Genomic DNA, 57,040 nt, shown 5'->3' on the forward strand with positions numbered 1-57,040 from the left:
ACCGCGATCCGGCCGGGCACCGCGAACCGGGACGGGGGGACGAAGGTGCCCGCCGGGGGAGTGGAGATCTCAGTCACCGGAGTACCTCTGCTCCTCCCAGGGGTTGCCCCGGGCGTGATAGCCGTTCTGCTCCCAGAAGCCCGGCTCGTCGTGGTCGAGGAGCCGCAGGCCCGCGACCCACTTGGCGCTCTTCCAGAAGTACAGGTGCGGCACGAGCAGCCGCGCCGGGCCACCGTGCTCGGCGGCGAGCGGCTTGCCGTCGTACTCCCAGGCGATCCACGCCCGTCCGCCGGTCAGGTCGGCCAGCGGCAGGTTCGTGGTGTACCCGGTGTGCGAGTACGCGACGGCGTGGGTCGCCGCCGGGTCGGGCCGGACGGCTTCCAGGAACGCGTCCAGGGACACGCCCCCGAAACGCACCCCGAACTTCGACCAGCTGGTCACGCAGTGGATGTCGCCCTCGTAGGCCGACTCCGGCAGCGCGTGCGCCTCGTCCCAGTCCCAGGTGCGGGGCGCCGCCACCAGGCCGTCGACGCGGAAGGACCAGTCGGCGGGGGCCAGGTCGGGCGTGACCTCGGCGGACAGCACGGGCCAGTCGTCGCCCGCGTCGTACTGACCGGGGGGCAGCCCCGGATTGTGGACGCGGGGGCGGCCGGTGAAGCCTCGGGTGACGTTCATACGGATCCAGCGTGAGGGCGGCGGTTGCTTACGCAGTCAACCGTACGTGCATGTCAGCCGTGCTCCGCACCCGGCCGCCGCCGCCCATCGTTAAGGCCGTATGAACAGTCCCGGGGGCGGGGAATAGCCGCCGGGCCCCGGCTCTTGCACGTGTCGTTCCGGATCCAGCGGTCCAGCGGTTCCGGTGCCAGCGAAGGAGAGTGGGAGCAATGCCGAAGGCGTACGTCTTCACCCGGTACGGCGGCCCGGAGACCGAGGCGCTCGTCGACCTGGACCAGCCCCGGCCCGGACCCGGCGAGGTCCTCGTCGCGGTACGCGCGGCGGGTGTCAACCCGGTCGACTGGAAGCAGCGCACGGGCTACCGCCGCCCCGGCGAGAGCGGGGAGCGCGTGTTCCCCGCGGTCCTCGGCAACGAGGTGGCGGGCGTCGTCGAGGCGACCGGTGAGGGGGTCACCGGGTTCGCGCCCGGCGACGAGGTGTTCGGCACCGCGGTCGCCGGCGGCTACGCCGAGTACGCGCTGCTCGCCGCGGGCATCACCGCCCACAAGCCCGCCGGGCTGTCCTTCACGGACGCCGCGACCCTCCCGGTGGCCGCCGCGACCGCCTACGACGGCGTGCTCCAGCTCGCGCTGCCGGCCGGGGCGACCCTCCTGGTCACCGGCGCGGGCGGCGGGGTCGGTGTCGCCGTCGTCCAGATCGCCCGCGCCCGGGGGCTGCGGGTCCTGGGCGTCGCGAGCGCGGGCAAGAAGGACCTTCTGGAGTCGCTGGGCGCCGTGCACGTGCCGTCCGGCCCCGGCTGGACGGACGGCGTCCGCTCGGCTGCCCCGGACGGGGTGGACGGCGTGTACGACCTCGTCGGCGGCGCGGTGCTGCGCGAAGCGGCCGGCCTGGTACGGGACCGCGCCCGGCTGATCACCGCCGGAGCCCCGGCCGAGGAGGCCGAGGAACTGGGCGGCGCCCGGGTGCTGCGCGCCCGCGACGCGGCCGTGCTGCGGGCGGTGGCGGACCTGGCCGTCCGGGGCGACCTGGACCCGCACGTCACCCTCAGGTTCCCGCTGGAGCGGGCCGGCGAGGCCCTGCGCGAGGTCGAGAGCGGCCACGCGCGCGGCAAGGTCGTCCTGGAGATCGGAGCGGACGCGTGAGCGACGTCGACGTCCCGCACATCCTGGACAACCCCGCCCTGGCCTCCCTCACGGGGCCGCACGCCCGCTTCGCCGAGCGCCGGGGCCGCGTGCTGCGCTACCCGGTCGACGTGTCGCCCTGGCTGGCGCTGCCGGACGATCCCGGCCCGGACGACTGGGCGGACCTCGCGGCGCTCGCCGGTCCCGGCGCGGAGGTCCCTCTGCCGGGCTTCCGCGGTGAGCTCCCGCCCGGCTGGGAGATCACCTTCCGGATGGAGGGCGTGCAGTTCGTCGACGACGGGCTGGCCGCCGCACCCGAGCCCGAAGCCGTCCGGCTCGGGCCCGCGGACGTGCCCGACATCCTCGATCTGGTCGCCCGCACCAGGCCGGGCCCCTTCGAGGCCCGCACCATCGAGCTCGGCACCTACCTGGGCATCAGGCGCGACGGCGCGCTGATCGCGGTGGCCGGCGAGCGGCTGCACCCGCCGGGCTGGACCGAGATCAGCGCCGTCTGCACCGATCCGGCCTTCCGGGGCGAGGGGCTGGCGACCCGCCTGATCCTCGCCGTCGCGCACGGCATCCGTGAACGCGGCGAGACGCCCTTCCTGCACACCTCCGCCGGCAACACGAACGCCATCCGGCTGTACGAGTCCCTCGGCTTCCGGCTGCGCCGCAGGACGGCGTTCCTGGCGGCCCGGGTGCCGGAGCGGCTGGGCGAGGGAAGCGAGCCGGTCCCGGTCGCCTAGGACCACGGGCCCCGCGCGCCGCCCCGCGGACCCGCAGCCCTGCGGACCCGGCCGGGGCCGAGGAGGGTCGGCGGGTCGCGTGGGGTCTGTCGTGGGCCGAAGCGAGGGGGCGGTCAGGGGGTCGGTGGCGTGGGGTGGGCGCTCATCGGGGTGGGGCCTTGCCATTCGTTGTAGCGCACGAGGTAGCGCGCGAAGCGTTCCAGGTCCGCCTCCGGCCACTGTGCGAGCCGTTCCCTGAAGGCTTCGCGGCGGCTCTCGGTGACCTGGGCGAGGATGCGGCGGCCCGCCCCGGTGAGGTGGAGGAGCTGGACGCGGTGGTCCTCGGGGTCCTGGCGCCGTTCGATCAGGCCGGTCCGCTCCAGGGCGGCGACCTGGCGGCTGACCGTGGACTTGTCCAGGGCGTGGTGCGCGGCGAGGTCCGTGGCCCGGCAGCCGCCGCTCTCCTCCAGGTGCCCGAGGAGCGTGTACGACACCAGCGACAGCTCGGGGTGCAGCCGGCCCGCGGAGGCCCGGGCCCGCCGGGCGAAGACCGTCATCTCCCGCTGGATCGTCTCCACGGACTCGCTCTGCGCGGACTCGGCTGCTTCCACCGGGACTCCCTCGACCGCCGCCTCTTCACCTGGTTGCATAGTACAACTCGGGCGGATCGGGACGAGCCGCGGGCGCGGGCCGCGGGAGCCGGGAAAAGACGGCGGCCGCTGGGATAGGGTGGCCGTCCGGCTGCGGGGGTCCGCGGCCGTGCGAGACCGAGGAGGTGAGACCCATTACCGCTGTGTCAGGTCGGGTGCTCTCACCTCGTGACGGCGCGGCTCGCCGCTAGGCGACCGCGAGAGCGCCCTTCGGCTCCCCGGAAGGCTTCCCGTTCCATGCCCCCTCGCTCTCCCTCCTCCTCCACTCCTCCCGCCTCTTCTTCCGCTTCGCCTTCCCCCGCGGCTCCCTCTCCGGCGCCCTCACCCGTCTCCGCTCCCGGGCCGGTCCGGCCGGCCGCCGCGGAACGCGAGGCGCTGACCGTGCTGCTGCGGGCCGCCGGGTGCGTCTTCGCCGAGGACGAGGCGGAGTTGATCCTCGCCACGGCACGTACCCCGCAGGAGGCCGCGGACATGGCGCGGCGGCGGGCGGCGGGCCTGCCCCTCGAACACGTCGTCGGCTGGGCCGGGTTCCACGGCCTGCGCGTGATCGTCGAGCCGGGCGTCTTCGTGCCCCGCCGCCGCACCGAGTTCCTCGTCGACCAGGCCCTCGCCGCCGTCCCGCACGCCTCGGTCGTCGTCGACCTGTGCTGCGGCTCGGGCGCCGTCGGCGCGGCCCTCGCCGCCGCGCTCGCACCGGTCGAACTGCATGCCGCGGACATCGACGAGGCCGCCGTGCGCTGCGCCCGGCGCAACGTCGCCGGGTACGGCGGACACGCCCACACGGGCGACCTGTTCGCCGCCCTCCCGGACCGGCTGCGCGGCCGGGTGGACCTGCTGGCCGCCAACGTGCCGTACGTGCCCAGCGAGGAGGTGCCCCTGCTGCCGTCGGAGGCCCGGGACCACGAGCCGCTCACCGCCCTCGACGGCGGCGGCGACGGTCTGGACGTGCTGCGGCGCGTCGCCGCCGAGGCGCCCCGCTGGCTCGCCCCCGGCGGCTGTCTTCTCGTCGAGACGAGCGAGCGCCAGGCCCCGGCGGCCGTCGAGGCCTTCACCCGCAGCGGCCTGGAGGTGCGTCTGGCGTACGACGAGGAGCTCTACGCCCACGTCGTCGTCGGCACCCGGGCCGGCCCGGTCAGGTAGCCGCCCCACCGCCCGTGGGGCCGGGGGAGGGCGAGCGGTCGCCCCCGTGGTTCCACGGGCCGTGCCCCGGGGAGCCGCCGTGCCACCGCTCGCCCGGTCCGCGGTCGCCGAAGTCGCCCGACAGGACGCGGTCGGCGGTGTTCGTGCCGCCGGAGAGGGTTCCGACGACGAACACGGTGGCGCCGGTCTTCAGCGCGCCGGGGCCGGTCTCCGGGCCGGCACCGTCACCGCGGACGGGTGTGTCCGCGGCCACGGTCCACGTCCAGGAGGCGCCGTCCTTGCTCTTGACGGTGACCCGGTCGCCGTCCGTCTTCGTCACCGTGCCCCGTTGCCAGACGCGGACGACCCAGTCGCCCGACCGGGGGTCCTTGACGGTCGCCTCGCCGTGCGCCGCGTCGCCGCGGGGGCCGGACCACGGGCCGCCGTGACCGTGCCGGCCGCCGGGCCCCTCGGAGGAGGACGAGGACGGCGGCGCGGAGGGAGCACCGCTTCCGGAGTTCCCCGAGGCCGCCGCGTAGGCGACGGTGCCGCCGAGCGCCAGGACGGCGACGGTGGTCGCCGCGATCACCGCCCGTCCGCGGGGCGGGCGGCGCCGCCACAACGTGCCGAGGCCCGCGCGCTCGCGGTCCGCGTCGACCGGTCCCGAGAGCAGTTCGGGCTCGTGCGGCCCCTGCGGCCTGTCCGGCTCCTGCATCACGGCTCACCCTCCTCGGGCACGACGGCGGCACCAGTGTCACGCCTCACTGTGATTGTCCGAGGTGCCCGGTAAGGAAGCGATAACAAAAGCCTGTGAATCGGGCGGACGGCGGCGACCGGCCGCCCCGCTCAGTCCCGGGCCCGCGCCACCAGCAGGGCCACGTCGTCGTGGTTGTCGGGATGGTGCAGAGCGTCCAGCAGCAGGTCGCACACCTCTTGAAGCGGCCGCGCGGGATCGTCGAGCAGCGCCAGCAGGGCGTCCAGACGTTCGTCGAGCGAGTGCGTGCGGGTCTCGACCAGTCCGTCCGTGTACAGCACCAGCTGGTCGCCGGGTGCGAAGTCGACCTCGGTGGTGGAGAACGGCACCCCGCCCACGCCCAGTGGCGCGCCGGTGGGCAGTTCGAGCAGTTCGGGCGGGCCGTCCGGGCGGACGCGCACCGGCGGCAGGTGTCCGGCGTTCGCGATCCGGCACCTCCCCACCCGGGGGTCGTGGACGGCGTACACGCAGGTCGCGATGGAGTGGTCCAGGCCCTGGGTGATCCGGTCGAGGTGCTCCAGGAGAACCGCCGGGTCGAGGTCGAGGGAGGCCAGGGTGGTCGTCGCGGTGCGCAGCCGGCCCATCGTGGCGTCGATGCCGCTGCCCATCACGTCACCGACGACCAGCGCCGTCTTGCCGTCCGGGAGCGGGATGACGTCGAACCAGTCGCCGCCGACCTCGGTGGTGGCGCCCGCCGGCTGGTAGCGGGAGGCGACCTCGAGGCCGCCGATGACGGGCGGATGGCTCGGCAGCAGGCTGCGCTGGAGGGTGAGCGCGGTGGTACGGGCGCTCTGGTACCAGCGGGCGTTGTCGATCTGGACGGCCGCCCGCGCCGCCAGCTCCCGGGCGAGGAGCACGTCGTCGTGGCCGAACGGCGCGGGGTTGCGGGTCCGCTTGAGGTCGAGGGCGCCGAGGACCTCGCCCCGGGCGATGAGCGGGACGGCCAGATAGGAGTGCACGCCGGCCCGGGCCAGCAGGGCGGCCGACTCCGGGGAGCGGGCGATGCGGCCGAGGTCCTCGTCCTTGACCTGCGCCACCATGACCGGCCGGCCGGTGCGTACGCACTCGGTGACCAGCCGGTCGGGCGCGTAGCGGGCCACCTCGCCGGGCCGGTCGGCGGCCCGCAGCGCGTCGGGTTCGTCGGCGGCCCGTACCGCCAGGGCGCGGATGACGGCCGGTTCGGCGGGTCCGAAGCTGCTGCGCCGGCCCGCGACCACCGCGTCGAGCAGATCGACGGCGGCCACGTCGGCCAGCTCCGGCACCGCCACCTCGGCCAGTTCGCGGGCGGTGCGCTCCAGGTCCAGGGTGGTGCCGATCCTCGCGGAGGCGTCCGCGACCAGCGCCAGCCGGCGGCGCGCGGCCTCGGCCTCGACGGCCGCCCGGTGCCGGTCGGTGACGTCGACGACCGAGACGGCCACGCCCAGCACGGTGCCCCGGGCATCCTCCAGGCGGTACAGGGAGAGCGACCAGGCGTGGTCCTGCTCGGGATCCGCCGGGGTCCGGCCGAACGCGGCCCGGTCGACGAGCGGTGCCCCGGTCCGCAGCACCTCGCGCGCGGCGGACTCCAGGGCGTCTGCGTCCAGCCGGGGGAGCACCTCGCGGACGGTGCGGCCCAGGTGGTCCTCGGCCGGGACGCCGTCCATCCGCGCCAGCGCCGGGTTGACCGAGACGTACCGCAGGTCGGTGTCCAGGACCGCGAGACCGTTGGGGGACTGCGCGACCATCCGTGTCGACAGGGCGAGGTCGCGCTCCAGCCGGCGCACCGTCGTGCGGTCGGCGGCGAGCCCCAGGGCGTAGACCTCGCCCCGGTCGTCCATGAGCCGGATGTTGCGGAACTCCACCAGACGGGTGGCGCCGTCCTTGCGCCGGATCGGGAACGCCCCCGCCCAGCTGCGCCCCGTGGCCATGACGTCCGCGAAAAGGCGCACGACCAGGTCGACGTGCCGTTCGTCGACCATCACATGCGCCGCGTACCGTCCGAGGGCCTCGTGGGCCGTGTACCCGAACAGCTCCTCGGCCTGGGGGCTCCACAGGGCGATGCGCCCCTGGGTGTCGAGCACCACGGAGGCGACGTTGAGCACGTCCAGCAGGCCGCTGGGCCCCGTCGGGCCGCCGGCCTCGGCCGATCCGGCTCCGCTCATGCCACGCACCGCCTCCGCCGCTCGCCGCGGCACGCCGTCCTCCGTGCCGACTCCCCCTGTTCCACCGTGCTCAATCGTTTTCTCCCACGGCTCGCGCGCCCTTCTCCATGCTCCTCCAGTACGGCGTCGCGCGCCGTTCCCCTCAAGGCCCGCAGCCGTCCATGAGATTGGTCTGTACATGACCACCAGGCGAGGCCAGACTGTCCGCCGAGTGCGCCCACCCCCCCTCGACGAGGAGTCCCATGCCCCTGCGTCCCGCCCGCCGCCGTCGCACCACGGCCGGCGCCGTCCGCGCCACCGGCGCCGTCCTCTTCGCGCTGGCCGCCGCGACGGTCACCACGCTCTCCGCGGCGCCGCCCGCCGCGGCCGCCGACACCTGGACGGAGGTCGGCTCCGACCGCGCCGACCCGCTGACCGAGAGCCAGGGCCTGGCCTCGGTCGAGGTCCCCGCGGGCAGCGGCAACCGCTACACCGGCATCGGCACCATCCCGCTGTCCCTGTCGGTGCGCGGCTGGAACCACGTCGGCGACCCGGACGCGTCCTACGACGGCTATTACGTGGAGCCGTACCAGAGCGACTCCAACAACGCGAAGCTGTACCGCGTGCAGGCGCCCGGCGGCGCCTGGTCCGAGTACGTGCACGCGCTCGCCCCGGGGGAGGCGCTGAACAACTCCTGGGACGCGATCACCCCGGACAGCCAGTGGATGCTGTCGGGCGAGTGGGGCACCATGACCCGGTTCCTGGTCTTCCCGACCCCCGGCGCCAACCCCGCCACCTCGCCCTCGGCCAACCTGCCGCAGGTCTCCACCGTCCGCCTCGACCACGCCGTACGGGACGTCCAGGGCTGCGACTTCACCGGCCCGACGACCCTGCTGTGCTCCTCGGACGACCCGGCCGGTACCCTCTTCGGCATCACCAAGCCGCTGTTGCGGATCGACCTGTCCGCCGCGCCGAACGGCACCTCCGACGTCACCGGCCATGTCACCGCCCTGCGCCAGCTGCCGCTGCGCAGCTCCTGCTCGGGCACGTTCGAGGCGGAGGGCATCGACTACGACCGCCGCTCGGGCACCCTGCGGGTGATCGTCGTGTCGCCCGGCTTCTGCGTGCTGACCGACAGCAAGACCTACCGCTTCACCCGGAGCTGAGCGGCCGGCGGGACCTCGGGGCCGGCCCCGGGAGGCGAAACGGCTCCCCTGGCCGGTCCCGTCCGCCGTTGGTCCCGCTCGGGAAGTGGTGCTTTTCTGGGGATGTGGCGCGGTTCGCGGGGAACCCGCACCTCCGCGCCGCAGCCACGAGAGGAGCGAGCACGATGGATCGCGAGCGACCGCACGAGGAGTCCGTCTCCGTCGAGATCAGCGGATGCAGCAAGGAGGACGCCCGGATCGTGTTCGACATGCTCAACGAGTGCTTCGAGTCCGACCGCGGCAGCGACGAGGTGCCGCAGCAGCTCCACGAGAGCCGCCCGATGGTGTGGATGGGCACCTTCGAGGTCACCGAGGCGCACGAGTGCGCCCGGCCGGCCCGGCTGTCGTCCTCGGTCGAGGCCGACGCCCAGGGCGGCTACTGGGCCATCGAGCGGCTGCGCGCGACGCTGGACTCGGTCTTCGAGGTGCGCGACCTCTCCTCGGCCTCCGGGGACCAGGAGCGCGAGCTGCACGTCCTGCTGGAGAGCCGGTGAGCCCGTCCCGCCGGTGACCTGCGGCACATGAGCCCGGCCCCATTGTGCAACTAGTTGCATAACCCGTGCGCGGTCCTCTAGAACTGGAGGGAAGACACCGCGCACGGAGGGCTGTCATGAGCCGATACCCGCACCTGCTGAGCCCGCTCGACCTGGGCTTCACCACCCTGCCCAACCGCGTCCTGATGGGCTCGATGCACGTCGGCCTGGAGGAGGCCGAGCGCGGCTTCGAGCGCATGGCCGCGTTCTACGCCGCCCGCGCACGCGGGGGAGTGGGCCTCATCGTCACCGGCGGCATCGCCCCCAACGACGAGGGGCGGCCCGGCGAGGGCGGCGCCAAGCTCACCACGGACGCGGAGGCCGAGCAGCACCGCGCGATCACCGAGGCCGTGCACCGCGAGGGCGGCCGCATCGCGATGCAGATCCTGCACTTCGGCCGGTACGCCTACCACCCGGACCTGGTCGCCCCCAGTGCCCTCCAGGCGCCGATCAGCCCCTTCGTGCCGCGCGAGCTCACCGACGCCGACATCGAGCGGACCATCGACGACTACGCCAGGGCCGCCCGCCTCGCCCGGCAGGCCGGCTACGACGGCGTCGAGATCATGGGCTCCGAGGGCTATCTCATCAACGAGTTCATCGCGGCCCACACCAATCATCGCGAGGACCGCTGGGGCGGCTCGTACGAGAACCGCACGCGCTTCCCCCTGGAGATCGTGCGCCGGGTGCGCGAGGCGGTCGGCGAGGACTTCATCGTCATCTACCGGCTGTCCATGCTGGACCTGGTGCCCGGCGGCTCGACCCTCGACGAGGTCGTCGCCCTCGCCCGGGCCGTCGAGGAGGCCGGCGCCACCATCATCAACACCGGCATCGGCTGGCACGAGGCCCGCATCCCCACCATCGCGACCTCCGTGCCCCGGGGCGCGTACACCTGGGTGACCAGGAAACTCATGGGCGCGGTGTCCGTGCCGCTGGTCACCACCAACCGCATCAACACCCCCGAGGTCGCCGAGCAGCTCCTCGCCGACGGCTGCGCGGACATGGTGTCGATGGCCCGCCCGATGCTCGCCGACCCCGATTTCGTGGCCAAGGCCGCGGCGGGCCGTCCCGAGGCCATCAACACCTGCATCGGCTGCAACCAGGCCTGCCTCGACCACACCTTCAGCGGCCGGATCACCTCCTGCCTCGTCAACCCGCGTGCCTGCCACGAGACCGAGCTGGTCCTCTCGCCGACCCGGCGGCGCAAGCGCGTCGCGGTCGTGGGCGCCGGCCCCGCGGGCCTCGCCTGCGCCGTCAGCGCGGCCGAACGCGGCCACGACGTCACCCTCTTCGACGCGGCGGGCGAGATCGGCGGCCAGCTCAACGTCGCCCGCAAGGTGCCCGGCAAGCAGGAGTTCGACGAGACGCTGCGCTACTTCCGCCACCAGCTCGACGCGCACGGCGTGGACGTACGGCTGAACACGCCCGTGGCCGCCGCGGACGTGGCCGGCTACGACGAGGTCGTGGTCGCCACCGGCGTCAGCCCCCGCACCCCCGACATCCCCGGCGTCGACCACCCGAGCGTCGTCGGCTACCTCGACGTCCTGCGCGACGGCGCGCCCGTCGGTGACCGGGTCGCGATCCTCGGCGCCGGGGGCATCGGCTTCGACGTCGCCGAGTTCCTCACCGACAGCGGCGACGGCGCGAGCGAGGACCCGGCGGCCTACTTCCGCCAGTGGGGCGTCGACATGGACTACCGGGGACCCGGCGGGCTCGCCGCCCCCGAGCGCTCCGCCCCGCCGCGCACCGTCCACCTCCTCCAGCGCAAGACCGGCAAGGTCGGCGCGGGCCTCGGCAAGACCACCGGCTGGATCCACCGCACCGAACTCAAGCACCGGGGCGTGACGATGGTCCCGGGCGTGCGCTACGACCGCATCGACGACGCCGGGCTGCACCTCACCGTCGGTGAGCACAGCACGGTCCTGGAGGTCGACACCATCGTGCTCTGCACGGGTCAGGACCCCCGCCGGGACCTCTACGAGGAGCTGCTCGCCGACGGCGTCAAGGCGCACCTCATCGGGGGTGCCGACGTGGCCGCCGAACTGGACGCCAAGCGCGCCGTCCAGCAGGGCACCGAACTGGCGGCGGCACTGTAGGGCCGTACCGGCCCGTCCCTAGGATGACTCCATGTCACTCCCGCACGCGATCCTCACCGCCCTGCTCGAGAGGCCCTCGTCGGGGCTGGATCTGACCCGCCGGTTCGACAGGTCGATCGGCTACTTCTGGTCGGCGACGCACCAGCAGATCTACCGCGAGCTGGGGCGGCTGGAGTCCGGGGGCCACATCCGGGCGCTGCCGACGGACGCCCCGGCCCGCGGGCAGAAGAAGGCCTACGAGGTGCTGCCCGCGGGACGGGCCGAACTCGCCCGGTGGACGGCGGCCGCCCAGGACCCCAAGCCGCACCGCGACGCCATGCTGCTGCGGCTGCGCGCCGCGGCCGTCGTCGGCACGGCGGGTCTGGAGGCCGACCTGCGGCGCCATCTCGACCTGCACCGGCGGCAGCTGGCCGAGTACGAGGAGATCGAGAAGCGCGACTTCCCGCCCGGCGAGGACAGCGCGCAGGCCAGGCTCCAGCACCTGGTGCTGCGTGCGGGCATCGAGCTGGAGACCTTCTGGACGCAGTGGCTCGCCGAGGCGCTCCGGGACCTGCCCGTGGTGCCGGAGGACACGGAGGGCACGGACGGCCCGGGGGACACGGAGCAGGCCGGCTGAGGCCGGCCGGCCCCGGCGGTGCGGGACCGGCCGCTGTGACCGCCGGGTCCGCCGGGTCCGCCGGATCGCCGGGTCCGCTGGGTTCGCAGGGTCCGCCGGATCGCCGGGATCGCCGGGTCCGCTGGGCCCGCCGGGATCACCGGGGCGGCGCGGCGACCGTCACCGGCCCCGGTCGTCGTGTCCCGAGCGTGCCGCGGGCCGCGTCTGTCCCCGTCGAGTGCCGCCGCCGGTCAGAGCCGGTACGGCTTGGAGCGGCGGCGCAGGAACCAGGCCGCCGCGATGACGCCCGCCCCGACCAGCGCCCCGCCCACGCCCATGGCGACGGGCCCGTAGTCGCGGGCCGCGCCGCCGAGGCCGCCCATGACACCCCGCGAGGGCGAGGCCGTCGGGGTCGGCGTGGGCGTCGGGGCGACCGGGGTGGAGACGATCACCGACTGCGTGCCCGCCGTGCTGCCGTTGGAGCACATGACGACGACGGTGTACGTGCCCGGGGAGACCCCGGACCAGGCGGCCGACTGGCTCGCGGCCGTGCCCGAGAGGGCGACCTGGCGCCCCTGGGCGAAGCTCGCCTGACCGCTGTTGAGCAGTGCCGCCGTGCCCCAGCTGCCGTTGATCTGGGTGCATGCGCTGGTCACGACCGAGACGGTGGAGCCGGTCGTGCTCACGGAGATGCCCGAGGTCCGGGCCACCGCGGGCTGGACGGCGAGGGCGAGCGGCAGGGCGGCGGCCGTCACGGTCAGTCCTGAGCGGACGAGGGAACGGGAAGTGCGCATCGCATGTCCTCCGGCGGCGGCACGGTTGGCGGTACATCCCTTGCGCCGCCGAAGGTCGGGTACGCCCGTGCTGCCTCAGGGGCAGCCAACGCGTCCCGGCCCCGCGCCGCACGCGGACCGCCCCCGACCAGGTGACACGTTCCTCCGGACGGCCCCCGGCGGGTCCGGCGGGCGGCCCGGTCCTGGAGACGGGACCAGGACCTGGATCTCACCCCCCGGTGCCGGTGCCCGCGGCGGTGCCCGCGCCGGGTCCCGTCGTCACCGTTCGTTCGGCCGACAACGCGCCCCAGGTGCCGTCCGGGAGCCGGGCGCGCAGCCGCACGCGGTGGACGGCGCCCTTCTCCCGCCCCACGTAGAAGCTGTACACCGCCTTCCCGCTGGGCGGGGTGGCGCCCCAGACCAGGGAGGTGGCCGGTGCTCCGTCGAGCTGGATCTGGTACTCGGTGACGACGCCGTCCACCTGGGGCGCACCCCACGACAGGTCGATGTAGTACGCCCCGTCGGCGAGGCGGGTGACCGCCCGGAAGCCGGTGGGCGCGGTGCCCGCCCCCTCGTCGCCGCCCCGGGCGGTGGTCAGGCGGACGGGCGGACCGGCGGGCGAGACGTTGTCGGCCGCGTCCCGGGCCCGCACGGTGAACGCGTAGCGGACGCCCGGGCGCAGCCCGGTCACGACCGTCGCCGTCTGGTTCCCGCCGACGCTGTGGATGCGCACGCCGCTCTGCCAGACGTCGTACGACACCACCGCGCGGTCGTCCGTGGACGCCGACCAGGACAGTTGTACGGCGCGGCTCCCGACCGCCCGGCCGGTGACGGAGCCCGGCGGGGTCGGGGGCGAGCGGTCCGCGGCGGCGGCCGCCGGTGTCGTGGCCCGCGCCTCGCGGCTGGGCGGTCCGAGCCGTCCGTCGCCGTCCCGGGCCCGCACGGTGAAGACGTAGGCCGTCGACGGCGCGAGACGGACCACGTCCAGCATGTGCGCGGTGCCGGGCACCTCCCCGGCCTTCTCGGTCCCCCGGTAGACCTCGTACGCGCCGACCGCCGGGTCCGCGGCGACCGCGTTCCACATGACGTGCACGCTCGTCGCGCTCCCGGCCCGGGCGGTGACCCCGGCAGGCGCGCCGGGCGCCCGCCCCTCGTCCCGGCTCCCGCCGCTCGGACACCCGGTGCACAGCGCGGCCACCAGCCCGCACAGCACCCACCGCAGCACAACGCGTCGCACGGCTTCGCCTCCCGGCCCGGCACGGCGGCAATGGTCCGGACCAATATGCCGCGGTGTCACGCACACATCAAGAGGGCGGCCGGGGCCCGGGCGTCCGTGCCGGACGGTTACGTATGCTGAAGGTCCTCGCGGCCGAACTCGCCTCACGTGAGCGCGAGTTCGAGCCGGTGGCGCGGACCGCTGTCGTCGCTGATCCCGCGCCGACGAGCGGCCGGGGGTCCCGGGCCGGACCGGTCCTCGGGGCCCCCGGCCCCGCCCCGCCGACGACCCCCGTCCGGCCCCGCCCCGCCGACGACCTCGTCCGGCCCCACGGAGCCGCTCGCAGCCGGCCGTCGTCCCGCCGCGGTGGCCGCACCGGCGGGCAGGCCGCGGAGCCGTCCCGAACGCGTGCCCCGTACGCGGGACCCGGTGCTCCGTACGGCCCCTTCCGAAGTGGCCCGGGAGTGCGTCCGACACCAGATTGTCCAGAGTGTCTGCCCATGTCCCCCACGAGAGGTCCGTATCGTGCGCGCCCAGTCGCTGACGCTGGCCGCGGCCGGCCTTGCCCTGCTGGCCCCGACCGCCCCACTCGCAGCCCCGCACCCGTCCGTGGGAGCCGCCGGGGCCGCGGCACCCCGGCGGGAGGGTTCGGTCCGCGCCGCCGACCTGCTGGCCCGGGTCCGTGACTGCACCGAGGTGTCCCGCGGCCGCTACCGGGCCGACGACGGCACGCCCGCCACCATCCCGGTCTGCGGCACCGACGGGGCGGTGTTCTGGAAGGCCGACATGGACATCGACTGCGACGGCCGCCCGGGCGTGGAGTGCAACAGCCGCACCGACCCGCTGTTCTCCGGCGCGACGGCGTACCAGCAGTCCGACGGCCGCTATCTGAGCGCCGAGACCCTGCCGTACATCGTGGTGCCCGGGGTCAGCGACATCTGGGACCACCGTGACCACGGGGTGCACGGCGGATCGGTCGCGGCCGTGGTCTACCGGGACCGGGTGCAGTACGCGGTCGTCGGCGACACGGGACCGACCGGGATCATCGGCGAGGCGTCGTACGCCACCGCCAAGGCGCTGGGCATCCGGCCCGACCCGCGCGGCGGCGGAACCCCGTCCGGCGTCACGTACATCGTCTTCAAGAACTCCCGCGCGACCCCCATCGAGAGCCACGCCTCGGCGGTGGAGGTCGGCGAACGCCTCGCCAAGCAGTTCGTGCGCGCCACGAAGCAGGAGACCCGGCCCCCGCAGGCGCCGGCGGACGAATGGGCGCCGAACGGGCTCACCGAGCCGCCGCGGGCCGAGGGCGGGACCGGTACCGGGGACAGCGGCGCCGCCGTCCCCGAGGACGCCCGGACCCCCGTCGAAGCGCCGGACCCGGGGACGGACCAGGCGGCCACCGGCGACGACGGCACCCGCGACGACCAGGACGCCCCGGCGGCCCCGGAGACCGAGGACGAACCGGACGACGCCACGGACACGGGCGACTAGGCCCTTTGGGACGTCCCTCGGACGGACGCCGTCCCCTGGACGGACGCCGTCCCCTGGGCGCACGGCGTGGCCCGGAAGGACGGTGTCTCCCGCGAGGACGGCGTCGCCCGGACCGGCCCGCGGCCCGGGCGACGCCGTCCTCGCCGCCTCACACCTTTCGGTAGTCGTAAGCCTCCGCGGCCGCCGCCTGGACCGCGTCGAGGTCGGCGCCGGTGGCCGCCGTCACCACCGCGGCCACCGCGCCCTCGACGAACGGGGCGTCCACCAGACGGGCGCCGTCGGGCAGCTCGTCGCCCTCCGCGAGCAGCGCCTTCACCGTGAGGACGGCGCTGCCCAGATCGGCGAGGAGCACGACCCCGGCACCCCGGTCCACGGAGGCCGCCGCGGCGGTGATCAGCTCGGCGCTCGTGCCCAGCCCACCGCCCTGCGTACCGCCCGCCGGGGCGACCGGCACGACCGGGCCGCCGCCCACGAGCCCCCGCGCCAGGTCCGCCACGGCCTCGGCGACCGCCGCGCTGTGCGACACCAGCACGATTCCCACCAGCTTCTCGTCGCTCATGAGTGCCTCACTCCCCGGCGGTGTCGGCGCCGGCGTCGATGAGCGCGGCGATCAGCAGCGCCGCCGAGGTGGCACCCGGATCCTGGTGCCCGATACTGCGTTCGCCGAGGTAACTGGCCCGGCCCTTGCGCGCCTGCAACGGTGTCGTCGCCTCCGCGCCCTGCTCGGCGGCGGAGCGGGCGGCTTCGAAACCGGCGGAGAGGGCGTCGACGGCCGGCACCAGCGCGTCGATCATGGTCTTGTCGCCGGGTGCCGCGCCGCCGAGCTGCATCACCGCGTCGACGCCCACGCGCAGCGCCTCGGCGAACCGCGTCTCGTCGACCTCGGCCGCGTCCCCGAGATCCTTCCCCGTGCGGCGCAGCAGCGTGCCGTACAGCGGACCCGAGGCACCGCCGACCGTCGATATGAGCTGGCGTCCCGCGAGCACCAGCACGGCGCCGGGCGTCCCGGGGTCCTCCTTCTCCAGAGCCGCCCGCACCGCGGTGAAGCCCCGCCGCAGGTTGCTGCCGTGATCCGCGTCCCCGATGGGTGAGTCGAGGGCCGTGAGCCGGTCCGCCTCGCGGTCGACGGACGCGGCCGTCGCGGTCATCCAACGACGGAAGAATTCGGCGTCGAGCACTGGATCTCCTTGCCTGGTCGGTACGTTCGGAGCGCCTGTCCCAGTCCGTGTCACGGTTGCGGCGTCGCCCGGGGCGCCGCCGGTCCCTCACACGCCCCAGCGCAGTCCCGCGGTCCGCACCGGCGCGTCCCACAGGCGCAGCAGTTCCTCGTCCACCTGGCACAGGGTCACCGAGGCGCCGGCCATGTCGAGGGACGTCACGTAGTTGCCGACGAGGGTGCGCGCGACGGCGACCCCGCGCTGCGACAGCACACGCTGCACCTCGGCGTTGAAGCCGTAGAGCTCCAGCAGCGGTGTCGCGCCCATGCCGTTGACCAGGACCAGGACGGGATTGCGCGGTGTCATGTCGTCCAGGATCGCGTGGACCGCGAAGTCGGCGATCTCCCCGGAGGTCATCATCGCCCGCCGCTCACGTCCCGGTTCGCCGTGGATGCCGACGCCCAGCTCCAGCTCGCCGGAGGGCAGGTCGAAGGTCGGGCTGCCCTTGGCGGGGGTCGTGCACGCGCTGAGCGCCACGCCGAAGCTCCGGGAGCTCTCGTTGACCTGCCGGGCCAGCGCCTCCACCCGTTCCAGCGGCTGTCCTTCCTCGGCCGCCGCTCCCGCGATCTTCTCCACGAACAGCGTGGCGCCCGTACCGCGCCGGCCGGCCGTGTAGAGGCTGTCCGTCACGGCGACGTCGTCGTCGACCAGGACCTTGGCGACCTGGATGCCCTCGTCCTCGGCCAGCTCGGCCGCCATGTCGAAGTTGAGCACGTCGCCCGTGTAGTTCTTGACGATGAACAGCACGCCCGCCCCGCTGTCCACGGCCGCCGCGGCCCGCAGCATCTGATCCGGTACGGGTGAGGTGAACACCTCGCCGGGGCAGGCGGCCGAGAGCATGCCGGGTCCGACGAACCCGCCGTGCAGCGGCTCGTGCCCCGAACCGCCACCGGACACCAGGGCCACCTTTCCGGCCACTGGAGCGTCCCGCCGCAAGATCACCCGGTTCTCGACGTCGACGGTCAGCTCGGGATGGGCGGCGGCCATTCCGCGCAGCGCGTCCGCGACCACGGACTCGGGGACGTTGATCAGCATCTTCATCGGTACCTCCAGGTGGGGCCGGCGGATGTGCCCTCCCCCCGATTTTCGCAACCCGGGGCGGGGCGGGCCAGTCAGCGACGGCGTCCGTACGGACCGTGCGGTAAAGCTGCTCCCGGCAGTATCCGCGCCGGGACGGCCGTGGTCACGGGTACGGACGTGGCGCCCGCTCACGAAGACGACCCCGACGGGCCCCGCGGGCGCGCCCGCTCGGGCGGTCGTGTCCGTCCGCGGGCACGGGGCCGTCCGGGGGTTCGCGGGGAGACGGGGCGGGCGACGGGCCTGCGGGGAACCGCCGGAACCACAGCCCGCGGCCCCCCGTCCGGCGACACGGCCGCAGCGCCGCGAGCGACGTGGCCACGGCCACAGGCCCCCGGCATGTCGGTGCGGGCACCGGCCCTGTGATACTGGCCCGGTGCCGACACCGCAGCCGCAGGCCATGGTTCCGGATCCCATCACGCCCGACGCGCCGGACCTCATCGCGCGTCCCCTGCTGACCCAGTCCTGGCTCGACCTCGCCTTCGTGCACTGGGCGGCGGACCCCGCCGAGGTGGCCGGTCTGCTGCCGCCGGGAACCGTCCCGGACACCCTCGACGGGGTGACGTACGTCGGTCTGGTCGCGTTCCGGATGCACCGCGTCGGATGGTTCCGTCTCCCGGGCGTTCCCTACCTGGGCTCGTTCCCCGAGACGAACGTGCGCCTCTACTCGGTGGACGCGCAAGGGCGCCGCGGGGTGGTCTTCCGTTCGCTCGACGCCTCCCGGCTGCTGCCGGTGACGGTGGCCAGGATCGGCTTCCGGCTGCCCTACGTGTGGTCCCGGATGGCGATCGAAGCCGACGGCGACACCGTCACGTACACCAGCCGCCGCCGGTGGCCCGGACCGCGGGGGGCCCGCAGCCGGCTGACCGTGCGGGTGGGCGGACGGATCGGTGAACCCAACGCGCTGGAGCACTTCCTGACCGCGCGCTGGGGCATGCACAGCGCCTTCTTCGGCCGGCCGATGTACCTGCCCAACGCCCACCCGCGCTGGCCGCTGCACCGGGCGGAACTCGTGACGTGCGAGGAGGACCTCGTGGTGGCGGCGGGACTGCCGAAGCCGGCTGCGGAACCGGTGAGCGTCCTGTACTCGCCCGGCGTCCCGGTCCGTTTCGACCGTCCCGCGCCCCCGCACCGCCCGGCCGGCATCCCGACCCCCTGACCGCCCGGTGCTCCCGGCCCGTTTCCTCAGTAGGCTCGCCGGCATGCGGATCTCCGTCTCCTCGGACATGGACGAACCAGTGGCCCGCGCGCTCGTCGCGGAGCTGCGCGGACGCGGTCACGACGTGGTGCCGCACGGCGCGCTGCGGCCCGGCGACGATCCCCGGTGGGCGGTGTGCTCGGAGGTGGCGGCCCGGGACGTGGCCGACGGGACCTCGGAGCAGGCGGTGGTGTGCTGCTGGACCGGCACCGGCGCGTCGATCGCCGCCAACAAGGTGCCCGGTGTCCGGGCCGCGCTGTGCGCCGACGCCTACACCGCCGACGGCGCCCGCCGCTGGAACGACGCCAACGTCCTCGCCCTCAGCCTGCGCCTGACCTCCGAGCCCCTGCTGAAGGAGATCCTCGACGCCTGGTTCGCCGCCGACGCGGGCGGCGACGCCGAGGACCGGAGCAACGTGGCCCACGTCGACGGCCTCGACGCCGCCCGCCCGCGCCCGACTGCATAGGCCACAGGCGGGTACCGGGCCGGCGCCCCCCTTACGGACGGCTTCGCTCGTCCGTATGGGTCGCTCGGCCCCGCCGGGTACCCGGCCGCCGGGAGAGGGTGGGCAGGTACGGACCGGCCCGTACCCCCGAGCGGCCCGATCCGGAAGGGAACCCGAGATGTCCGTCGACCCGCAAGTGACGTCCGTCCCGCTCAGCGACGACGAGGTCAGGACGCTGCACGCCCACTGGCGCGCCGCGAACTACCTCGCCGTCGGGCAGATCTACCTCATGGCCAACCCGCTGCTCACCGAGCCGCTGCGGCCCGAGCACGTCAAACCGAGGCTGCTGGGCCACTGGGGGACCTCACCCGGGCTGAACCTGGTCCACACGCACCTCAACCGCGTCATCCGCCACCGCGACCTGAACGCGCTGTGCGTCTGGGGCCCCGGCCACGGCGGTCCCGCGGTCGTAGCGAACTCCTGGCTGGAGGGCTCCTACACCGAGACGTATCCGGACGTGACCCGCGACGCGGCCGGCATGGCCCGTCTGTTCCGGCAGTTCTCCTTCCCCGGCGGCATCCCCAGCCATGTCGCACCCGAGACGCCCGGTTCGATCCACGAGGGCGGCGAACTCGGCTACGCGCTCTCGCACGCCTACGGCGCCGCCTTCGACAACCCGGACCTCCTCGTCGCCTGCGTGATCGGCGACGGCGAGGCCGAGACGGGGCCGCTGGCCGCTTCCTGGCACTCCGACAAGTTCCTCGACCCCGTCCACGACGGGGCGGTCCTGCCGATCCTGCACCTGAACGGCTACAAGATCGCCAACCCCTCGGTGCTGGCCCGGATCCCCGAACCCGAACTCGACGAGCTGCTGCGCGGCTACGGGCACGACCCGATCCACGTCACCGGCGACGAACCGGCCGCCGTCCACCGCGCGATGGCACAGGCCATGGACACCGCCCTGGACCGGATCGCCGCCTTCCAGCGCGCCGCCCGCGAGGAGGGCTCCGGCGAGCGCCCCCGCTGGCCGCTGATCGTGCTGCGCACCCCGAAGGGCTGGACGGGCCCCGCCCATGTCGACCGGCTGCCCGTCGAGGGGACCTGGCGCGCCCACCAGGTGCCGCTGTCCGCCGTCCGTGACAACCCCGACCACCTGCGCCAGCTGGAGGCCTGGCTGCGCTCCTACCGGCCCGAGGAGCTCTTCGACGCCCACGGCGCTCCCCGCCCGGAGGTGCTCGCCTGCGTCCCCGAGGGGATCCGCCGCCTCGGCGCCACCCCGCACGCCAACGGCGGGCTCCTGCTGCGCGAACTGCCGCTTCCCGACCTGGACGCGCACGCCGTCCCGGTCGACAAGCCGGGCACCTCCCGGCACGAACCCACCGCCGTGCTGGGCGGGTTGCTGGAAGACGTCATGCGCGCCACCTCCGAGCGGCGGGACTTCCGTCTCGTCGGACCCGACGAGACCGCCTCCAACCGGCTCCAGGCCGTCTACGGCGCCACCGGCAAGGCCTGGCAGGCGCAGACCCTCCAGGTGGACGAGAACCTGGACCGGCACGGCCGGGTGATGGAGATCCTCTCCGAACACACCTGCCAGGGCTGGCTGGAGGGCTATCTCCTGACGGGTCGTCATGGTCTGTTCTCCTGCTACGAGGCGTTCGCGCACATCGTCGACTCGATGGTCAACCAGCACATCAAGTGGCTCCGCGTCACACGCGCGCTGCCTTGGCGCGCCCCCGTGGCCTCCCTCAACTACCTGCTCACGTCGCATGTCTGGCGGCAGGACCACAACGGCTTCTCCCACCAGGACCCCGGCTTCGTCGACCACATCCTGAACAAGAGCCCCGAAGCCGTCCGGGTCTATCTCCCGCCGGACGCCAACACCCTGCTGTCGGTGGCCGACCACGCCCTGCGCAGTCGCGACTACGTCAACGTGATCGTGGCCGGGAAGCAGCCCTGCTTCGACTGGCTGAGCATGGACCAGGCGCGCGTGCACTGCGCGCGGGGCGCCGGAGTGTGGGAGTGGGCCGGCACCGAGGACGGCACCCGCGAACCGGACGTGGTGCTGGCCTGCGCGGGGGACGTGCCCACCCAGGAGGTGCTGGCCGCCGCCCAGTTGCTCCGCCGCCACCTGCCCGACGTCGCCGTACGGGTCGTCAACGTCGTCGACATCGCCCGGCTGCTGCCGAGCGGCGAACACCCGCACGGTATGGGCGACTTCGAGTACGACGGACTCTTCACCACCGACCGGCCGGTCGTGTTCGCCTACCACGGCTACCCCTGGCTCATCCACCGCCTTGCCTACCGCCGGACCGGCCACAGGAACCTGCACGTGCGCGGCTACAAGGAGATCGGCACCACGACCACGCCGTTCGACATGGTCGTCCGCAACGACCTCGACCGCTACCGCCTCGTCATGGACGTCATCGACCGCGTCCCCGGTCTCGCCGTGCGCGCCGCCGCGGTGCGCCAGCGGATGGAGGACACGCGACTGCGCCACCACGACTGGATCCGGGTCCACGGCACCGACCTCCCCGAGGTCACGGAGTGGGTCTGGAACGGCTGAGGCGGCGGCCCGCCCGGGACGGGACAGGGCGCACGGACGGGGGCGGACGGCGCAGAGGAAGGGGCAGCGGGCGGACCGTCGTGCGCCCTGGTGAGGCGTCCCGCCCGGTGCTTACAGTGGTCGGCCGGCCCTGCACGCGGATCAGGCGGGGCGAGTCCCACCCCCGTGGTCACCAGGCGTCCCACGCGTCCCCGTCCTTCCTCCGGTACCCCCGCGGACCCGGCACGGCTCCGCGCACCGGAGCGGTTCCCGGGGCGACGGGCGCGAGACCACCCGCGCGACAGGCACCATCCGTGACACCGCTCGGGCCGTGTGAGGGCCGTCCGCGGTACGAGCGCGCGTCGTGAGCCACTGGAGGCCGCTGTGTACCGACCGTGCATCGCCCTGATCGCCGATCCCACCTCGCCCGAGGGCTGCCGTGAATACCTCGCCGACGCCGTGGAACTGCTCACCGGCGCCCCGCCCGTCCGGGTCGACTCCCGGCACTTCGCGACCGGCGGCACCGGCCGCGGGGTCCTCGACGGCGGCCGGTTACGGCTCCAGGTGCCCGAGGAGCGGCTGGACTTCGTGCCCGACGTCGTCCTGCTCTACGAGATCCCGCCGCACCACAGGAGCGCCCTCGCCGGCTTCCAACTGCTCCTGGAGCGCCACGACGTGGTGACGCTGGCCGCCGGTCCCGACGCCTGGCGGACCGCGACCGAGAAGAACCTCACCGTCGAACGCTTCCTGCGGGACGGCGTGCCGCAGATGGAGACGGCCGTGCTGTCCCGGCCCACCGCCCGGGAGGCCGGCGAGGTGTTCGACCGGCTCGGCCGCGACACCTGGGCCCGCCCCGTCGTCGGCACCGGCGGCAACGACACCTTCCACGTCACCACCCCCGCCCAGCTGGCGGACGCCGCCGTCTACTACGCCGAGCGGGGCACCGACTGGCTCCTGTCCCGTGACGCCGGGAACATCACGGCCGAAGGGCTGCGCCACCAGTTCCGGGTCTTCGTCCTGGGCGACCGTGTCGTGCACGCCCGCGAACACCTCCAGCCCGCGACCGACACCCCCTGCAACACCTGCCAGGGCGCCACCGCCGTCCATCTGACACCGGCGCAACTGCCCCCGCGGCTCGCCGAACTGGCCGTCGCGGCCACCGCGTCGGTCGGCCTGCCGTTCGCCGGGGTCGACCTGGCCGCCGAGAACGGCGGGGTCGTGTTCGAGGTCAACGTCCAGCCCGCCTTCGTCGACGGCGAGCTGGAGATGCGGGCGGTGGCGGTGCCGTACGTCCAGGCACACCTGGACGCCTTCGCGCCGGCCGCCGTCCGCCCGCACCGGGGGCTCACAGCTTCAGCGTGAACCAGGTCGTCTTGCCCTCGTCCGTCGGCCGGACCCCCCAGTCGGCGGCGAGGTGACGGACCAGGAGCAGGCCGCGGCCCGACTCCGCGTCCTCCACCGCCTCCCGCGGCTGGGGAAGCTGCGGGCTGCGGTCGCTGACCTCCACGGTGAGATCGGTGGCCGTGCGGTGCAGGTGCAGGCCCACCGGTCCCTCCGAGTGCTGGACGGCGTTCGTCAGGGTCTCCGACAGCAGCAGGAGCGCGTCGTCCGCGGTGTCCGTGCAGTTCCACGAGGTCAGGGCCTTGTGCAGAAAGGCGCGTCCCTCCGGCACGGAGGCCGGGGTGGCCGGGAACTGGGTCGTGACGGCGGCCAGCGGCGCGGCCGGCAGCTGCGCGAGCAGCAGGGTGACGTCGTCGTTGTGGCCCTCGGCGTCAGGCAGCAGCTTCGCGAGGACCTGGTCGGCCGCCGCCTCCAGGCACGGCGTTCCGTCGAACAACTCGTTGAGCAGCAGGGTGAGTTCGCCGATCCGCACCTCGATGTCGCTGCCCGGGGTCTCGATCAGGCCGTCCGTGTAGAGGACCAGGGTGGCGCCCGGCGCTATCTCCGAGCTGCACTCCTCGAAGAGGATGTCGCCGACCCCGAGCGGCGCGTTCACCGGACAGGGCAGCGGGCGGATGCCTACGTCCGCCCCGGCGACCAGCACCGGCAGATGGCCCGCCGAGCACACCGTCACCGTGCCGGTGTCCGGTGCGATCACGAGGTAGCAGCAGGTGACGAGCTGGTCGGGGACGTCGAGGTCGGCGACGCAGGTGTCCAGTGCCCGCATCAGCTGCCGCGGCTGCATCCCGGTCTTGGCCAGCGCGTGCGCGGCCGACCGCAGCTGCCCCATCACGGCCGCCGCCTCCAGGCCGCGGCCCATGACGTCGCCTATCAGCACACCGACCCGGTCGGCGCCCAGCGGGATCAGGTCGAACCAGTCGCCGCCCACGCCCGCGCCCTGGGTGGCCGGCCGGTACCGGCTCGCGGTGGCCAGACCCGGCAGGGCCGGCGGGGTGCCCATCAGACTGCGCTGAAGGGTCAGGGCGATGTGCCGCTGCTGTTCGTACAGGACCGTGAGCTCGGCCTCCGCGCGCTTGCGGTCGCTGATGTCCCGCACGATCGCGCAGGCCCCGACCACCCGGCCGTTGGTGTCCCGGGTCGGCCACAGCGTGACGTCGACGTCCAGCAGTTCCCCGGAGCTGGTCAACCGCAGCGTCTCGTAGTGCTCGACCTTCTCGGCGTGCCGCAACCGCTTGAGCAGCACCCGGACCTCGCCGCGCAGTTCGGGCGGGGCCAGCATCGACACGTGCCGGCCGATGGCCTCCTCGGCCGTGTAGCCGTACAGGCGCTGCGCGGCCGCGTTCCAGTAGGTGATGTACCCGTCCAGCGTCTTGGCGAGGATCGCGTCCTGCGACGACTCCACGAGGGCGGCGAGCTCGTTGATCCGCGCCTCGGCCGCCTTGCGGTCGCTGACGTCGCGCACGGCCGCCGACACCAGCAGACCGTCGGCGGTCTCCAGCGGGCTCAGGCTGATCTCGACGGGGAACTCGGTGCCGTCCTTGCGCAGCCCGTGCAGTTCGAGTCCGGCGCCCATCGGGCGTACCTGGCGGTTGGTCGTGTATCCGCTGCGGTGCGCCGTGTGCTGCGCGTGGAACCGGTGAGGGATCAGCAACTCGACCGGGCGGCCGAGCAGTTCCTCGCGGCCGTGCCCGAACAGGGCCTCCGTCTGGGCGTTGACGAGTCTGATGATGCCGGTGTCGTCGACGATGACCATGGCGTCCGGCGCCGCCTCCAGCAGGCCCCGGAACCTCTCCTCGGCCCCGCCGACGGAGTCCCGCAGCTGGGGCGCTCCGCAGCCGCACCGTTTCTGCTGAGCCTTCTCCTGGCCTATGTCCTGGCCCTTTTCCTGGGCCTTCTGCTGCCCGCCCCGCTTCGTGGTGCCCGCCCCCGCCCCCGCCCCCGCGCGGCGCACCGGTTCCGCCCGCATCACGTCGGCCATCTTCCACCTCATCCCGCACGACGAATCAGACCATCTCAGCGCCTCCGGGGACCGCGCGCCTCGCGTTGTCGTTTACTGTCCGCGGCCTGTCCGAAGCTGAACGCGACCGTGCCCATCAGAATTCGAGAAGCGCCGTCCTGGGGGTCCCGGCTAGCGTGGCGTCGATCAGAACGAGCCAGCCGACGGCAAAACCGCGCGAACGGTCCCGGAGACAGCCCGAAAGGCAGATGGAGAGACGATGAGCATGGCCCGCAGGACGGACACGCCGTCCTCGCAGCACGTCGCCGACAGCCACGACCTGATCAGGGTGCACGGGGCGCGCGAGAACAACCTCAAGGACGTCAGCATCGAGATCCCGAAGCGCCGTCTGACGGTGTTCACCGGCGTCTCCGGCTCGGGCAAGAGCTCACTGGTCTTCGACACGATCGCCGCCGAGTCGCAGCGGCTGATCAACGAGACGTACAGCGCCTTCGTCCAGGGCTTCATGCCGACGCTGGCCCGGCCCGAGGTCGACGTGCTCGACGGACTGACGACCGCGATCATCGTCGACCAGCAGCGGATGGGCGCCGACCCGCGCTCCACCGTCGGCACCGCCACCGACGCCAACGCGATGCTGCGCATCCTGTTCAGCAGACTCGGTGAGCCGCACATCGGCCCGCCCACCGCCTACTCCTTCAACACGGCCTCGGTACGGGCGAGCGGCGGCATCACCGTCGAGCGCGGCGCCAAGAAGACGGTGAAGGCGACCTACTCCCGCACCGGCGGCATGTGCGTGCGCTGCGAGGGCCGCGGCACGGTCTCCGACATCGACCTCACCCAGCTCTACGACGCCTCCAAGTCCCTCAACGAGGGCGCGCTCACCGTCCCCGGCTACAGCATGGACGGCTGGTACGGCCGTATCTTCGGCGGCTGCGGCTTCTTCGACCCGGACAAGCCGATCTCCGGGTTCACCGAGCGGGAACTGCACGACCTGCTGTACAAGGAGCCGACGAAGATCAAGGTCGACGGCATCAACCTGACCTACGAAGGGCTGATCCCGAAGATCCAGAAGTCGATGCTGGCCAAGGACATCGACGCGCTCCAGCCGCACATCCGGGCGTTCGTCGAGCGGGCCATGACGTTCACCACCTGCCCCGAGTGCGAGGGCACCCGGCTCAGCGAGGGCGCCCGCTCGTCGAAGATCAAGAAGGTCAGCATCGCCGACGCCTGCGCGATGCAGATCAGCGACCTGGCCGAGTGGGTCCGCGACCTCGACGAGCCGTCGGTGGCCCCCCTGCTCACCGCGCTGCGGCACACCCTCGAGTCCTTCGTGGAGATCGGCCTCGGCTACCTCTCGCTCGACCGCCCGGCGGGCACCCTGTCCGGCGGCGAGGCGCAGCGCGTCAAGATGATCCGGCACCTCGGCTCCTCGCTCACCGATGTCACCTACGTCTTCGACGAGCCCACCACGGGCCTGCACCCGCACGACATCAGCCGGATGAACGACCTGCTGCTGCGGCTGCGGGACAAGGGCAACACGGTCCTCGTCGTCGAGCACAAGCCGCAGACGATCGCGATCGCCGATCACGTCGTCGACCTCGGCCCCGGCGCGGGTTCGGCGGGGGGCTCCGTCTGCTTCGAGGGCACCGTCGAGGGCCTGCGGGCCGGTGACACCGTCACCGGGCGGCACCTCGACGACCGCGCGGCGGTCAAGGAGAGCGTGCGCAAGCCGACCGGAGCACTGGAGATCCGCGGTGCTTCGGCGCACAACCTGCGCGATGTCGACGTGGACATCCCGCTCGGGGTGCTGACCGTCGTCACCGGTGTCGCGGGCTCGGGCAAGAGCTCGCTCGTGCACGGCTCGATCCCGGCCGGTGAGGGCGTCGTCGCGGTCGACCAGGGTGCGATCCGCGGATCGCGCCGCAGCAACCCGGCGACCTACACCGGACTGCTCGACCCGATCCGCAAGGCCTTCGCCAAGGCCAACGGCGTCAAGCCGGCGCTGTTCAGCGCCAACTCCGAGGGCGCCTGCCCGACCTGCAACGGCGCGGGCGTCGTCTACACCGATCTGGCGATGATGGCCGGTGTGGCCACCACCTGCGAGGAGTGCGAGGGGAAGCGGTTCCAGGCGGCGGTCCTCGAATACCGCTTCGGCGGCCGCGACATCAGCGAGGTGCTCGCGATGCCGGTGGCCGAGGCCCTGGAGTTCTTCGGCGCGGGCGAGGCGGCTACGCCCGCCGCGCATCGCGTGCTGACCCGGCTCGCCGACGTCGGGCTCGGCTACCTCAGCCTGGGCCAGCCGCTCACCACCTTGTCCGGCGGCGAGCGGCAGCGGCTGAAGCTGGCCACCCACATGGCGGAGAAGGGCGGTGTCTACGTCCTCGACGAGCCGACCACCGGCCTGCACCTCGCCGACGTCGAGCAGTTGCTCGGCCTGCTCGACCGGCTGGTCGACGCGGGCAAGTCGGTCGTGGTGGTGGAGCACCACCCGGCGGTGATGGCCCACGCCGACTGGATCATCGACCTCGGCCCCGGCGCGGGGCACGACGGCGGCCGGATCGTCTTCGAGGGGACGCCCGCCGATCTCGTCGTTGCCCGCTCCACCCTCACCGGCGAACACCTCGCGGACTACGTCGGCGCCTGAAGGGGGCGCCCCGGCGGACAGTGCTCCGGGCTCCCGCGGGCGAGGGGACCGCGGCCGTGCGCGGGTCGGGGCCGAAGCCGGAGCGGGCGGGGCGTCGCAGTGGTGACGCCCCGCCCGCCCGGCTCCTCCCTTCGTCCCGCCGCGTGGCGGCTCAGTGGGAGCCGAGGCCGCCCCCGCCGAAGGATCCGCTGCTGCCGGGGCTCCAGCGCCGCCGCTTCTTGTCCGCGCTGGTACGCGTCTGCATGTTGGTCAGTTCGTACGGAGTGAGCGGGCGGCCGCCCTCCGGTGTCTGGGGTACCTCGTCGGGTTCCCGGTTCTCGCGTATCTCGTGCACCGCGCCCCCGGGCGGCAGATGCGGCTGCTCGTCGGGGCGGGGCCGGGCCGGCTCGCGCGACTTCACCCGCGTCCCCAGCCAGAAGCTGCCGCCCAGCACGGCCAGGAGCGCAATACCGACCACGAACATCCCGAGGCTCAGCAGACCGCTCGCGGCGGCCATCTGCATGCTTGAGGTACTCATATCACCTCATTACCCCACAAATCCGGCGCGAACCGGACACCTGATGCCTGTGACTCTCCGTCGGCGGCCTCTCGCGCGGGGCGACCGGATCCGCCCGTGGCCGGGCCTCACGGGTTTCGTGCCGGTCCGCCCGGCTACCCGTTCGGTATGACTTCGGCGACATCCCGGACGTATCAGACGCATCAGGCATACGAGTCGTACCAGACCTCGCAGCGCGAGCTCTTCCAGTTCCTGGAGGACCGCTTCGCGTGCGCCCAGGCGTGCACGGAGTGCGCGCGGGAGTGCGCGCTGCGGGCGAGCCTGGTCGAGCCCGGCGGGGCCGAACAGCAGGAGCTGCTGCGCCGCAAGGGCATCATGTGCGCGGAGGTGTGCGACGCGACCTGCCGCGTGCTCTCCGAGGACAACCGCCTGGACGAGGCCGGCATACGCGCCCAGCTCGAGTGGTGCCGCACCGTCTGCCTGGAGTGCGCCCACGTCTTCGACAGGCACCCCGGAGCCGAGAGGAGCGCGGCGGCCTGCCGGGCGTGCGCCGAGGCCTGCACGGAATTCATGGCCACACTGGCCTGAACGGCACCCGCCCCAACCGGCACCCGCCCGAGCCGGTACACGCCGGAGCCGACACCCGCCGGGGCCGGCACGCATGGCCCCGGCGGCCGGGTTCCGGTCGGTCCGCGTTCGGCATTCCCAATTTCTGCAACGCGTTCTACCGTGTGCGCCGTCAGGACCGGCCTTGGGGAGCCAGGAGGCGCCGTGCACCTCGACCACACGCCCGAACAGCTGCGGCTGCGCACCGAACTGCGCGCCTACTTCGCCGAGTTGGTGCCGCACAACGCGTACGCCCGGCACATCGACCCGGTCGCCGCCAAGCGTTTCTACCGCAAGACGATCCGCCGGCTCGGCGCGGACGGCTGGCTCGGCGTCGGCTGGCCCGAGGAGTACGGCGGCCGCGGTCTCACCCCGACCGAACAGTTCGTCTTCTTCGACGAGGCCGCCCAGGCCGGTGTGCCGCTGCCGCTGATGGCGCTGAACACCGTCGGACCGACGATCATGCGGTACGGCACCGACGAACAGAAGGCGTACTTCCTGCCGAAGATCCTCGCCGGGGAGATCGACTTCGCCATCGGCTACAGCGAACCCGACGCCGGGACCGACCTGGCCGCCCTCAAGACACGCGCGGTGCGCGACGGCGACACCTACGTCGTCCGCGGGCAGAAGATCTGGACGACCAACGGCGACACCGCCGACTGGGTCTGGCTCGCCGTGCGCACGGACCCCGACGCCCCGCCGCACAAGGGCATCACCATGCTGCTCGTGCCGACCGACGACCCGGGATACTCCTGCACGGTCATCCGCACCCTCGCCTCGCACGACACCACCGCCAGCTACTACGAGAACGTACGCGTCCCGGTCTCCCGGCGCGTCGGCGCCGAGAACCAGGGCTGGCGGCTGATCACCAACCAGCTCAACCACGAGCGCGTGACCCTCGCCGCCCACGGCACGATGGCGATCCGCGCCCTGCACGACGTGCAGCGCTGGGCCACGGAGACCAAGCTCGCCGACGGCCGCCGGGTGGTCGACCTGCCCTGGGTGCGCCGCCGGCTCGCCCAGGCCCATGTGAAACTCGACGCCCTCAAGCTGCTCAACTGGCAGATGGTCGCCGCCCTCCAGAACGGCACCCTGACCCCGCAGGACGCCTCCGCGGTCAAGGTCTACGGTTCGGAGGCCCGCCGGGACGCTTACGCCTGGCTGATGGAGGTCGTCGCGGCCCCCGGCGCGCTCCAGGAGGGCTCGGCGGGCGCGGTGCTGCACGGTGAGCTGGAACGCGGCTACCGGTCCGCCGTGATCTTCACCTTCGGCGGCGGCAACAACGAGATCCAGCGGGAGATCATCTCCTGGATAGGCCTGGGGATGCCGCGGGTACGGCGTTAGCCTGCCGGTATGAAGGCCGATCCGGGGCTTTTCGGTCCGCAGAGCGTGACCTGGCAGATGCACGGCGACCCGATGATGTGGGTCGCCGGGGTGCGCGCGCTGTACCTCCAGGCGCTGCACCCGCGTGCCGTGCGCGGGGTCACCCAGAACTCCGACTTCCGGCGCGACGCCTGGGGGCGGCTGCTGCGCACCGCCGACTTCGTGGGCACCTCCACGTACGGCACCACCGAGGCGGCCGAGAAGGCCGGTGCCCGGGTCCGCAGGATCCACCGCCTGCTGTCCGCGACCGATCCGGACACCGGGGAGCGCTACGGCGTCGACGAACCCGCCCTGCTGCTCTGGGTCCACTGCGCCGAGATCGACTCCTACCTCCACGTCCTGCGCCGCTCCGGCTACCCCCTCACCGACGCCGCGGCCGACCGCTACCTCGCCGAGCACCGGGCCGGCGCCCGCCTCGTGGGGCTCGACCCCGGCACCGTCCCCGGCGACCGGGCGGCCATGCGGGCGTACTTCGAGAAGGTGCGTCCGGAGCTGGCCGCCGGGCCCGAGGCGCGCGAGGTGGACGACTTCCTGCGGCGGCCGCCGGTGCACCCCCTGCTCGTTCCGGCGCGCGCCCTGCTGTGGCAGCGGGTGGCGCACCTGGCGTACGCCTCCCTGCCGCCGTACGCCCACGAGTTGTACGGCAGAAGGGCCCCGCGACCCGAGGTCGTGACCAGGCAACTGCGCGTCACGGGAGCCCTGCTGCGCGGTGTTCCCGCACGTCTGCGGTGGCAGCTGCCGCCCAAATACGTTCTGCGGGCGATGGCCAGGCTCGGCCCCGAAGCTCGGCCGGACCCGTTCAAAGTCGGGCGATAGGGCGTCATACTGGGCCGCCGGGGGAGGGCCGGAAAGCAACGGGGGCGGCGGCGCATCATGGCGGAGAGCAGGCTGATCCAGGGCCGGTACGAACTGCTGGACCTGATCGGGCGCGGTGGCATGGGCGAGGTGTGGCGGGCGCGGGACGAGTCACTGGGGCGGCAGGTCGCCGTGAAGTGCCTCAAACCGATCGCCCCGCACCACGACCCGTCCCACGGACGCGTCCTGCGCGAGCGGTTCCGGCGCGAGGGCCGGGTCGCCGCCTCGCTCCAGCACCGGGGCGTGACCGTCGTCCACGACTTCGGCGACAGCGACGGCGTCCTGTTCCTGGTCATGGAGCTCCTCGACGGCAGCAACCTGTGCCAGCTGCTGGACGACAACGAGCGCCGGCCCCTGCCCGTGGCCGACGTCGTGGAGATCGCCGACCAGGTCGCCGCCGCCCTCGCCTACACGCACCGGCAGGGCGTCGTGCACCGCGACCTGAAGCCCGCGAACATCGTGCGGCTCGGCGACGGCACGGTGAAGATCTGCGACTTCGGGATCGCCCGCCTCGGCCACGACATCGGCTTCACCTCCCGGCTCACCGGCACCGGCATCGCCATGGGGACCCCGCACTACATGTCGCCGGAGCAGATCGGCGGCGAGGAGGTCGACCAGCGCAGCGACCTGTACTCGCTGGGATGCGTGCTGTACGAGATCGCGACCGGCACGCCGCCCTTCGACCTGGAGGACCCCTGGTCGATCCTCGTCGGCCACCGGGACACCCCGCCCACCCCGCCCCGCGAGCACCGGCCCGACCTGCCCGAGCACCTCGAGCGGATCATCCTGGACCTGCTGGCCAAAGAGCCCGGACAGCGCCCGCAGGACGCCCGTGACATCGTCCTGCGCGTCGCCGCGGGTCGTGCCGCGCCCGCGTACGTGCCGACCCTGGTGAGCCATCGGCCCGACGTCCCGCAGGCCGGGACCGGGACCGGCCGTGAACCGCGGCTGCCGTCCTGGACCCGGGGCATGACCACGGGACTCAAGGCCGCCGGAGCGCGCGCCACGCTCCCGGACGCGGCCCTGACCGGCGAGTGGATACCCCGTCCGGTGCTCGGCGCGGTCCCGGCCGCGCAGGCACCGGATCCGCCGTCCCCGCAGGCGCTCGCGGCCCTCACCGCACGGCACGGCGGCGGACTCGCCCTGGGGCGGCTCGGCCGCTGGGCCGAGGCGGGAGAGGTGTACCGCGCCGTCGCCGCGGAACGCGCCCATCTCCTGGGCGCGGACCACCCCGAGACGCTCGCCAGCCGCCACGAGGTCGCCTTCACCCTGAGCCGCACCGGCCGCGCCGCCGACGCCCTGCGCGAGTACCGGCACGTCGCCGCGGCCCGGACCCGGGTGCTCGGGGCCGACCACGCCGACACCCTCGCCACCCGCCAGGAGATGGCGTACGTGCTCGGCCGGCTCGGCCGCCACTTCGACGCCCACCAGGAGTACCTCTCGGTCCTCGCCGCCCGGGTGCGCACGGCCGGCCCCGACCATCCCGACACCCTGCGCTGCCGTCACAACCTCGCCTTCAACCTGAGCAGGCTCGGACGGCTGGAGGAGTCCCACCGGATGGCGAGCGAGGTGGCCCTCGCGCGGGCCCGCGTCCTCGGGCCCACGCATCCGGACACGCTGGTCACCCGGTACGAAGTCGCGTACGCCCTGGGGCAGCTGGGCCGCTGGCCCGAGGCCCTCCAGACCTACCGCGAGGTCGCGGCGGCCCGTGCGCGGGCCCTCGGCCCCGACCACCCCGACACGCTCGCCGCCCGCTACGAGACCGGCATCAGCCTGGGCCGCCTCGGTCGCAGCGCGGAAGCGCTGGATCTCTACCGGGACCTCGTGGCCGACCGGACCCGCATCGACGGCCCGACGCACCCCGAGACCCTGCGGGCCCGTCACGGACTGTGCGTCAACCTCGGGCGGCTGGGCCGTTGGGAGGAGGCCCTCGCCGAGTCCAGGGACGTGTGCGCGATCCGCGAGCGCGTCCTGGGCGCCGACCACCTCGACACGCTCGTCAGCCGCCGTGAGGTCGCCGTGGGCCTGGGCTGGCTGGGCCGCTGGGGCGATGCCCTGACCGAGTACCGGAAGGTGTCGACGGCCCGCGAACAGGTGCTGGGCGCCGACCACCCTGACACCCTCACCGGCCGCGACGACGAGGCGCACTGCCTGGAACAGCTCGGCCGGGGACCGGAGGCGGCCGAGCTGTACCGCAGGGTGGCGGTGCTGCGCCGGCAGCGGGCGGCCGGGGGAGCCTAGGGGGTGTCCGGCACATGCCCGCGGCGCCGCGCGAGCCGGGCGGACGCGACCACCTCTGGCCGACCTTGATCGGCACGTGTTACGAAGAACCATGCCTGCACACGAGGGACACCAGGGAAACCAGGGACGCGAGCAGCATCCGGGGCGCCGCGCGTACGACGTCGTGATCGTCGGCGGCGGACACAACGGTCTGGTCGCCGCCGCCTACCTGGCCCGGGCCGGCCGGTCCGTGCTGGTCCTGGAACGGCTCGACCACACCGGGGGCGCCGCCGTCTCCACCCGCCCCTTCGCCGGGGTGGACGCCCGGCTCTCACGCTACTCGTACCTGGTCAGCCTGCTGCCGGGGAAGATCCTGCGGGACCTGGGGCTGGACTTCCGCCTCCAGGGCCGCACCATCTCCTCGTACACCCCCGTCGAGCGGGGCGGGCGGCCCACCGGGCTGCTGGTGGGCGGCGGCGAGGAACGTACCCGTGCCGCGTTCGCCCGGCTGACCGGCGGCGACGGCGAGTACGCCGCCTGGGAGCGGTTCTACGGCATGACCGCTCATGTCGCCCGACGGGTCTTCCCCACCCTCACCGAGCCGCTGCCCACCCGCGACGAACTGCGCCGCCGCGTGGACGACGAGGAGGCCTGGCGGACCCTGTTCGAGGAGCCCGTCGGCGTCGCCGTCGAGGAGCGCTTCTCGGACGACCTGGTGCGGGGCGTGGTCCTGACCGACGCGCTCATCGGCACCTTCGCCGACGCCCACGACCCGTCCCTGAAGCAGAACCGCTGCTTCCTCTACCACGTGATCGGCGGCGGCACCGGTGCCTGGGACGTCCCGGTCGGGGGCATGGGCGCCCTCACCGACGCCCTGGCCGCCGCCGCCCGGGACGCGGGCGCCGTCCTCGCCACCGGGCACGAGGCGGTCCGCGTCGACACGGACGGCCGTACGGCCGAGGTCACCTACCGCACGGCGGACGGGGAAGGCGTCGTCGACGCCCGGCACGTGCTGGTCAACGCCTCCCCGCAGACGCTCGCCGCCCTCACCGGGGACGAGCCGCCCGCCCCCGCCGAGGGCGCCCAGCTCAAGGTGAACATGCTGCTCACCCGCCTGCCGAGGCTGCGGGACAGCTCCGTCGACCCGCGGGAGGCGTTCGCCGGGACCTTCCACATCGCCGAGGGCTACGAGCAGCTCGCCGCCGCCCACGCCCAGGCGGCCGCCGGGGAGCTGCCGGCCGCCCCGCCCTCCGAGATCTACTGCCACTCCCTGACCGACCCGAGCATCCTCGGGCCCGACCTCGTGGCGCGCGGCTACCAGACGCTGACGCTCTTCGGCCTGCACACGCCCGCCCGTCTCTTCGAACGGGACAACGACGCCGTGCGCGAGGAACTCCTGCGCACGACCCTCGCCCAGCTCGAGGCCCATCTCGCCGAACCGCTGGCCGACTGCCTGGCCACCGACGCCGACGGCCGTCCCTGCATCGAGGCGAGGACCCCGCTGGACCTGGAACGGGACCTCGGGCTGCCCGGCGGCAACATCTTCCACCGCGACCTGTCCTGGCCGTACGCCGGGGAGGACACCGGCCGCTGGGGCGTCGAGACCCGGCATGCCAACGTGCTGCTGTGCGGGGCGGGCGCGGTACGCGGGGGAGGGGTGAGCGGGGTACCCGGCCACAACGCGGCGATGGCCGTCCTGGAGACCCCGGCCGGCAACGGAATCTGACGGAGTATCAGAAAGGGCCTTCCGTCGTCGCATCCGCTGCGGCATCCTGCGCCCATGCAGACGGAGCTGAGCAAGCAACTGGGGATCGAGCACGCCGTCTTCGGCTTCACGCCGTTTCCCGCCGTCGCCGCGGCCATCAGCCGCGCGGGCGGCTTCGGTGTGCTCGGCGCGGTCCGCTACACCGCGCCCGACGACCTCGAACGCGACCTCGACTGGATCGAGGCGCACGTCGACGGCAGGCCCTACGGACTCGACGTCGTCATGCCCGCCAGGAAGGTCGAGGGCGTCAGCGAGGCCGACGTCGAGGCGATGATCCCCGACGGCCACCGGCAGTTCGTGCGGGACACCCTCGCCAAGTACGGGGTGCCCGAACTGGCCGAGGGCGAGGCCTCCGGGTGGCGGATCACCGGCTGGATGGAGCAGGTCGCCCGCGGCCAGCTCGACGTCGCCTTCGACTACCCGATCAAGCTGCTGGCCAACGCCCTGGGCTCACCGCCCGCCGACGTCGTCGCCCGCGCCCACGACCGGGGCGTGCTCGTCGCCGCGCTCGCCGGGAGCGCGCGGCACGCGCTCAAGCACAGGGAAGCCGGCATCGACATCGTCGTCGCCCAGGGCTACGAGGCCGGCGGCCACACCGGCGAGATCGCCTCCATGGTCCTCACGCCCGAGGTCGTCGAGGCCGTCGGCCCGCTGCCGGTGCTCGCCGCGGGCGGTATCGGCAGCGGACGGCAGATCGCCGCCGCCCTCGCGCTGGGCGCCCAGGGGGCGTGGCTCGGCTCCGTCTGGCTCACCACCGCCGAGGCCGACCTGCACTCGCCCGCCCTGACCCGCAAGCTCCTCGCGGCGGGCTCGGGCGACACGGTCCGCTCCCGCGCCCTCACCGGGAAGCCCGCACGCCAGCTGCGTACCGAATGGACCGACGCCTGGGACGCGGGGGACGGACCCGGCACCCTGCCGATGCCGTTGCAGGGCCTGCTCGTCGCCGACGCCGTCTCCCGCATCCAGAAGTACGAGATCGACCCCCTGCTCGGCACACCCGTCGGCCAGATCGTCGGCCGGATGAACGAGGTCCGCAGCGTCCGGGCCGTCTTCGACGATCTCACCCGCGGCTTCGAGCAGGCCGTGGACCGCGTCAACCGCATCGCCGGAAGGAGCGGCAAGTGACCAGCACATCCCCCGCGGGCTTCTGGGCCCAGGCGGCCGAGGACCCCGAGCGCACCGTGCTCGTCGCGCCCGACGGCGAGGAATGGACCGCCGGACGGCTGCACACCGCCGCCAACCGGCTCGTGCACGGGCTGCGCGCCGCCGGTCTGGAACGCGGCGACGCCTTCGCCGTCGTCCTGCCCAACTCGGCCGAGTTCCTCACCGCCCACCTGGCCGCCACCCAGGCCGGGTTCTACCTCGTCCCCGTGAACCACCACCTGATGGGCCCCGAGATCGCCTGGATCGTCTCCGACTCCGGCGCCAAGGTCCTGGTCGCCCACGAGCGGTTCGCCGAACAGGCCCGCCGGGCCGCCGACGAGGCCGCCCTGCCCGCCGGCCGGCGGTACGCCGTCGGCGCGGTGGAGGGCTTCCGGCCGTACGCCGAACTCCTCGACGGACAGCCCGGTTCGGCGCCCGCCGACCGCACCCTCGGCTGGGTGATGAACTACACCTCGGGCACGACGGGCCGCCCGCGCGGCATCCGCCGCCCTCTGCCCGGCAAGCTGCCCGAGGAGGCCTACCTCGGCGGCTTCCTCGGCATCTTCGGCATCCGGCCCTTCGACGGCAACGTGCACCTCGTGTGCTCGCCGCTGTACCACACGGCGGTGCTCCAGTTCGCCGCCGCCGCCCTGCACCTCGGCCACCCCCTGGTCCTGATGGACAAGTGGACGCCGCAGGAGATGCTCCGGCTCATCGACTCCCACCGGTGCACGCACACCCACATGGTGCCGACCCAGTTCCACCGTCTGCTGGCCCTCCCGGCGGACGTCCGGGCCCGCTACGACGTGTCGTCCATGCGGCACGCCATCCACGGCGCCGCGCCCTGCCCCGACCATGTGAAGCGGGCGATGATCGACTGGTGGGGCACCTGTGTCGAGGAGTACTACGCGGCGAGCGAGGGCGGGGGCGCCTTCGCCACGGCCGAGGACTGGCTCAAGAAGCCCGGCACGGTGGGCAAGGCGTGGCCCATCAGCGAACTCGCCGTCTTCGACGACGAGGGCGAACGGCTGCCCGCCGGTGAACTCGGCACCGTCTACATGAAGATGACGACCGGCGGCTTCGCCTATCACAAGGACGAGGACAAGACCCGCAAGAACCGCATCGGCGACTTCTTCACCGTCGGCGACCTCGGCGTCCTCGACGAGGAGGGCTACCTCTTCCTGCGTGACCGCAAGATCGACCTGATCATCTCGGGCGGCGTCAACATCTACCCCGCCGAGATCGAGTCCGCGCTGCTCGCCCACCCCGCGGTCGCCGACGCCGCCGCCTTCGGCATCCCGCACGACGACTGGGGCGAGCAGGTCAAGGCCGTGGTCGAACCGGCCCCCGGCCAGGAGCCCGGACCCGCGCTGGCCGCCGCCCTCCTCGACCACTGCGCCGACCGGCTGGCCGGCTACAAGCGCCCCAGGAGCATCGACTTCATCACCGAGATGCCCCGCGACCCCAACGGCAAGCTGTACAAGCGGCGGCTGCGGGAGCCCTACTGGGAGGGCCGCACCCGCCCCTTGTGAACCCGCCCCTTGTGAACGCGGCCCGCGGGGGCCGCGGCCGGCCCCCGCGCCGGGTGACTTGACCTGCCCCGGCCGTCCGCCGAGGATCATGGGTCATGACGCCCGGACATGGCAGCACGGTCGACGGGGTGCTGCGGCGCAGCGCCCGCCGCACCCCGGCGCGGGTCGCGGTGGAGTACCGCGACCGCACCTGGACGTACGAGGAACTCGACGAGGCCGTCTCGCGCGCGGCGGCCCTCCTGCTCGGCGAGGGGCTCGCGCCCGGCGACCGGGTCGGCGCCTACGGCCACAACTCCGACGCCTACCTCATCGCGTTCCTCGCCTGTGCCCGGGCGGGCCTGGTGCACGTCCCGGTCAACCAGAACCTGACCGGCGAGGACCTGGCCTACCTCGTCCGCCAGTCGGGCAGCGCCCTGGTCCTCGCCGATCCCGAGCTGGCCGGACGGCTCCCCGGCGGCACCCGGTGGCTGGCGCTGCGCGACACGCAGGACTCGTTCCTCGCCCGGCTGCCCGACACCCCCGCGTACGACGGCCCCGAGCCGCGCTCCGAGGACCTGGTGCAGCTGCTCTACACCTCCGGTACGACCGCCCTGCCCAAGGGCGCGATGATGACCCACCGTGCCCTGGTGCACGAGTACCTGAGCGCGATCACCGCCCTCGACCTGAGCGCCGGTGACCGCCCCGCGCACTCCCTCCCGCTGTACCACTCGGCGCAGCTGCACGTGTTCCTGCTGCCCTACCTCGCGATCGGCGCCACGAACCTCGTCCTGGACGCGCCCGACGGCGACCGTCTCCTCGACCTCGTCGAGGAGGGCCGCGTGGACAGCCTCTTCGCCCCGCCGACCGTGTGGATCGCGCTGGCCGCTCGCCCCGACTTCGCCACCCGTGACCTCGGGGGGCTGCGCAAGGCGTACTACGGGGCGTCGGTCATGCCGGTGCCGGTCCTGGAGCGGCTGCGCGAACGCCTGCCGGGGCTGGGCTTCTACAACTGCTTCGGCCAGAGCGAGATCGGCCCGCTCGCCACCGTGCTCGCTCCCGACGAGCACAAGGGCCGGCTCGACTCGTGCGGGCGCACCGTCCTGTTCGTGGACGCCCGGGTGGTCGACGAGAACGGCGAGGACGTCCCCGACGGCACGCCCGGAGAGATCGTCTACCGGTCCCCGCAGCTGTGCGAGGGGTACTGGGACAAACCCGAGGAGACCGCCGCCGCCTTCCGCGACGGCTGGTTCCGCTCCGGTGACCTCGCCGTGCGCGACGCCCACGGCTACTTCACGATCGTCGACCGGGTGAAGGACGTCATCAACTCCGGGGGCGTGCTGATCGCTTCGCGGCAGGTCGAGGACGCGCTGTACACCCACGAGGGGGTAGCCGAGGCCGCCGTGATCGGCCTGCCCGACGAGAAGTGGATCGAGGCGGTCACGGCCGTGGTGGTACCGCGCGGCGAGGTCACCGAGGAGGAACTCGTCGCCCACGCCCGTGAGCACCTGCCCGCCTTCAAGGCGCCGAAGCGGGTCGTGTTCGTGGACGCCCTGCCGCGCAACGCCAGCGGCAAGGTCCTGAAGCGGGAGCTGCGCGAGCGCTTCGCCTCATGACCCCGTTCGCCGCGGACTCCGTTCGCCTCATGACTCCCGGGGGCGCAGGTCCACGATCCGCTTGATCTTGCCCACCGACCGCTCCAGCGACTCCGGATCGACGATCTCGACGCCGACCGAGACACCGATGCCGTCCTTCACGGCCGCCGCGATGGTCCGCGCGGCCGTGTCGCGGTCCTCGGGGGTGGCGTCGGGGCGGGCCTCGGCGCGGACCGTGAGGGCGTCGAGCCGGCCCTCACGGGTCAGGCGGAGCTGGAAGTGGGGCGCCACCGCGGGGGTGCCGAGCACGATCTCCTCGACCTGGGTGGGGAAGAGGTTCACCCCGCGCACGATGACCAGGTCGTCGCTGCGGCCGGTCACCTTCTGCATCCGCCGGAAGGCCCGGGCCGTCCCCGGCAGCAGCCTGGTCAGGTCGCGGGTGCGGTAGCGGACGATCGGCATCGCCTCCTTGGTGAGCGAGGTGAAGACCAGTTCGCCCTCCTCGCCCTCGGGCAGCACCTCGCCGGTGACCGGGTCGACGACCTCGGGATAGAAGTGGTCCTCCCAGATGTGCAGGCCGTCCTTCGTCTCCACGCACTCCTGGGCCACCCCGGGCCCGATCACCTCCGACAGTCCGTAGATGTCGACGGCGTCGATCGCGAACCGTTCCTCGATCTCCCGGCGCATCCGCTCGGTCCACGGCTCGGCGCCGAAGATCCCCACCCGCAGCGAGGTGGAACGCGGGTCGACGCCCTGCCGCTCGAACTCGTCGAGCAGCGTGAGCATGTAGGACGGCGTGATCATGATGATCCGGGGTTCGAGGTCCAGGATCAGCCGCACCTGACGGGAGGTCATGCCGCCGGACGCGGGGATCACCGTGCAGCCGAGGCGCTCGGCGCCGTAGTGGGCTCCGAGGCCGCCGGTGAACAGGCCGTACCCGTAGGCGACATGGACGGTGTCGCCGGGGCGGCCGCCCGCCGCGCGGATCGAACGGGCCACCATGTCGGCCCACATGGACAGGTCGGCGTCCGTGTAGCCGACGACCGTCGGCCGGCCGGTGGTGCCGCTGGACGCGTGGATGCGGCGCAGCCGGTCCCGTGGCACGGCGAACATCCCGTACGGGTAGTGCTCGCGCAGATCGGCCTTGGTGGTGAAGGGGAAGCGGGCCAGATCGCTCAGGTCGCGGCAGTCGTCGGGGTGCACACCGGCCTTGTCGAAGGCCGCACGGTAGAACGGCACCTCGGCGTACGCGTGACGCAGGGAGGCCCGCAGCCGCTCCCGTTGCAGGGTGCGCAGCGCACCCGCGTCCAGGCGCTCGCCCTCGTCCAGCGGGTTCCTCGCGTCCGTCATGGGGCCTCTCCCTCGTCACCCTCGCCGAACCATGCCATTACGGGCGACCGATCATTCGGTCGATCTCCACGGGATCAGTAATCCAGGCCGACGGGCCCCGGGCAAGAGGCAGGCGGCCGATTTCCCCGCGAGAACGTCGTTGCGGGCCGGTGGGTCCGGCGCCGAGGATCGGGGCATGCCGACCTTCACCGCGCCCGACGGGACCCGACTCGCCTACCACGTACGGGGCGAGGGCGAACCGCTCGTCGTCCTGCCCGGCGGCCCGATGCGCGCCTCCGCCTACCTCGGTGGCCTCGGCGGTCTCGACGCCCACCGCCGGCTGATCCTCCTCGACCTGCGCGGCACCGGGGACTCCGCCGTCCCCGCCGACCCGGCGACGTACCGCTGCGACCGGCAGGTCGACGACGTCGAGGCCCTGCGCGTCCACCTGGGACGGGAGCGGATCGACGTGCTCGCGCACTCGGCCGGCGGCAGCCTCGCGCTGCTGTACGCGGCCCGGTACCCCCGGCGGGTGTCCCGGCTCGCGCTGATCACCGTCACGCCGTGGGCCCTGGGCCGCCCGGCCACGGCCGAGGACCGGCTGACGGCCGCGCGGCTGCGGGAGGACGAACCGTGGTTCGACGCCGCGTTCTCCGCGTTTCGGGCCTGGCTCGCGGGGGAGGGCGAGGGCGAGCCCGACTGGTCCGTCGTCGCGCCCTTCTTCCACGGCCGGTGGGACGACACCGCCCGCGCGCTGGAGGCCGCCACCGACGAGCAGACCAACGCCGAGGCGGAGGCGCGCTTCCTCGCCCCGGACGCCTTCGACCCGCCCGCCCTGCGCACCGCCCTCGCCGGGGTGGACGCCCCCGTCCTCGTGCTGGCGGGCGAGGTGGACGGCGGTCCCCGGCCCGTCCTCGCCCGGCTCGTCGCCGACGCCTTCCCCAACGCCGCCTTCGCGGTGCAGCCCGGCGCCGGCCACTACCCGTGGCTGGACGATCCGCGCCGGTTCACCGCACGCGCCCGCGCCTTCCTCGACGCCGTCCCGGTCGCCGGTCCCACGCCGTCCGCCTAGACTGAAAACGCCTCCACCAGCGAACGGTTGCCCCCTCCGGGCGGCCGTGCGATCCGCGGAGCGGGACATGGCCGATCGGGCAAAGCTCCCCATCGTGTACGTGCGGGGATTCGCGGGCGGTCCCTCGGGGATCGACAAGGCCGTCCAGGACCCCTTCTACGGTTTCAACGAGGGCTCGACGCACGTCCGTGTCGGAGCGGACGACCGGCCCGCGTACCACCAGTTCGAGAGCCCCCTGCTGCGACTGCACCTCGACCACGGCTATCGGATCCTCGTCCAGGGCGGCCAGGAGGCCTACCTGGAGACCCACGACGAGATCCCGTCCGACAGCATCTGGATCCACCGCTTCTACGACGCCTCGGCGAGCACCTGGACCACGAGACCCAGGGAGTTCCGCCTGGAGGACGCCGCCCGGGATCTGCTCCGCCTGGTGCGCACGATCCGGGAGAAGAGCGGCGCGCCACGCGTGCATCTGGTGGCCCACTCCATGGGCGGCCTCATCTGCCGCAGCCTGATCCAGAAGGTGCTGCCCGACCTGGGCGAGGACCCGGCGGACCACGTGGACAAGTTCTTCACCTACGGCACCCCGCACGGAGGCATCGCCTTCGACGTCGGGTTCGGCCTCGTGGAGCGGCTGATGGACGCCACCGGCATCAGCGGCGCCGACATCTTCGCCCACCGGCGCATGTACGAGTACCTGACCCCGGACGCCCTGCGCGAGGACGGCGGCCCGCCCGACGACTGGGACCCGCGCACCATGCCCGACGGCGTCTTCCCGCCGGAGCGGATCTTCTGCCTGGTGGGCACCGACCCCGCCGACTACGACGTCGCCCACGGTCTGTCGTCGCGTGCCGTCGGTGTGCGCAGCGACGGACTGGTGCAGATCGACAACGCCCAGGTGCCGGGCGCGCAGCGGGCGTTCGTGCACCGCAGCCACAGCGGTGGCTACGGACTGGTCAACTCCGAGGAGGGGTACCAGAACCTGCGGCGTTTCCTCTTCGGCGACCTGCGGGTGCAGGCCGAACTGGTCGGGCTGCGGCCGCCGGCCGGGCGCGGCGGGACCCGCTGGCAGGCGGAGGTGCGGCTCGCCGTGCGCGGGCTGCCCAGCGTGATGCACGAACAACTGGCCGCCCACTGGTGCCCGATCCAGCTGCCGCAGCCGCGGGACGACGGCACGGCCGCCGAGCCCGTCCCGCTGGCGGTGACCTTCCTCGACAGCGGCGCGCCGCGGCCCGCGGACAGCCCCACGCTGCGCTACGCCCTGCACCTGCGGATCCTGTCGCTGCGGGAGCGGGACGGGATCCTGCGCTTCACCGAACACCTGGAACAGACCGCGGACTTCGCCGACATCCTGGTCGTCGACGTCGGCCCCGCGCAGACCGGCCCGGGCGTCTGGGTCGTCTGGAACTCCGACCTCCCCGGCGCCATCTGGGAGCACCGGCCCACCGGTACGCCGTGCGGCGACGAGGAGCCGAGCGCAGGCGTCTGGCGGGCCCGCGTCCCCCTGCCCGGGACGGCGGCGCCGATCCTGGGCCCGGACGCCGGCGTCCGGCTGACGGTCACGCCCTGGAGCTGACCCGCGGCACGTTCACCGGTCCTCGGCGACCGCCACCTCGCGCGCCCACCGGTAGTCCGCCTTCCCGCTCGGTGAGCGGCGGATGGACTCCTTCACCACCAGCTGGCGCGGGATCTTGTAACCGGCCAGCCGGGAACGGCAGTGGCTCTGGATGTCCTCCAGCGAGGGCCGCGGCGCGCCGTCGCGCACCTGCACCACCGCCGCCACGTGGTTGCCCCACGTCGGATCCGGCACCCCCGCCACCAGGGCGTCGTACACGTCCGGGTGGGACTTCAGCGCCTGCTCGACCTCCTCGGGGTACACCTTCTCGCCCCCCGTGTTGATGCACTGCGAGCCGCGCCCCAGGACGACGACCACACCGTCCTCGTCGACGGTCGCCATGTCGCCGAGCAGCACCCAGCGTTCGCCGTCCTTGCGGAAGAAGGTCTCGGCCGTCTTCACGGGGTCGTTGTAGTAGCCGAGCGGTACGTGGCCGCACTGGGCGACCCGTCCGACCTCACCGGCGGCCACCGGTTCGCGGGTGGCCGGATCGACGACCCGGGTGCGGGAGTTGACGCGCACGCGGAAGCCGCGCTCGGGCCCCGAGTCCTCCGTCGCCGTGCCGTTGAACCCGGACTCGGAGGAACCGAAGTTGTTGAGCAGCATCGCGTTCGGCATCAGCTCACGGAACTGCCGGCGGACGGTGTCCGACATGATCGCCCCGGAGGAGGACACGCTGAACACCGACGAGCAGTCGGTGCCGCGCAGCGGGCCGTCGAGGGCGTCGATCAGCGGCCGCAGCATCGCGTCGCCCACCAGCGAGATGCTGGTGACCTTCTCGTTCTCGATCGTCCTGAGCACCTCCTCGGGGACGAACTTGCGGTGAATGACGACCCGCTGCCCGAAGTTGAAGCCGATGAAGGCGGTCAGGGTGGAGGTGCCGTGCATCAGCGGCGGGGTGGGGAAGAAGGTGATGCCGGTACCGCCGGCGGCCACCCGCTCGGCGACCTCCTCCGGCTTCTTCACCGGCTCCCCGGTCGGCGCCCCGCCGCCGAGCCCCGAGAAGAACAGGTCCTCCTGGCGCCACATCACGCCTTTGGGCAGGCCGGTCGTGCCACCGGTGTAGATGATGAACTGGTCGTCCCCCGAACGGGCCGGGAAGCCGCGCTCCGGGGAACCGGCCGCCTCGGCCTCGGTGAAGGAGACGGTCCCCCCGCCGGGCGGCCCGACGCGGATCGGATGCCTGAGCGCCGGTGCCTGCGGCAGCGCCGCCGCCACCCGGTCGCCGAACTCGGCGTCGAAGACCAGCGCCACCAGATCCGCGTCCCGGTAGAGGTAGACCAACTCCTCTTCCACATAGCGGTAGTTCACGTTGACGGGCACGATCCTGGCCTTCAGGCAGCCCAGCACCGTCTGGAGGTACTCGACGCCGTTGTACAGGTGCAGGCCGAGGTGCTCGCCCGGGCGGATGCCGCTGTCCAGGAGGTGATGGCCGATGCGGTTGGCGGCGGCGTCCAGTTCCGCGTACGTCAGACGGCGCTCCGCGCCCGTCCCGGGGTGGTCGACGTACACGAGCGCCTCGCGGTCGGCCGCCACGTCGACGACGGACTCGAACAGGTCGGCAATGTTGTACTCCACCGCTCCTCCTGACCACGGCCCTGCTTCCCTGACGGTTCGTCGGTCATCTGAGCAAAGCCCGCGACAAGTGGGAAGGCCCCGCACCAAGAAATCTGACTGACTGTCAGAAAACCCTTGAACTGCCATCACGCCTCCTGCAACCTGTTCTCGTTCTTTCCGAGGGGAGATCTGCGATGGGCGGTACCGAACACCTCACCGTGCGGCGCGAGGGCGCCACCATGGTGCTCACGCTCAACAGACCGGAGGCGAGGAACGCGCTCTCGATCGCCATGCTCGTCGGCCTCTACGACGGCTGGCTCGAGGCGGACGAGGACGACTCGGTCCGCTCGGTCGTGTTCACCGGCGCGGGCGGCTCCTTCTGCGCCGGAATGGATCTCAAGGCGCTGGCCGGCCGGGGCATGGAGGGCGAGCGGTACCGCGACCGGCTCAAGGCCGACCCCGACCTGCACTGGAAGGCGATGCTGCGCCACCACCGCCCCCGCAAGCCGGTCATCGCGGCCGTCGAGGGGTACTGCGTGGCGGGCGGCACCGAGATGCTCCAGGGCACCGACATCCGCGTGGCCGGCGAGTCCGCCACCTTCGGGCTCTTCGAGGTCGCCCGCGGCCTCTTTCCGATCGGCGGCTCGACGGTCCGCCTGCAACGCCAGATCCCGCGCACCCACGCCCTGGAGATGCTGCTCACCGGCCGCTCCTACACCGCCCGCGAGGCCGCGGCCATCGGCCTGGTCGGCCATGTCGTCCCCGACGGCCAGGCCCTGGAGAAGGCACTGGAGATCGCCGAACGGGTCAACGCCTGCGGCCCCCTCGCCGTGGAGGCGGTGAAGGCGTCCGTGTACGAGACCGCCGAGCTGACCGAGGCCGACGGGCTGGCCGCCGAACTCGCCAGAGGCTGGCCGGTGTTCGACACGGCCGACGCCAAGGAGGGCGCCCGGGCCTTCGCGGAGAAGCGGGCGCCGGTCTACCGCCGTGCGTGACGGTCCGCCGGGCGGGCGGGCGGTACGCGCCGTCCGCCCGCCGCGGGTCCGTCGTGGCCGGCCGCGCAGTTCCCCGCGCCCCGCCCGGGGCGCTCCCGCCGACGTCGGCTTCCCGAGGAGGCAGCCCTGATGTCCGAAGTACTCAAAGCGCCGCTTGTCGTCGAGTTCCCGTTCACCCGGTCCCTCGGGCCCGTCCAGAGCGCCTTCCTCACCGGTCTGCGCGAGCGGGTCGTCCTCGGCGTGCGGACCTCCGACGGCCGCACCCTGGTACCGCCCGTCGAGTACGACCCCGTCACCGCCGACGAGCTCCACGACCTGGCCGAGGTGGCCCCGACGGGCACCGTCACCACCTGGGCCTGGAACCACGCGCCCCGCCGGGGCCAGCCCCTGACCACCCCCTTCGCCTGGGTCCTGGTCCGCCTCGACGGCGCCGACACCGCCCTCCTGCACGCCCTGGACGCCCCCGGCCCCGACGCCGTCCGCACCGGCATGCGCGTACGGATCCGCTGGGCGCCCGAACGCACCGGCGCCGTCACCGACATCGCCTGCTTCGAGCCGTACGACGGCGGACCCGCCCCCCTCACGGGCCGCACGGACGGGCACGCCGGCCCGGTCACCGGCATCGTCGCCGCCGCCCGGCTCGACTACACCTACTCACCGGGCCGCGCCCAGTCCGCCTACATCGCCGGCCTCGCCGACCGGCGCACCCTCGGCGAACGCTGCCCCTCCTGCCGCAAGGTGTACGTCCCGCCCCGAGGCGCCTGCCCCACCTGCGGGGTCCCCACCGCCGATCAGGTCGAGGTCGGACCGCGCGGGACCGTCACCACCTTCTGCATCGTCAACATCAAGGCCAAGAACCTCGACATCGAGGTGCCCTACGTCTACGCCCACATCGCCCTGGACGGCGCCGGTCTGGCGCTGCACGGCCGGATCGGCGGCATCCCCTACGACCAGGTCCGCATGGGACTGCGCGTCGAACCCGTGTGGACGCAGGACGCCCGCTACCCCGACCACTACCGGCCCACCGGCGAACCAGACGCGGAGTACGACACCTACAAGGAGCTGCTATGACCCGGGACATCGCGGTGGTGGCCTTCGCGCAGACCGACGTCCTGCGCACCACCGACGAGCTCTCCGAGGTCGAGATGCTGATGCCGGTCCTGCACAGCGTCCTGGACCGGACCGGTCTGAAGACCGCGGACATCGGCTTCACCTGCTCCGGCTCCAGCGACTACCTGGCCGGCCGGGCCTTCTCCTTCACCCTCGCCCTCGACGGCGTCGGCGCCTGGCCCCCCATCTCCGAGTCCCACGTGGAGACCGACGGCGCCTGGGCCCTGTACGAGGCCTGGACCAAGCTGCTCACCGGCGACGCCGACACCGCGCTCGTGTACTCCTACGGCAAGTCCTCCCCGGGCTCCCTGCGCGACGTGCTCACCCGCCAGCTCGACCCCTACTACGTCGCCCCGCTGTGGCCCGACTCCGTCGCCCTCGCCGCCCTCCAGGCGCAGGCCCTGATCGACGCCGGCGCCACCGACGAGAGCGCCCTCGCCGCGATCGGGGCCCGCAGCCGCCAGGACGCCACCGCCAACCCCCACGCCCAGCTGAGCGGCCCGGTCCGCCAGGGGGACTACCTCGTCCGGCCGCTGCGCACCGGCGACTGCCCGCCGATCGGCGACGGCGCCGCCGCGGTGATCCTCGCGGCGGGGCAGCGGGCACGCGAGCTGTGCGAGCGGCCCGCCTGGATCCGCGGGATCGACCACCGGATCGAGGCGCACGCGCTCGGCGTGCGCGACCTGACCGACTCGCCGTCCACCCGGCTGGCCGCCGAGAAGGCCGGCGCCTTCGAACGGCCCGTGGACACCGCGGAGCTGCACGCGCCGTTCAGCGCGCAGGAGGTCGTCCTGCGCAGGGCGCTCGAGCTCGGTGACGACGTCCGCGTCAACCCGTCCGGCGGCGCGCTCGCCGCCAACCCGATGATGGCCGCCGGCCTCGTCCGCATCGGCGAGGCCGCCGCCCGCATCCACCGCGGCGCGTCCGACCGCGCCCTCGCCCACGCCACCTCCGGCCCGTGTCTCCAGCAGAACCTGGTCGCCGTACTCGAAGGGGAACCGCGATGAGCAAGGAGCCCGTGGCCGTCGTCGGCATCGGCCAGACCAAGCATGTCGCCGCCCGCAGGGACGTCTCGATCGCCGGGCTGGTCCGCGAGGCCGCCCGGCGAGCGCTCGACGACGCCGAGCTGACGTGGTCCGACGTCGACGCCGTCGTGATCGGCAAGGCCCCCGACTTCTTCGAGGGCGTCATGATGCCCGAGCTCTACCTCGCGGACGCGCTCGGCGCCGTGGGCAAGCCCATGCTGCGGGTCCACACCGCGGGCTCCGTGGGCGGATCCACCGCCCTCGTCGCCGCGGGCCTGGTGGCGGCCCGGGTCCACGGCACGGTCCTGACGCTCGCCTTCGAGAAGCAGTCCGAGTCCAACGCCATGTGGGGGCTGTCCCTGCCGATCCCCTTCCAGCAGCCCCTGCTCGCCGGGGCCGGCGGGTTCTTCGCACCGCACGTCCGGGCGTACATGCGGCGCAGCGGCGCCCCCGACACCGTCGGCTCCCTGGTGGCCTACAAGGACCGGCGCAACGCGCTGAAGAACCCCTACGCCCACCTCCACGAGCACGACATCACCCTGGAGAAGGTCCAGGCCTCGCCCATGCTCTGGGACCCGATCCGCTACTCGGAGACCTGCCCCTCCTCCGACGGCGCCTGCGCGATGGTCCTCACCGACCGGGCCGGAGCCGCCCGCTCGCCCCGGCCGCCCGCGTGGGTCCTCGGCGCGGCGATGCGCAGCGAACCGACCCTGTTCGCCGGCAAGGACGCCGTGTCGCCGCAGGCCGGCAAGGACTGCGCCGCGGACGTCTACCGGCAGGCCGGCGTCACCGACCCGCGCCGCGACGTCGACGCCGTCGAGATGTACGTGCCGTTCTCCTGGTACGAGCCGATGTGGCTGGAGAACCTCGGCTTCGCCGACGAGGGCGAGGGCTGGAAGCTGACCGAGTCCGGCGTGACCGAGCTGGACGGCGACCTGCCCGTCAACATGTCGGGCGGTGTCCTGTCCACCAACCCCATCGGCGCCTCCGGCATGATCCGCTTCGCGGAGGCCGCGCTCCAGGTGCGAGGTCAGGCCGGGGAGCACCAGGTGGAGCGGGCCCGCAAGGTTCTCGGGCACGCTTACGGCGGCGGCTCGCAGTTCTTCTCCATGTGGCTCGTGGGAGCCCGGCCGCCGGAGTCCTGAAAGGTCCGCCTCACGTGCTCTGTCGGCCTTCGTGACCGCTCGCTAGGCTGGCCCGCGGACGACGAACCGGGAGGAGCACGGACGTGGCCGAGAGCACCATCCAGCAGCAGCCGCTCGCGGGCTGGGACAAGCCGGAGCTGGACCTCAGCAGCGCCGAGTGGCAGTCCACCAGCCGGGGACGGGGGGATGTCCAGATCGCCTTCGTCGAGGGATTCATCGCGATGCGCAACAGCGGCCGCCCCCAGAGCCCTTCCCTGATCTTCACGCCCGCCGAGTGGGGCGCGTTCGTGTCGGGGGCCCGGGAGGGGGAGTTCGACCTGACCTGAGACCGGCCCCGGCACCGGCCCCGAAGGCCGGGCGGCCCGGCAACCGGTCGGTCGGGCGGATCGGGCAGCCGGGCCGTAGAGCGGCCGGGTGACCGGGCAGCCGGGCGGGCGGGTGATCGGCCCGGGAGGTGGAGCACCCCGTCCCGTGAGGACGCGCGCACCCGGACGCACCTCGACGCCCCCGGCCGTACCGGACCCGCCCCCGGCCGTACCGGGACCCGCCCCGGGCGAGGCGTCGGACAGCCTCCGGAAGCGGTCCCGTCCCGGTCGGCCGGACGGCACCGGGTGGACCCCCGGCGTCGGCGCGCGCTCGGCCGCCCCGCGCCGCGCCGTCCGGCGTGACCGACGGGCCGGCGGGCGCCGCTGCGCCGGCCGCCGGCACCCGGTCCGCGTCGGCCCGCGGGGCCGGGGGTGCGGGGGTCGCGGACGCCGGTGAGCGGGATCAGGACGTCGTGCGGGAACCGGCACTCGCCGGCCGCGCGGCGGGCTGCCGCGGAGCGCACCCGAACGGCGAACCGCGGCCCTCCCGGAGGTCGCCGGACGGCTCTGTCCACGTACCATGGCGGCATGTCGTTCCTCCGCCGCCGCAGCGCCACCCCCGCCGGGCCCGACTTCGACGTCCTGGCCATGGATCCGGGCGACTGGCCCGGCAATCTGGGTGCCGGGCTGCTGCCCGCCCCCGACGGCAGCTGCCAGGGCGTCTTCCTGCGCTACGACCTCTTCGGCGGCCGCGGCCCCGCGATGATCATCGGCAATCTCCCCGAGGGCTCCCCGGCGCGTGAGGTGGAGGAGGGCGAGGTCCCCTTCGAGGTGGCCCAGCTGCTCCTCGCACTGGAGAACGACGAGGAGGTGACCGTCGTCGGCACCGAGGACATGCCCGTGATGCAGGGCGACAACCTCCTGATCGTGCGCCGGCTGAGGCTCTCCGAGGGCCGGATCTCGTGCGTGCAGTTCGACCGCAGCGACAACGTCCTGGTGACCATCGCCGCCTGGGACCGCCCCATCACCGACGACCTGTACGCCCTGCTGAAGCCGCTCCCGGCGGAGCTGTTCCAGCAGGGCTGAGGCCGGGCTACTTCTTCGGCTCCACCAGCTGCACGTCGGCGGCCCGCACGAACGCGACCCGGTGGCCGTACTGGATCTCGTAGTACAGGTCCTTGCCGGTCACGACCCGGTGCGAGCCGGTCGCGAACGTGACCGCGTAGTAGTACTCGCCCGGCACCTCGTCACCGACCACGTACCGCTGCCCCTTCGGCAGCGTGTACGCCAGCGGCGCCACCGTCTGCGCGGGCACGCCCGCCGGGTAGGCGGACGCCTCCGGATAGGCGCGGCCGTAGACCGGGACGCTCGCCCGGCCGTCCTTCGGCGTGATCATCCGGCCCGCCCCGGGCACCGCCGTCGGGTGGTCCTTCGGGTTGCGGAACCAGGCCTTCTGTCCCAGGTACCAGATGGCCGTCCAGTCGCCCCACTGGTCGGCGACCGCGTACTGCTGGCCGGTGGACACCCGTGAGGAGTGGTCGTTCACGTCCTTGGTCGGGGCCGAGCCCTGCCCGATGTCCGTGATCAGCGCCGACCTCTCGTCGTGGTCGGAGTACAGCCGCACCGCGCTCGACCCGTGCGCCGCGCACGGCTCGCCCGGCGTCACGCAGCCGGTGAACACCGGCCTGTTCGCCTCGTAGTCCGGCCGGACGGTCACCAGACCGCCGCCGGTCCTGCGGGCCGTCGCGACCAGGGGCCGGTCCAGCAGCTCGAAGTAGTGGCGCCAGTCCCAGTACGGGCCCGGGTCGGTGTGCATCCCCGGGACCGAGGCGGTGGTGGGCCCCGGCACGGTGTCGTGGCCCAGGATGTGCTGCCGGTCCAGCGGGATGCCGTACCGCGAGGCCAGGTACTTCACCAGACGCGCCGACGACCGGTACATGGCCTCCGTGTACCAGGCGTCCGGCTGGGCCAGGAAGCCCTCGTGCTCCAGACCGATCGACTTGGCGTTGACGTACCAGTTGCCCGCGTGCCAGGCCACGTCCTTGGCCTTCACGTGCTGGGCCACATGGCCGTCGGTGGAGCGCAGGGAGTAGTTCCAGGACACGTAGGTGGGGTCCTGGACCATGTCGATCACCCCCTCCCAGCCGCCCTCGGTGTCGTGCACGACGATGTACTTGATGCTGGTCGAGACGGGCCGGTCACCGAGGTCGTGGTTGCCGTAGTCGTCGTCGCCGAACTGCGCGTACGGCGCCGGGATCCACTCGCAGGACACCGTGGCCGGGCACTCGGTACCCGCCCTGGAGGCCGTGCGCAGTCCCGTCCCGCGCAGCTGGGCCTTCCGCGGCACCAGACCGGGACGGGCGGCCAGCGTCACCGGTTCGCCGGTGTCGGTGGTGCGCTCCTGACCGGTGCGCAGCACGGTGAAGACGTCGTCGGCGTAGGCGGCGGCCGTCGCGCTGTCGTCGGCGCCGGAGAACCGCGCCACCGCGCCGTACCAGAGCGCGGGGTCGGCGCTCAGCGGCTCGCCCAGCTGCCGCTGAGCCGCGGCGAGGAGCGCCGCGCCGCCGGCGATGTTCGCGGCCGGGTCCGCGCGCAGTTCCGCCGTGCTCAGGCCGGTCAGCCGAGCCGCCCTGGGCAGGGTCTTCAGCCGGTCCGGGAGCTGTCGGTCCGACGGCGGTTCCGCGTGCCGGACGCGGGCCCGGCGGCCGGAGTCGCCCCGGGCGTCCTCCGTGCCCTCACCGTGCCGCGTGCCCTCGGCCAGCGCCGTGCGGGCGTCCGTGAGGTGCATCGGGCCGTAGCCGCCGGTCACGCTCGGGGCTCCGGCGTGCGCGTCCCAGCGGGACTGGAGGTAGGAGACGCCCAGCAGCAGACTCTGCGGCACGTGGTACTCGGCGGCCGCGGCGGCGAAGGCCCGCTGGAGACTCTTCGCGGAGGTGCTCCCGACGGCCGGGGCGGGCGCGGGCGCCGCGGCATCGGCCGGGGACGCCGCGGCGAGCAGCGGGAGCAGCAGAGCCGCCGACGCCATGGCGCCTGCGGCTCTGCGGGAACGTCCCACGGGTCCTGGGTGAGTGACGGGTTGTCGCAATGCGGCCTCCTGTGACGGACGGGCGTGGAGTGCGGGGCCGGGCATGAATCACCTCATACCCGGTTGCCGACGGTCCGTCAATCATGCGCACACACAGGAGATTTCCCTTGTCAAGACACCGCTGACCCACCCGTGGGGCCGACCGCGCGCCCCGTTCAGGCGCACCGCCGGCCCGTGTCCCGTCAGCGGGTGCCGACCGCCGCCCGTACGGCCCGGCGGGCCAGCTGGCAGTCGTCGTGCAGCCGGCGCAGCAGCAGTCGCTGCTCCTCACCGGACGGCACGCCACCGGGGTGGGCGGCGCCGGGGGAGCCGGGGACGGCCTCGTGCATCGAACGCTGGACGGCCGTCTCGTAGGTACGGATCTCGCGGGTCAGGACCAGCATGAGGTTCACCAGGAAGGCGTCCCGTGAGGCCGGGCCCGCCGACTGGGCGATCTGGCTGATCTGACGGCGGGCCACCGGTGCGTCGCCCAGCGCCGACCACAGCGTCGCCAGGTCGTAGCCCGGCAGGTACCAGCCCGCGTGCTCCCAGTCCACCAGCACTGGACCGGCCGGTGAGAGGAGGATGTTCGACAGGAGGGCGTCGCCGTGGCAGAACTGGCCCATGCCCTGCCGGCCCGCGCCGGCCGCGATGCCGTGCAGGAGCTTCTGGAGATCACCCAGATCGCGGTCGGTGAGCAGCCCCAGCTCGTGGTAGCGGGAGATACGGGCGGCGTAGTCGAGCGGCGCGTCGAACGTGCCCGCCGGGGGCCGCCAGGCGTTGAGCCGGCAGATCGCGCCGAGGGCCGCGCGCACGTCGGCCCGGGGAGGCGCCTCGGTGGGATGCCGCTGGAGTGCCGCCACCCGGCCGGGCATCCGCTCGATGACCAGGGTGCAGTTGTCCGGGTCCGCCGCGATCAGTCTCGGCGCCCGCACGGGGGGGCGGTGCCGGACGAACGTGCGGTACGCCGCTATTTCGTGCCGGACCCGCTCCGCCCACGCGGGGGAGTGGTCGAGTAAACACTTGGCGACCGCCGTACTGCGTCCCGTCGTGCCGACCAGGAGCACCGAGCGTCCGCTGCGGCGCAGCACCTGCACCGGGGCGAACTCCGGGCAGATCCGGTGCACCGACGCGATCGCCGTGCGCAGCTGGGCGCCCTGCGGGCCGGACAGGTCGAGCCTTCCGCTGAGCGGCTGGGCGCCGAAGCCCGCCGGGCGCCGGACCGGGCCCGCGCCGAGCGGGGGAGCCGCCGACCGCGCGGGGTCGAGATAGGGGCCGCCGCCGCCCGGGCGGGTGTGCAGCGACCGGGGCGGTGCGGACACGGAGGACGATGCTGCGTACATGGGAGAAACAGATCCCTTCGTGTGCCGGACGTCAGAACGCTGCCCCGACCGGCCCTTTCGGTCACATCCTGGGGAATGTCCCTCGGCGACCGGGTCGGGGTGGCGCTTTCCTACCTGACACCCGTGGCCCAGTGGCACACCATCTGGCGAACCCTGGCGAACCCTGGCGAATAGTCGCCCGGCAACTTTCCCGGGGCTACTGTCAACTCAGCCGAGAACCTGGGGGCTTGACGTGAGCGGACAACCCAACACCCGTCTCTCGGACCTGTTCGGCCTGGCCGGCTGGTCCAAGGGTGAACTCGCGAGGCTGGTCAACCGGCAGGCGGCGGCCATGGGCCACCCCCAGCTGTCGACCGACACCTCCCGGGTGCGGCGGTGGATCGACACGGGAGAGATCCCGCGCGATCCGGTGCCGCGGGTGCTGGCTGCCCTGTTCACCGAGCGTCTCGGCCGTGTCGTGACCATGGAGGACCTCGGTCTGGTACGGCACGGGCGTACAGGGAAACGGTCCGGCGCCGGGAGTGCGGAACATCCCGACGGCGTGCCGTGGGCGCCCGAACGGACTGCTGCGGTCCTCACCGAATTCACGGGAATGGACCTCATGCTCAACCGACGCGGCTTGGTGGGCGCGGGTGCCGCGCTCGCAGCGGGATCAGCTCTCAGCAGTGCCATGTACGAGTGGCTGCACACCGACCCCACCCTCACCTCCGACGCTCCTGTCATCGATCACCCCCTCCTCCACCACGCCGATCCCGCCGGGTTCGACCGTTACGAGGCCGCCCCCATCGGAAGGGAGGAGGTGGACGAACTGGAGCGCTCGGTGGAGGTGTTCCGGGCCTGGGACGCGGCGCGCGGCGGCGGGCTGCAACGCAAGGCGGTGGTGGGGCAGCTCAACGAGGTGGGCGGCATCCTCGCCTACCACCACCCGGCCCATCTCCAGCGGCGTCTGTGGGGCGTCGCGGCGAACCTCGCCGTCCTCGCGGGCTGGATGTCGCACGACGTGGGCCTGGAGCCCACCGCCCAGAAGTACTTCGTCATCGCCGCCCATGCCGCCCGGGAGGGCGGGGACCGCCCGCGGGCGGGCGAGGCGCTCTCCCGGGCGGCGCGCCAGATGGTGCACCTCGGCCGGCCCGACGAGGCCCTCGACCTGATGAACCTCGCCCACTCCGGTTCCGGTGACGGCGTCATGCCGCGCACCCGGGCGATGTTCCACACCGTCGAGGCCTGGGCGCAGGCGTCGATGGGCAAGGGGCAGGCCATGCGCCGCACCCTCGGCCGGGCGGAGGACCTCTTCGTCTCGGACAAGGACGACGTCGCGCCGCCGTCCTGGATGCAGACCTTCAAGGACGAGGACCTGTACGGCATGCAGGCGCTCGCCTACCGCACGCTTGCCGAGTTCGAACCGCAGGCGGCCACGCACGCCCAGTACTACGCGGAGAAGGCGCTGGCGCTGCGGGTCGACGGACGCGAGCGGTCGAAGATCTTCGACCATCTGTCCATGGCGTCCGCGTGCTTCATCGCCGACGACCCCGAACAGGCGGACCGGTTCGCCCGGTTGGCGCTGATGTCGATGGGGTCGAACTCCTCCCGGCGTACCTGGGACCGGCTGAGCCAGATGTACCGGCTCACCGCGCAGTACGCCGACTACCCGAGGATCAGCGAGCTGCGCGAGGAGATCAGGCACGCGCTCCCGAGGCAGAAGGGCGGGAGGGGAGGCGACGGCGGCGAAGGGGCGCGGGTGTGAGCACTCCGGCGGCGGGCGTCACCCGGTGATCCGGGCCACCAGTACACAGGCGTCGGCGACGCGTTCGCCCCCTCCGCACTCCTCCACGACCGTCCGCACGCAGTCCTGTGCGGTGCGCGCCAAGTCCAGCCGGGGGGCCAGGCCGAGGAGGCGGTCGGTGGGTGCCAGCGCGTCGGTGTGCAGCAGGAGCAGGTCGCCCTCGCCGAGTGTCTCCTCGGCCTGCCCGTACGCGGCGCGGGCGGTGGCGCCGAGCAGCACGCCCTGCGGGGCGTCCAGCCGGCGTCCCGTCCCGTCGCGGAAGAGCAGCGGGGCGGGATGTCCGGCCCGTGCCCAGGTCAGGGTACGGGTCTGCGGTCGGTAGCGGCAGCAGACCGCGCTGCCCAGGGCCGGCTGGACGGTGGCGTCCAGCAACTGGTTCAGCAGCTCCATCAGCCGGTCCGGCCCGGTGCCCGTCATGGCCATCCCGCGCAGGGCGCCCAGCATCATCGCCGTGTGGGAGGCGACGGTGGGTCCGTGTCCGGTGAGGTCGCCGACGCTCAGCACCGTCTGCCCGTCGGGGAGTTCGAGCGCGTCGTACCAGGCGCCGCCGATCTGGGAGGTCGTAGCGGCGGGCAGGTAGTGGGCGGCCAGATCGAGGCGGCGGGGTCCCTCGTGGGGCAGGCGCAGCGAACCGCGCCACGGCGGCAGCACCGCCTCCTGCAACTCGACGGCCAGCCGGTGCTCGGTCCGGGCCCGGTGCCGCTGGCTCTCCAGCCGGTCGCGGGTGACGTGCACCGCGTGCTCGCTGCGGCGGAGCGCGCTCACGTCGCGCAGGACCGCCCACATGGAGGCGGTGCCGCCGTCGGAGTCCAGGACGGGCTCGCCCATCATGTGCACGGTGCGGTTCTCGCCGTCCGGGCGCGCGACGCGGAACTCGCCGTCGATGGGCCGGGCGTCGATCAGGCAGTCGGTGACCATCGCCGTCAGTCTCGGCCGGTCCTCGTCGAGGACGAGCGAGGGCAGTTCGTCGAGGGTGAGCGGTGCGGCGGCGGGGTCGCGGCCGAGGATCTCGTAGAGCTCCTCGGACCACACGGCCTCGTCGGTCAGCAGGTTCCACTCGGCGCTGCCGACCCGGCTGAGCAGCCCCTCGCGCCGGGAGGCCGTCGGTGCGGCGGGCGTGGGCGGGGAGTCGGGGACGGGCGGCGGTCCGTCCCGCAGCTGGGCCAGGTGCGCGTCGAGGTCGTCGAGTTGATGCAGCGCCAGATCGCACAGCGCTCGCTGCCAGCGGCCCCGCGGGTCGGCCGTGTCGCCGCGGGCCTCCTGCCGTACGGCGTCCATCTCGCCCTTGAGCCGCCGTGTCTGCGTGATCAGCGCGTCGACCGAGCCGCGCGCCGGCGGCTGGGCGGCGGAGTGATCCGCGAAGACATGGGGCGGCATGACGCACTCCGGAGGGGACGGTACGGCGGAAGGCTGACACAAGGGCCGTTACGACTGTTGCACAGCGCGCGACGACCCGTAAGGGATTTGGCAACACACGATTCGGTGGTGCTTTTGGCATATGCCAGAGTCTCCGCGGGGGTCCCGGGGGCCCGTGGCGGGAGGCCCCGTCGTGGGGTGAAGTCGTAGGTGGCGTAC

46 protein-coding genes and 1 pseudogene (1 of these 47 cut by a window edge) are annotated in these 57,040 nt (G+C 73.5%); 30 read left to right on the forward strand and 17 right to left on the reverse strand.

Features of this window, described 5'->3' with window-relative positions:
- Together Saso_RS08875 and Saso_RS08880 are read right to left on the reverse strand one after the other, a co-directional pair.
- Window positions 1–68, reverse strand: partial view of a ferredoxin reductase gene (locus Saso_RS08875; RefSeq protein WP_372442430.1) — the 5' portion only. It extends 700 nt beyond the left edge of the window; 68 of the gene's 768 nt are visible here — the first part of the coding sequence; it begins with the start codon at window positions 66–68; its stop codon lies off the left edge, out of view.
- 1 nt (window position 69) lies between these two features.
- Window positions 70–675 carry a sulfite oxidase-like oxidoreductase gene (locus tag Saso_RS08880; RefSeq protein ID WP_189922502.1) on the reverse strand — a complete coding sequence of 202 codons (606 nt, stop codon included), beginning with the start codon at window positions 673–675 and terminating at the stop codon, window positions 70–72.
- 209 nt (window positions 676–884) lie between these two features.
- Between Saso_RS08880 and Saso_RS08885 the strand changes: the two genes are divergently transcribed.
- Window positions 885–1,817 (forward strand): NADP-dependent oxidoreductase, encoded by a 933-nt coding sequence (locus Saso_RS08885; protein WP_189922500.1) that lies wholly within the window; start codon window positions 885–887, stop codon window positions 1,815–1,817.
- Window positions 1,814–2,542, forward strand: a complete 729-nt coding sequence (locus tag Saso_RS08890) for a GNAT family N-acetyltransferase (protein WP_189922498.1) — start codon at window positions 1,814–1,816, stop codon at window positions 2,540–2,542. The genes Saso_RS08885 and Saso_RS08890 overlap by 4 nt, the downstream gene beginning before the upstream one ends.
- A 113-nt stretch (window positions 2,543–2,655) precedes the next feature.
- Here the strand turns inward: Saso_RS08890 and Saso_RS08895 are convergent, their stop codons facing one another.
- Window positions 2,656–3,171 carry a MarR family winged helix-turn-helix transcriptional regulator gene (locus tag Saso_RS08895; protein ID WP_189922496.1) on the reverse strand — a complete coding sequence of 172 codons (516 nt, stop codon included), beginning with the start codon at window positions 3,169–3,171 and terminating at the stop codon, window positions 2,656–2,658.
- Window positions 3,172–3,408: 237 nt separating this feature from the next.
- Between Saso_RS08895 and Saso_RS08900 the strand changes: the two genes are divergently transcribed.
- Window positions 3,409–4,311, forward strand: a complete 903-nt coding sequence (locus tag Saso_RS08900) for a putative protein N(5)-glutamine methyltransferase (RefSeq protein ID WP_189922494.1) — start codon at window positions 3,409–3,411, stop codon at window positions 4,309–4,311.
- On the opposite strand, the gene Saso_RS08905 is transcribed toward Saso_RS08900, so the two are convergent.
- Window positions 4,304–5,005 (reverse strand): hypothetical protein, encoded by a 702-nt coding sequence (locus Saso_RS08905; RefSeq protein WP_189922492.1) that lies wholly within the window; start codon window positions 5,003–5,005, stop codon window positions 4,304–4,306. The genes Saso_RS08900 and Saso_RS08905 overlap by 8 nt on opposite strands.
- A gap of 131 nt (window positions 5,006–5,136) precedes the next feature.
- Window positions 5,137–7,185, reverse strand: a complete 2,049-nt coding sequence (locus tag Saso_RS08910) for a SpoIIE family protein phosphatase (protein WP_189922490.1) — start codon at window positions 7,183–7,185, stop codon at window positions 5,137–5,139.
- Window positions 7,186–7,427: 242 nt separating this feature from the next.
- On the opposite strand from Saso_RS08910, the gene Saso_RS08915 reads away from it, so the two are divergent.
- The 4 genes from Saso_RS08915 to Saso_RS08930 all read left to right on the forward strand — a co-directional run bounded on the left by Saso_RS08915 (window position 7,428) and on the right by Saso_RS08930 (window position 11,611).
- The gene (locus Saso_RS08915) at window positions 7,428–8,330 is read left to right on the forward strand and encodes a hypothetical protein (RefSeq protein ID WP_189922488.1); all 903 of its coding nucleotides are present in this window, start codon (window positions 7,428–7,430) and stop codon (window positions 8,328–8,330) included.
- Between the two features lie 164 nt (window positions 8,331–8,494).
- Window positions 8,495–8,863 carry a hypothetical protein gene (locus Saso_RS08920; protein ID WP_189922486.1) on the forward strand — a complete coding sequence of 123 codons (369 nt, stop codon included), beginning with the start codon at window positions 8,495–8,497 and terminating at the stop codon, window positions 8,861–8,863.
- A gap of 116 nt (window positions 8,864–8,979) precedes the next feature.
- Window positions 8,980–10,995 carry an FAD-dependent oxidoreductase gene (locus Saso_RS08925; protein ID WP_189922484.1) on the forward strand — a complete coding sequence of 672 codons (2,016 nt, stop codon included), beginning with the start codon at window positions 8,980–8,982 and terminating at the stop codon, window positions 10,993–10,995.
- A 31-nt stretch (window positions 10,996–11,026) separates the two neighbouring features.
- A complete protein-coding gene (locus Saso_RS08930) occupies window positions 11,027–11,611 on the forward strand; it encodes a PadR family transcriptional regulator (protein WP_189922482.1) in 585 nt (194 codons plus the stop codon).
- Window positions 11,612–11,841: 230 nt separating this feature from the next.
- Here Saso_RS08930 and Saso_RS08935 read toward each other — a convergent pair whose 3' ends face one another.
- Both Saso_RS08935 and Saso_RS08940 read right to left on the reverse strand, forming a co-directional pair.
- Window positions 11,842–12,384 carry a hypothetical protein gene (locus tag Saso_RS08935; protein ID WP_189922480.1) on the reverse strand — a complete coding sequence of 181 codons (543 nt, stop codon included), beginning with the start codon at window positions 12,382–12,384 and terminating at the stop codon, window positions 11,842–11,844.
- A gap of 208 nt (window positions 12,385–12,592) precedes the next feature.
- On the reverse strand, window positions 12,593–13,600 hold the full coding sequence (locus Saso_RS08940) for a fibronectin type III domain-containing protein (RefSeq protein ID WP_189922478.1): 1,008 nt from the start codon (window positions 13,598–13,600) through the stop codon (window positions 12,593–12,595).
- Between the two features lie 504 nt (window positions 13,601–14,104).
- Between Saso_RS08940 and Saso_RS08945 the strand changes: the two are divergent.
- Window positions 14,105–14,800, forward strand: a pseudogene (locus Saso_RS08945) (glycoside hydrolase family 75 protein); the annotation flags it as partial.
- 418 nt (window positions 14,801–15,218) lie between these two features.
- On the opposite strand, the gene Saso_RS08950 reads toward Saso_RS08945, so the two are convergent.
- The 3 genes from Saso_RS08950 to dhaK form a co-directional block, all read right to left on the reverse strand.
- The gene (locus tag Saso_RS08950; RefSeq protein WP_189922475.1) at window positions 15,219–15,629 is read right to left on the reverse strand and encodes a PTS-dependent dihydroxyacetone kinase phosphotransferase subunit DhaM; all 411 of its coding nucleotides are present in this window, start codon (window positions 15,627–15,629) and stop codon (window positions 15,219–15,221) included.
- A gap of 7 nt (window positions 15,630–15,636) precedes the next feature.
- Window positions 15,637–16,248 (reverse strand): dihydroxyacetone kinase subunit DhaL, encoded by a 612-nt coding sequence (gene dhaL / locus Saso_RS08955; protein WP_189922473.1) that lies wholly within the window; start codon window positions 16,246–16,248, stop codon window positions 15,637–15,639.
- 87 nt (window positions 16,249–16,335) lie between these two features.
- A complete protein-coding gene (gene dhaK / locus Saso_RS08960) occupies window positions 16,336–17,328 on the reverse strand; it encodes a dihydroxyacetone kinase subunit DhaK (protein ID WP_189922471.1) in 993 nt (330 codons plus the stop codon).
- A gap of 436 nt (window positions 17,329–17,764) precedes the next feature.
- Between dhaK and Saso_RS08965 the strand changes: the two genes are divergently transcribed.
- The 4 genes from Saso_RS08965 to Saso_RS08980 all read left to right on the forward strand — a co-directional run bounded on the left by Saso_RS08965 (window position 17,765) and on the right by Saso_RS08980 (window position 22,911).
- Window positions 17,765–18,523, forward strand: a complete 759-nt coding sequence (locus tag Saso_RS08965) for a YqjF family protein (RefSeq protein WP_189922850.1) — start codon at window positions 17,765–17,767, stop codon at window positions 18,521–18,523.
- Window positions 18,524–18,566: 43 nt separating this feature from the next.
- Window positions 18,567–19,028, forward strand: a complete 462-nt coding sequence (locus tag Saso_RS08970; protein ID WP_189922469.1) for an RpiB/LacA/LacB family sugar-phosphate isomerase — start codon at window positions 18,567–18,569, stop codon at window positions 19,026–19,028.
- Window positions 19,029–19,185: 157 nt separating this feature from the next.
- Entirely contained in the window at window positions 19,186–21,570 is a 2,385-nt protein-coding gene (locus Saso_RS08975) for a phosphoketolase family protein (protein ID WP_189922467.1), read from the forward strand.
- 363 nt (window positions 21,571–21,933) lie between these two features.
- Window positions 21,934–22,911, forward strand: a complete 978-nt coding sequence (locus Saso_RS08980) for an ATP-grasp domain-containing protein (protein WP_189922465.1) — start codon at window positions 21,934–21,936, stop codon at window positions 22,909–22,911.
- On the opposite strand, the gene Saso_RS08985 is transcribed toward Saso_RS08980, so the two are convergent.
- The gene (locus tag Saso_RS08985; protein ID WP_229901301.1) at window positions 22,895–24,928 is read right to left on the reverse strand and encodes a PAS domain S-box protein; all 2,034 of its coding nucleotides are present in this window, start codon (window positions 24,926–24,928) and stop codon (window positions 22,895–22,897) included. The genes Saso_RS08980 and Saso_RS08985 overlap by 17 nt on opposite strands.
- 238 nt (window positions 24,929–25,166) lie before the next feature.
- On the opposite strand from Saso_RS08985, the gene Saso_RS08990 reads away from it, so the two are divergent.
- Window positions 25,167–27,551 (forward strand): ATP-binding cassette domain-containing protein, encoded by a 2,385-nt coding sequence (locus tag Saso_RS08990; protein WP_189922463.1) that lies wholly within the window; start codon window positions 25,167–25,169, stop codon window positions 27,549–27,551.
- Window positions 27,552–27,702: 151 nt separating this feature from the next.
- On the opposite strand, the gene Saso_RS08995 is transcribed toward Saso_RS08990, so the two are convergent.
- On the reverse strand, window positions 27,703–28,068 hold the full coding sequence (locus Saso_RS08995; protein ID WP_189922461.1) for a DUF6479 family protein: 366 nt from the start codon (window positions 28,066–28,068) through the stop codon (window positions 27,703–27,705).
- A gap of 147 nt (window positions 28,069–28,215) precedes the next feature.
- On the opposite strand from Saso_RS08995, the gene Saso_RS09000 reads away from it, so the two are divergent.
- The 8 genes from Saso_RS09000 to Saso_RS09035 all read left to right on the forward strand — a co-directional run bounded on the left by Saso_RS09000 (window position 28,216) and on the right by Saso_RS09035 (window position 39,143).
- Window positions 28,216–28,635, forward strand: coding sequence for a four-helix bundle copper-binding protein (locus Saso_RS09000; RefSeq protein ID WP_189922459.1), 420 nt, complete (start codon window positions 28,216–28,218; stop codon window positions 28,633–28,635).
- A gap of 183 nt (window positions 28,636–28,818) precedes the next feature.
- Window positions 28,819–29,997, forward strand: coding sequence for an acyl-CoA dehydrogenase family protein (locus Saso_RS09005; protein ID WP_189922457.1), 1,179 nt, complete (start codon window positions 28,819–28,821; stop codon window positions 29,995–29,997).
- Between the two features lie 9 nt (window positions 29,998–30,006).
- Window positions 30,007–30,852, forward strand: a complete 846-nt coding sequence (locus tag Saso_RS09010) for an oxygenase MpaB family protein (RefSeq protein ID WP_189922455.1) — start codon at window positions 30,007–30,009, stop codon at window positions 30,850–30,852.
- A gap of 57 nt (window positions 30,853–30,909) precedes the next feature.
- Window positions 30,910–33,132 (forward strand): serine/threonine-protein kinase, encoded by a 2,223-nt coding sequence (locus Saso_RS09015; RefSeq protein ID WP_189922454.1) that lies wholly within the window; start codon window positions 30,910–30,912, stop codon window positions 33,130–33,132.
- 91 nt (window positions 33,133–33,223) lie between these two features.
- Complete coding sequence (locus tag Saso_RS09020; protein ID WP_189922452.1) at window positions 33,224–34,837, forward strand: phytoene desaturase family protein; 1,614 nt, start codon at window positions 33,224–33,226, stop codon at window positions 34,835–34,837.
- Window positions 34,838–34,891: 54 nt separating this feature from the next.
- Window positions 34,892–36,001, forward strand: a complete 1,110-nt coding sequence (locus Saso_RS09025) for an NAD(P)H-dependent flavin oxidoreductase (protein WP_189922450.1) — start codon at window positions 34,892–34,894, stop codon at window positions 35,999–36,001.
- A complete protein-coding gene (locus Saso_RS09030) occupies window positions 35,998–37,551 on the forward strand; it encodes an acyl-CoA synthetase (protein ID WP_189922448.1) in 1,554 nt (517 codons plus the stop codon). The genes Saso_RS09025 and Saso_RS09030 overlap by 4 nt, the downstream gene beginning before the upstream one ends.
- A gap of 95 nt (window positions 37,552–37,646) precedes the next feature.
- Window positions 37,647–39,143, forward strand: a complete 1,497-nt coding sequence (locus Saso_RS09035) for an acyl-CoA synthetase (RefSeq protein WP_189922446.1) — start codon at window positions 37,647–37,649, stop codon at window positions 39,141–39,143.
- A gap of 27 nt (window positions 39,144–39,170) precedes the next feature.
- On the opposite strand, the gene paaK is transcribed toward Saso_RS09035, so the two are convergent.
- On the reverse strand, window positions 39,171–40,472 hold the full coding sequence (gene paaK, locus Saso_RS09040) for a phenylacetate--CoA ligase PaaK (RefSeq protein ID WP_189922444.1): 1,302 nt from the start codon (window positions 40,470–40,472) through the stop codon (window positions 39,171–39,173).
- Between the two features lie 175 nt (window positions 40,473–40,647).
- Here paaK and Saso_RS09045 point away from each other — a divergent pair, with 175 nt between their 5' ends.
- Entirely contained in the window at window positions 40,648–41,523 is an 876-nt protein-coding gene (locus Saso_RS09045) for an alpha/beta fold hydrolase (protein ID WP_189922442.1), read from the forward strand.
- A 67-nt stretch (window positions 41,524–41,590) separates the two neighbouring features.
- The gene (locus Saso_RS09050) at window positions 41,591–43,099 is read left to right on the forward strand and encodes an esterase/lipase family protein (protein ID WP_189922440.1); all 1,509 of its coding nucleotides are present in this window, start codon (window positions 41,591–41,593) and stop codon (window positions 43,097–43,099) included.
- Window positions 43,100–43,111: 12 nt separating this feature from the next.
- Here the strand turns inward: Saso_RS09050 and Saso_RS09055 are convergent, their stop codons facing one another.
- Window positions 43,112–44,716: an acyl-CoA synthetase gene (locus Saso_RS09055; RefSeq protein ID WP_189922438.1), complete on the reverse strand. Its 1,605-nt coding sequence runs from the start codon at window positions 44,714–44,716 to the stop codon at window positions 43,112–43,114.
- A 173-nt stretch (window positions 44,717–44,889) separates the two neighbouring features.
- On the opposite strand from Saso_RS09055, the gene Saso_RS09060 reads away from it, so the two are divergent.
- The 6 genes from Saso_RS09060 (at window position 44,890) to Saso_RS09085 (ending at window position 50,361) form a co-directional block, all read left to right on the forward strand.
- Window positions 44,890–45,690: a crotonase/enoyl-CoA hydratase family protein gene (locus Saso_RS09060; RefSeq protein WP_189922436.1), complete on the forward strand. Its 801-nt coding sequence runs from the start codon at window positions 44,890–44,892 to the stop codon at window positions 45,688–45,690.
- Window positions 45,691–45,819: 129 nt separating this feature from the next.
- Window positions 45,820–46,761 (forward strand): Zn-ribbon domain-containing OB-fold protein, encoded by a 942-nt coding sequence (locus tag Saso_RS09065; protein ID WP_189922434.1) that lies wholly within the window; start codon window positions 45,820–45,822, stop codon window positions 46,759–46,761.
- Window positions 46,758–47,807 carry a thiolase domain-containing protein gene (locus Saso_RS09070; RefSeq protein ID WP_189922432.1) on the forward strand — a complete coding sequence of 350 codons (1,050 nt, stop codon included), beginning with the start codon at window positions 46,758–46,760 and terminating at the stop codon, window positions 47,805–47,807. The genes Saso_RS09065 and Saso_RS09070 overlap by 4 nt, the downstream gene beginning before the upstream one ends.
- Window positions 47,804–48,970, forward strand: coding sequence for a thiolase domain-containing protein (locus Saso_RS09075; protein WP_189922430.1), 1,167 nt, complete (start codon window positions 47,804–47,806; stop codon window positions 48,968–48,970). Before Saso_RS09070 ends, Saso_RS09075 begins: the two co-directional genes overlap by 4 nt.
- 83 nt (window positions 48,971–49,053) lie before the next feature.
- Window positions 49,054–49,296: a DUF397 domain-containing protein gene (locus tag Saso_RS09080; RefSeq protein WP_189922428.1), complete on the forward strand. Its 243-nt coding sequence runs from the start codon at window positions 49,054–49,056 to the stop codon at window positions 49,294–49,296.
- A gap of 567 nt (window positions 49,297–49,863) precedes the next feature.
- Window positions 49,864–50,361, forward strand: a complete 498-nt coding sequence (locus tag Saso_RS09085; RefSeq protein ID WP_189922426.1) for a hypothetical protein — start codon at window positions 49,864–49,866, stop codon at window positions 50,359–50,361.
- A gap of 7 nt (window positions 50,362–50,368) precedes the next feature.
- Here the strand turns inward: Saso_RS09085 and Saso_RS09090 are convergent, their stop codons facing one another.
- Both Saso_RS09090 and Saso_RS09095 read right to left on the reverse strand, forming a co-directional pair.
- A complete protein-coding gene (locus tag Saso_RS09090) occupies window positions 50,369–52,300 on the reverse strand; it encodes an N-acetylmuramoyl-L-alanine amidase (protein ID WP_189922425.1) in 1,932 nt (643 codons plus the stop codon).
- Between the two features lie 242 nt (window positions 52,301–52,542).
- The gene (locus tag Saso_RS09095) at window positions 52,543–53,682 is read right to left on the reverse strand and encodes an aminoglycoside phosphotransferase family protein (protein ID WP_189922423.1); all 1,140 of its coding nucleotides are present in this window, start codon (window positions 53,680–53,682) and stop codon (window positions 52,543–52,545) included.
- Window positions 53,683–53,914: 232 nt separating this feature from the next.
- On the opposite strand from Saso_RS09095, the gene Saso_RS09100 reads away from it, so the two are divergent.
- Window positions 53,915–55,426 carry a DNA-binding protein NsdB gene (locus Saso_RS09100; RefSeq protein WP_189922421.1) on the forward strand — a complete coding sequence of 504 codons (1,512 nt, stop codon included), beginning with the start codon at window positions 53,915–53,917 and terminating at the stop codon, window positions 55,424–55,426.
- A gap of 18 nt (window positions 55,427–55,444) precedes the next feature.
- Here the strand turns inward: Saso_RS09100 and Saso_RS09105 are convergent, their stop codons facing one another.
- Window positions 55,445–56,842: a PP2C family protein-serine/threonine phosphatase gene (locus tag Saso_RS09105; RefSeq protein WP_189922419.1), complete on the reverse strand. Its 1,398-nt coding sequence runs from the start codon at window positions 56,840–56,842 to the stop codon at window positions 55,445–55,447.
- Window positions 56,843–57,040 lie beyond the last annotated feature (198 nt).

Origin of the sequence: Streptomyces asoensis (genome assembly GCF_016860545.1) — a bacterium.
Lineage (GTDB): Bacteria > Actinomycetota > Actinomycetes > Streptomycetales > Streptomycetaceae > Streptomyces > Streptomyces asoensis.

Excerpts from the sequence above, each read along its gene's own strand:
- Saso_RS09045 (WP_189922442.1), top strand. The coding sequence starts at position 40,648 with ATGCCGACCTTCACCGCGCCCGACGGGACCCGACTCGCCTACCACGTA.
- Saso_RS08925 (WP_189922484.1), top strand. The coding sequence starts at position 8,980 with ATGAGCCGATACCCGCACCTGCTGAGCCCGCTCGACCTGGGCTTCACC.
- Saso_RS08985 (WP_229901301.1), bottom strand. The coding sequence starts at position 24,928 with ATGGCCGACGTGATGCGGGCGGAACCGGTGCGCCGCGCGGGGGCGGGG.
- Saso_RS09075 (WP_189922430.1), top strand. The coding sequence starts at position 47,804 with ATGAGCAAGGAGCCCGTGGCCGTCGTCGGCATCGGCCAGACCAAGCAT.
- Saso_RS09095 (WP_189922423.1), bottom strand. The coding sequence starts at position 53,682 with ATGTACGCAGCATCGTCCTCCGTGTCCGCACCGCCCCGGTCGCTGCAC.
- Saso_RS09015 (WP_189922454.1), top strand. The coding sequence starts at position 30,910 with ATGGCGGAGAGCAGGCTGATCCAGGGCCGGTACGAACTGCTGGACCTG.
- Saso_RS08995 (WP_189922461.1), bottom strand. The coding sequence starts at position 28,068 with ATGAGTACCTCAAGCATGCAGATGGCCGCCGCGAGCGGTCTGCTGAGC.
- Saso_RS09070 (WP_189922432.1), top strand. The coding sequence starts at position 46,758 with ATGACCCGGGACATCGCGGTGGTGGCCTTCGCGCAGACCGACGTCCTG.
- Saso_RS08975 (WP_189922467.1), top strand. The coding sequence starts at position 19,186 with ATGTCCGTCGACCCGCAAGTGACGTCCGTCCCGCTCAGCGACGACGAG.
- Saso_RS08895 (WP_189922496.1), bottom strand. The coding sequence starts at position 3,171 with ATGCAACCAGGTGAAGAGGCGGCGGTCGAGGGAGTCCCGGTGGAAGCA.
- Saso_RS08905 (WP_189922492.1), bottom strand. The coding sequence starts at position 5,005 with ATGCAGGAGCCGGACAGGCCGCAGGGGCCGCACGAGCCCGAACTGCTC.
- Saso_RS08880 (WP_189922502.1), bottom strand. The coding sequence starts at position 675 with ATGAACGTCACCCGAGGCTTCACCGGCCGCCCCCGCGTCCACAATCCG.
- Saso_RS09065 (WP_189922434.1), top strand. The coding sequence starts at position 45,820 with ATGTCCGAAGTACTCAAAGCGCCGCTTGTCGTCGAGTTCCCGTTCACC.
- Saso_RS09025 (WP_189922450.1), top strand. The coding sequence starts at position 34,892 with ATGCAGACGGAGCTGAGCAAGCAACTGGGGATCGAGCACGCCGTCTTC.
- Saso_RS08915 (WP_189922488.1), top strand. The coding sequence starts at position 7,428 with ATGCCCCTGCGTCCCGCCCGCCGCCGTCGCACCACGGCCGGCGCCGTC.
- Saso_RS08970 (WP_189922469.1), top strand. The coding sequence starts at position 18,567 with ATGCGGATCTCCGTCTCCTCGGACATGGACGAACCAGTGGCCCGCGCG.
- Saso_RS08900 (WP_189922494.1), top strand. The coding sequence starts at position 3,409 with ATGCCCCCTCGCTCTCCCTCCTCCTCCACTCCTCCCGCCTCTTCTTCC.
- Saso_RS08885 (WP_189922500.1), top strand. The coding sequence starts at position 885 with ATGCCGAAGGCGTACGTCTTCACCCGGTACGGCGGCCCGGAGACCGAG.
- Saso_RS08910 (WP_189922490.1), bottom strand. The coding sequence starts at position 7,185 with ATGAGCGGAGCCGGATCGGCCGAGGCCGGCGGCCCGACGGGGCCCAGC.
- Saso_RS09090 (WP_189922425.1), bottom strand. The coding sequence starts at position 52,300 with ATGGCGTCGGCGGCTCTGCTGCTCCCGCTGCTCGCCGCGGCGTCCCCG.
- Saso_RS09050 (WP_189922440.1), top strand. The coding sequence starts at position 41,591 with ATGGCCGATCGGGCAAAGCTCCCCATCGTGTACGTGCGGGGATTCGCG.
- Saso_RS09060 (WP_189922436.1), top strand. The coding sequence starts at position 44,890 with ATGGGCGGTACCGAACACCTCACCGTGCGGCGCGAGGGCGCCACCATG.
- Saso_RS09035 (WP_189922446.1), top strand. The coding sequence starts at position 37,647 with ATGACGCCCGGACATGGCAGCACGGTCGACGGGGTGCTGCGGCGCAGC.
- Saso_RS08990 (WP_189922463.1), top strand. The coding sequence starts at position 25,167 with ATGAGCATGGCCCGCAGGACGGACACGCCGTCCTCGCAGCACGTCGCC.
- Saso_RS09085 (WP_189922426.1), top strand. The coding sequence starts at position 49,864 with ATGTCGTTCCTCCGCCGCCGCAGCGCCACCCCCGCCGGGCCCGACTTC.
- Saso_RS08935 (WP_189922480.1), bottom strand. The coding sequence starts at position 12,384 with ATGCGCACTTCCCGTTCCCTCGTCCGCTCAGGACTGACCGTGACGGCC.
- Saso_RS08920 (WP_189922486.1), top strand. The coding sequence starts at position 8,495 with ATGGATCGCGAGCGACCGCACGAGGAGTCCGTCTCCGTCGAGATCAGC.
- Saso_RS08930 (WP_189922482.1), top strand. The coding sequence starts at position 11,027 with ATGTCACTCCCGCACGCGATCCTCACCGCCCTGCTCGAGAGGCCCTCG.
- paaK (WP_189922444.1), bottom strand. The coding sequence starts at position 40,472 with ATGACGGACGCGAGGAACCCGCTGGACGAGGGCGAGCGCCTGGACGCG.
- Saso_RS09000 (WP_189922459.1), top strand. The coding sequence starts at position 28,216 with ATGACTTCGGCGACATCCCGGACGTATCAGACGCATCAGGCATACGAG.
- dhaK (WP_189922471.1), bottom strand. The coding sequence starts at position 17,328 with ATGAAGATGCTGATCAACGTCCCCGAGTCCGTGGTCGCGGACGCGCTG.
- Saso_RS08950 (WP_189922475.1), bottom strand. The coding sequence starts at position 15,629 with ATGAGCGACGAGAAGCTGGTGGGAATCGTGCTGGTGTCGCACAGCGCG.
- Saso_RS09105 (WP_189922419.1), bottom strand. The coding sequence starts at position 56,842 with ATGCCGCCCCATGTCTTCGCGGATCACTCCGCCGCCCAGCCGCCGGCG.
- Saso_RS09010 (WP_189922455.1), top strand. The coding sequence starts at position 30,007 with ATGAAGGCCGATCCGGGGCTTTTCGGTCCGCAGAGCGTGACCTGGCAG.
- Saso_RS09020 (WP_189922452.1), top strand. The coding sequence starts at position 33,224 with ATGCCTGCACACGAGGGACACCAGGGAAACCAGGGACGCGAGCAGCAT.
- Saso_RS08965 (WP_189922850.1), top strand. The coding sequence starts at position 17,765 with ATGGTTCCGGATCCCATCACGCCCGACGCGCCGGACCTCATCGCGCGT.